The organism is Streptomyces sp. NPDC058246, assembly GCF_042881985.1.
GTDB lineage: Bacteria > Actinomycetota > Actinomycetes > Streptomycetales > Streptomycetaceae > Streptomyces.
The window spans coordinates 1-56,787 of sequence record NZ_JBHVWZ010000005.1; the positions used below are offsets into that span (position 1 = coordinate 1).

49 protein-coding genes (1 of these 49 only partly in view) are annotated in these 56,787 nt (G+C 70.8%); 31 read left to right on the forward strand and 18 right to left on the reverse strand.

Annotated elements, in window-relative coordinates:
• Positions 1 to 229: 229 nt before the first annotated feature.
• The 3 genes from ACFVXA_RS09135 to ACFVXA_RS09145 form a co-directional block, all read right to left on the reverse strand.
• Positions 230 to 1,549 (reverse strand): radical SAM protein, encoded by a 1,320-nt coding sequence (locus tag ACFVXA_RS09135; protein WP_362017553.1) that lies wholly within the window; start codon positions 1,547 to 1,549, stop codon positions 230 to 232.
• A gap of 71 nt (positions 1,550 to 1,620) precedes the next feature.
• Entirely contained in the window at positions 1,621 to 2,283 is a 663-nt protein-coding gene (locus tag ACFVXA_RS09140) for a pyridoxamine 5'-phosphate oxidase family protein (RefSeq protein ID WP_362017551.1), read from the reverse strand.
• A gap of 343 nt (positions 2,284 to 2,626) precedes the next feature.
• On the reverse strand, positions 2,627 to 3,634 hold the full coding sequence (locus ACFVXA_RS09145) for a hydroxyacid dehydrogenase (RefSeq protein WP_389463518.1): 1,008 nt from the start codon (positions 3,632 to 3,634) through the stop codon (positions 2,627 to 2,629).
• Positions 3,635 to 3,821: 187 nt separating this feature from the next.
• Here ACFVXA_RS09145 and ACFVXA_RS09150 point away from each other — a divergent pair, with 187 nt between their 5' ends.
• From ACFVXA_RS09150 to ACFVXA_RS09175, 6 genes are all read left to right on the forward strand, one after another.
• A complete protein-coding gene (locus tag ACFVXA_RS09150) occupies positions 3,822 to 5,072 on the forward strand; it encodes an FAD-binding protein (RefSeq protein ID WP_362017547.1) in 1,251 nt (416 codons plus the stop codon).
• Positions 5,073 to 5,276: 204 nt separating this feature from the next.
• Positions 5,277 to 6,539 carry an ROK family protein gene (locus tag ACFVXA_RS09155; protein WP_390024452.1) on the forward strand — a complete coding sequence of 421 codons (1,263 nt, stop codon included), beginning with the start codon at positions 5,277 to 5,279 and terminating at the stop codon, positions 6,537 to 6,539.
• Positions 6,540 to 6,820: 281 nt separating this feature from the next.
• Positions 6,821 to 8,086, forward strand: a complete 1,266-nt coding sequence (locus ACFVXA_RS09160) for an ABC transporter substrate-binding protein (RefSeq protein WP_389463515.1) — start codon at positions 6,821 to 6,823, stop codon at positions 8,084 to 8,086.
• A gap of 20 nt (positions 8,087 to 8,106) precedes the next feature.
• Complete coding sequence (locus ACFVXA_RS09165; protein ID WP_389757631.1) at positions 8,107 to 9,072, forward strand: carbohydrate ABC transporter permease; 966 nt, start codon at positions 8,107 to 8,109, stop codon at positions 9,070 to 9,072.
• Positions 9,069 to 9,944, forward strand: a complete 876-nt coding sequence (locus tag ACFVXA_RS09170) for a carbohydrate ABC transporter permease (RefSeq protein WP_362017539.1) — start codon at positions 9,069 to 9,071, stop codon at positions 9,942 to 9,944. Before ACFVXA_RS09165 ends, ACFVXA_RS09170 begins: the two co-directional genes overlap by 4 nt.
• A gap of 27 nt (positions 9,945 to 9,971) precedes the next feature.
• Positions 9,972 to 12,890, forward strand: a complete 2,919-nt coding sequence (locus tag ACFVXA_RS09175; RefSeq protein WP_390024454.1) for a glycoside hydrolase family 2 TIM barrel-domain containing protein — start codon at positions 9,972 to 9,974, stop codon at positions 12,888 to 12,890.
• Between the two features lie 62 nt (positions 12,891 to 12,952).
• Here ACFVXA_RS09175 and ACFVXA_RS09180 read toward each other — a convergent pair whose 3' ends face one another.
• The 4 genes from ACFVXA_RS09180 to ACFVXA_RS09195 form a co-directional block, all read right to left on the reverse strand.
• On the reverse strand, positions 12,953 to 14,950 hold the full coding sequence (locus ACFVXA_RS09180) for a calcium-binding protein (RefSeq protein WP_390024456.1): 1,998 nt from the start codon (positions 14,948 to 14,950) through the stop codon (positions 12,953 to 12,955).
• A 231-nt stretch (positions 14,951 to 15,181) separates the two neighbouring features.
• Positions 15,182 to 15,781: a hypothetical protein gene (locus ACFVXA_RS09185; RefSeq protein ID WP_389463509.1), complete on the reverse strand. Its 600-nt coding sequence runs from the start codon at positions 15,779 to 15,781 to the stop codon at positions 15,182 to 15,184.
• Entirely contained in the window at positions 15,778 to 17,484 is a 1,707-nt protein-coding gene (locus ACFVXA_RS09190; protein ID WP_390024458.1) for a PHP domain-containing protein, read from the reverse strand. Before ACFVXA_RS09190 ends, ACFVXA_RS09185 begins: the two co-directional genes overlap by 4 nt.
• A 155-nt stretch (positions 17,485 to 17,639) precedes the next feature.
• Positions 17,640 to 18,068 carry an ATP-binding protein gene (locus ACFVXA_RS09195; RefSeq protein ID WP_390024460.1) on the reverse strand — a complete coding sequence of 143 codons (429 nt, stop codon included), beginning with the start codon at positions 18,066 to 18,068 and terminating at the stop codon, positions 17,640 to 17,642.
• Between the two features lie 154 nt (positions 18,069 to 18,222).
• Here ACFVXA_RS09195 and ACFVXA_RS09200 point away from each other — a divergent pair, with 154 nt between their 5' ends.
• The 4 genes from ACFVXA_RS09200 to ACFVXA_RS09215 all read left to right on the forward strand — a co-directional run bounded on the left by ACFVXA_RS09200 (position 18,223) and on the right by ACFVXA_RS09215 (position 20,772).
• Positions 18,223 to 19,059: a Scr1 family TA system antitoxin-like transcriptional regulator gene (locus tag ACFVXA_RS09200; protein WP_390024462.1), complete on the forward strand. Its 837-nt coding sequence runs from the start codon at positions 18,223 to 18,225 to the stop codon at positions 19,057 to 19,059.
• Entirely contained in the window at positions 19,056 to 19,301 is a 246-nt protein-coding gene (locus ACFVXA_RS09205) for a DUF397 domain-containing protein (protein ID WP_390024464.1), read from the forward strand. The genes ACFVXA_RS09200 and ACFVXA_RS09205 overlap by 4 nt, the downstream gene beginning before the upstream one ends.
• A gap of 81 nt (positions 19,302 to 19,382) precedes the next feature.
• Positions 19,383 to 19,970 carry a WHG domain-containing protein gene (locus ACFVXA_RS09210; protein ID WP_362017523.1) on the forward strand — a complete coding sequence of 196 codons (588 nt, stop codon included), beginning with the start codon at positions 19,383 to 19,385 and terminating at the stop codon, positions 19,968 to 19,970.
• Complete coding sequence (locus tag ACFVXA_RS09215; protein WP_390024466.1) at positions 19,963 to 20,772, forward strand: alpha/beta fold hydrolase; 810 nt, start codon at positions 19,963 to 19,965, stop codon at positions 20,770 to 20,772. Before ACFVXA_RS09210 ends, ACFVXA_RS09215 begins: the two co-directional genes overlap by 8 nt.
• Here the strand turns inward: ACFVXA_RS09215 and ACFVXA_RS09220 are convergent.
• Positions 20,758 to 21,564: an isocitrate lyase/phosphoenolpyruvate mutase family protein gene (locus ACFVXA_RS09220; RefSeq protein WP_390024468.1), complete on the reverse strand. Its 807-nt coding sequence runs from the start codon at positions 21,562 to 21,564 to the stop codon at positions 20,758 to 20,760. The two genes, ACFVXA_RS09215 and ACFVXA_RS09220, sit on opposite strands and share 15 nt — an antisense overlap.
• Positions 21,565 to 21,770: 206 nt before the next feature.
• Positions 21,771 to 23,483 (reverse strand): DUF2264 domain-containing protein, encoded by a 1,713-nt coding sequence (locus tag ACFVXA_RS09225; protein ID WP_390024470.1) that lies wholly within the window; start codon positions 23,481 to 23,483, stop codon positions 21,771 to 21,773.
• Positions 23,484 to 23,907: 424 nt separating this feature from the next.
• On the opposite strand from ACFVXA_RS09225, the gene mmuM reads away from it, so the two are divergent.
• Positions 23,908 to 24,831, forward strand: coding sequence for a homocysteine S-methyltransferase (gene mmuM / locus ACFVXA_RS09230; RefSeq protein WP_389463501.1), 924 nt, complete (start codon positions 23,908 to 23,910; stop codon positions 24,829 to 24,831).
• A 40-nt stretch (positions 24,832 to 24,871) separates the two neighbouring features.
• Here mmuM and ACFVXA_RS09235 read toward each other — a convergent pair whose 3' ends face one another.
• Both ACFVXA_RS09235 and ACFVXA_RS09240 read right to left on the reverse strand, forming a co-directional pair.
• Positions 24,872 to 26,500: a carboxylesterase/lipase family protein gene (locus tag ACFVXA_RS09235; protein WP_390024472.1), complete on the reverse strand. Its 1,629-nt coding sequence runs from the start codon at positions 26,498 to 26,500 to the stop codon at positions 24,872 to 24,874.
• 164 nt (positions 26,501 to 26,664) lie between these two features.
• Complete coding sequence (locus ACFVXA_RS09240; RefSeq protein WP_384017770.1) at positions 26,665 to 27,309, reverse strand: ThuA domain-containing protein; 645 nt, start codon at positions 27,307 to 27,309, stop codon at positions 26,665 to 26,667.
• Between the two features lie 179 nt (positions 27,310 to 27,488).
• Here ACFVXA_RS09240 and ACFVXA_RS09245 point away from each other — a divergent pair, with 179 nt between their 5' ends.
• The gene (locus ACFVXA_RS09245) at positions 27,489 to 27,890 is read left to right on the forward strand and encodes a VOC family protein (RefSeq protein ID WP_390024474.1); all 402 of its coding nucleotides are present in this window, start codon (positions 27,489 to 27,491) and stop codon (positions 27,888 to 27,890) included.
• Here ACFVXA_RS09245 and ACFVXA_RS09250 read toward each other — a convergent pair.
• Positions 27,873 to 28,565: a helix-turn-helix domain-containing protein gene (locus ACFVXA_RS09250; RefSeq protein WP_389744733.1), complete on the reverse strand. Its 693-nt coding sequence runs from the start codon at positions 28,563 to 28,565 to the stop codon at positions 27,873 to 27,875. The genes ACFVXA_RS09245 and ACFVXA_RS09250 overlap by 18 nt on opposite strands.
• Positions 28,566 to 28,575: 10 nt before the next feature.
• On the reverse strand, positions 28,576 to 29,511 hold the full coding sequence (locus ACFVXA_RS09255) for an AraC family transcriptional regulator (protein WP_390024476.1): 936 nt from the start codon (positions 29,509 to 29,511) through the stop codon (positions 28,576 to 28,578).
• Between the two features lie 81 nt (positions 29,512 to 29,592).
• Here ACFVXA_RS09255 and ACFVXA_RS09260 point away from each other — a divergent pair, with 81 nt between their 5' ends.
• Positions 29,593 to 30,426, forward strand: coding sequence for an NAD(P)H-binding protein (locus ACFVXA_RS09260; RefSeq protein ID WP_389463492.1), 834 nt, complete (start codon positions 29,593 to 29,595; stop codon positions 30,424 to 30,426).
• 19 nt (positions 30,427 to 30,445) lie between these two features.
• On the opposite strand, the gene ACFVXA_RS09265 is transcribed toward ACFVXA_RS09260, so the two are convergent.
• A complete protein-coding gene (locus ACFVXA_RS09265; RefSeq protein WP_362017501.1) occupies positions 30,446 to 31,609 on the reverse strand; it encodes a YihY/virulence factor BrkB family protein in 1,164 nt (387 codons plus the stop codon).
• A 17-nt stretch (positions 31,610 to 31,626) separates the two neighbouring features.
• Between ACFVXA_RS09265 and ACFVXA_RS09270 the strand changes: the two genes are divergently transcribed.
• From ACFVXA_RS09270 to ACFVXA_RS09350, 17 genes are all read left to right on the forward strand, one after another.
• The gene (locus ACFVXA_RS09270) at positions 31,627 to 33,276 is read left to right on the forward strand and encodes an acyl-CoA dehydrogenase family protein (protein ID WP_362017499.1); all 1,650 of its coding nucleotides are present in this window, start codon (positions 31,627 to 31,629) and stop codon (positions 33,274 to 33,276) included.
• 278 nt (positions 33,277 to 33,554) lie between these two features.
• A complete protein-coding gene (locus ACFVXA_RS09275; RefSeq protein ID WP_383741263.1) occupies positions 33,555 to 34,853 on the forward strand; it encodes a GAF domain-containing protein in 1,299 nt (432 codons plus the stop codon).
• Between the two features lie 318 nt (positions 34,854 to 35,171).
• Positions 35,172 to 36,554 carry a hypothetical protein gene (locus ACFVXA_RS09280; protein ID WP_390024478.1) on the forward strand — a complete coding sequence of 461 codons (1,383 nt, stop codon included), beginning with the start codon at positions 35,172 to 35,174 and terminating at the stop codon, positions 36,552 to 36,554.
• Positions 36,555 to 36,695: 141 nt separating this feature from the next.
• Positions 36,696 to 37,268, forward strand: coding sequence for a GNAT family N-acetyltransferase (locus tag ACFVXA_RS09285; RefSeq protein ID WP_383741257.1), 573 nt, complete (start codon positions 36,696 to 36,698; stop codon positions 37,266 to 37,268).
• A gap of 128 nt (positions 37,269 to 37,396) precedes the next feature.
• Entirely contained in the window at positions 37,397 to 37,480 is an 84-nt protein-coding gene (locus ACFVXA_RS09290; protein ID WP_310591794.1) for a putative leader peptide, read from the forward strand.
• 156 nt (positions 37,481 to 37,636) lie between these two features.
• On the forward strand, positions 37,637 to 39,328 hold the full coding sequence (locus ACFVXA_RS09295) for a nitrite/sulfite reductase (protein WP_362017493.1): 1,692 nt from the start codon (positions 37,637 to 37,639) through the stop codon (positions 39,326 to 39,328).
• Positions 39,325 to 39,504, forward strand: coding sequence for a hypothetical protein (locus ACFVXA_RS09300; protein WP_362017491.1), 180 nt, complete (start codon positions 39,325 to 39,327; stop codon positions 39,502 to 39,504). Before ACFVXA_RS09295 ends, ACFVXA_RS09300 begins: the two co-directional genes overlap by 4 nt.
• On the forward strand, positions 39,501 to 40,211 hold the full coding sequence (locus tag ACFVXA_RS09305) for a phosphoadenylyl-sulfate reductase (RefSeq protein WP_383741250.1): 711 nt from the start codon (positions 39,501 to 39,503) through the stop codon (positions 40,209 to 40,211). The genes ACFVXA_RS09300 and ACFVXA_RS09305 overlap by 4 nt, the downstream gene beginning before the upstream one ends.
• A 2-nt stretch (positions 40,212 to 40,213) precedes the next feature.
• A complete protein-coding gene (gene cysC, locus ACFVXA_RS09310; protein ID WP_362017487.1) occupies positions 40,214 to 40,771 on the forward strand; it encodes an adenylyl-sulfate kinase in 558 nt (185 codons plus the stop codon).
• A 124-nt stretch (positions 40,772 to 40,895) separates the two neighbouring features.
• Positions 40,896 to 41,846, forward strand: a complete 951-nt coding sequence (gene cysD / locus ACFVXA_RS09315) for a sulfate adenylyltransferase subunit CysD (RefSeq protein ID WP_383901113.1) — start codon at positions 40,896 to 40,898, stop codon at positions 41,844 to 41,846.
• A 2-nt stretch (positions 41,847 to 41,848) separates the two neighbouring features.
• Complete coding sequence (locus tag ACFVXA_RS09320) at positions 41,849 to 43,204, forward strand: sulfate adenylyltransferase subunit 1 (RefSeq protein WP_384397394.1); 1,356 nt, start codon at positions 41,849 to 41,851, stop codon at positions 43,202 to 43,204.
• Positions 43,205 to 43,472: 268 nt separating this feature from the next.
• Positions 43,473 to 44,591 (forward strand): aliphatic sulfonate ABC transporter substrate-binding protein, encoded by a 1,119-nt coding sequence (locus tag ACFVXA_RS09325; RefSeq protein ID WP_362017481.1) that lies wholly within the window; start codon positions 43,473 to 43,475, stop codon positions 44,589 to 44,591.
• Positions 44,592 to 44,627: 36 nt separating this feature from the next.
• Positions 44,628 to 45,416 (forward strand): ABC transporter ATP-binding protein, encoded by a 789-nt coding sequence (locus ACFVXA_RS09330; protein WP_362017479.1) that lies wholly within the window; start codon positions 44,628 to 44,630, stop codon positions 45,414 to 45,416.
• Positions 45,403 to 46,305: an ABC transporter permease gene (locus ACFVXA_RS09335; protein ID WP_383738130.1), complete on the forward strand. Its 903-nt coding sequence runs from the start codon at positions 45,403 to 45,405 to the stop codon at positions 46,303 to 46,305. The genes ACFVXA_RS09330 and ACFVXA_RS09335 overlap by 14 nt, the downstream gene beginning before the upstream one ends.
• Before the next feature lie 7 nt (positions 46,306 to 46,312).
• Positions 46,313 to 47,062, forward strand: coding sequence for a sirohydrochlorin chelatase (locus ACFVXA_RS09340; RefSeq protein ID WP_383738132.1), 750 nt, complete (start codon positions 46,313 to 46,315; stop codon positions 47,060 to 47,062).
• Between the two features lie 112 nt (positions 47,063 to 47,174).
• The gene (locus ACFVXA_RS09345) at positions 47,175 to 51,161 is read left to right on the forward strand and encodes a hypothetical protein (protein ID WP_390024481.1); all 3,987 of its coding nucleotides are present in this window, start codon (positions 47,175 to 47,177) and stop codon (positions 51,159 to 51,161) included.
• Positions 51,158 to 51,955, forward strand: a complete 798-nt coding sequence (locus tag ACFVXA_RS09350; RefSeq protein WP_362017471.1) for a hypothetical protein — start codon at positions 51,158 to 51,160, stop codon at positions 51,953 to 51,955. The genes ACFVXA_RS09345 and ACFVXA_RS09350 overlap by 4 nt, the downstream gene beginning before the upstream one ends.
• A 194-nt stretch (positions 51,956 to 52,149) precedes the next feature.
• On the opposite strand, the gene ACFVXA_RS09355 is transcribed toward ACFVXA_RS09350, so the two are convergent.
• The 4 genes from ACFVXA_RS09355 to ACFVXA_RS09370 all read right to left on the reverse strand — a co-directional run bounded on the left by ACFVXA_RS09355 (position 52,150) and on the right by ACFVXA_RS09370 (position 55,416).
• Complete coding sequence (locus ACFVXA_RS09355; protein WP_390024483.1) at positions 52,150 to 52,869, reverse strand: DsbA family protein; 720 nt, start codon at positions 52,867 to 52,869, stop codon at positions 52,150 to 52,152.
• Positions 52,870 to 52,924: 55 nt separating this feature from the next.
• Entirely contained in the window at positions 52,925 to 53,524 is a 600-nt protein-coding gene (locus ACFVXA_RS09360; protein WP_362017467.1) for a TIGR03086 family metal-binding protein, read from the reverse strand.
• Positions 53,525 to 53,625: 101 nt separating this feature from the next.
• The gene (locus tag ACFVXA_RS09365; protein WP_390024485.1) at positions 53,626 to 54,663 is read right to left on the reverse strand and encodes a ketopantoate reductase family protein; all 1,038 of its coding nucleotides are present in this window, start codon (positions 54,661 to 54,663) and stop codon (positions 53,626 to 53,628) included.
• A 204-nt stretch (positions 54,664 to 54,867) separates the two neighbouring features.
• On the reverse strand, positions 54,868 to 55,416 hold the full coding sequence (locus tag ACFVXA_RS09370; protein ID WP_362017463.1) for a DUF1697 domain-containing protein: 549 nt from the start codon (positions 55,414 to 55,416) through the stop codon (positions 54,868 to 54,870).
• Between the two features lie 397 nt (positions 55,417 to 55,813).
• Here ACFVXA_RS09370 and ACFVXA_RS09375 point away from each other — a divergent pair, with 397 nt between their 5' ends.
• Positions 55,814 to 56,787, forward strand: the start of a protein-coding gene (locus ACFVXA_RS09375; RefSeq protein WP_362017461.1) for an MMPL family transporter. 1,300 nt of this gene lie beyond the right edge of the window; the window shows 974 of its 2,274 coding nt (coding positions 1–974); it begins with the start codon at positions 55,814 to 55,816; its stop codon lies beyond the right edge, outside the window.

The window sequence follows — 56,787 nt, forward strand, 5'->3', positions numbered from 1 at the left end:
AAATCCAAACGAGCCACCCGGGGCCCGCCCCGCGCCGCGGGCACCCCCCGGCCCCGCCGCGCGACCGTCTGGTGCGGTACGGAACCGTCTGGTGTGGTACGGAGGGGAATCCAGAACTTCTCGATTCCCGTCGACTTCTGTGCCCCGGCCGCCCGGTTGTCCGGCGGCCGGACCGTCCAGCCGCCGGACTGCCCGGCCCCGTCGCAGCCGCCCGGCGGCTCGCTGCGGATTACACCTTCGACGGCTCCTGCGCGGGAAGGCTGTCCATGAAGGAGCTGACGGAGAAGACCGCGCGGCCCGGGCCGGGCTCGCCGTATCCGGGCGGCGACTGGAGGCCGAACTCGTCCATCGTGGCGCGGTAGGCCTCCAGCAGACGGATGTGGTACTCCAGCGGCGCGCCCTGCGGGTTGGCCTTGCCGAGCGGGGTGGTCGGCTCCGGGCACCAGGTGGTGAAGCGGGGGGTGATGCCGTGCGACATGAAGAAGCGCAGTCCCTCGGTGGTGGAGGCGATGGCCTCGTCGACCGTGGTGAAGCCGAAGGGTTCGGCCATCTCCACGCCCGCCACGAAGTTGGGGATGACATTGCGGGCGCCGAAGATCTCGGCCGAGTCGAGGATGCGCTTGTGCCACTCGTCGCGGCCGACGTAGCGCTCCTTGCCCGGGCAGTACAGCTCGAAGAGCCGCCGGTCCCACACCTCGTAGTTGGGGTGGTAGATCTGCACCCCGTAGTCCTTGAACCGCTGCACGTCGTCGCGGGGCAGCGCCTGCGCGACGACCTTGCCGATCCACCGCCCCGGGAACCGCTCCTCGATGGCTTTGGCGTAGTGCCCGTAGAAGTCGGCTTCGTCGCGGCCCTGGAGTTTCGAGGTGATCGCGCCGCCGGTCAGCGTGTACGCGGTGGACGCCTTCGCCGTGTCGTACCGGTCGATGATCTCCAGCGCTTCGAGGACCTCCTCGACGTCCTTCACACCGGTGTACGGCCGGCCCGCGGCCTTGTGCTGGCGCCAGTTGTGGTTGATGTCGCAGTACTGGCACTCCTCCTTGGCGCCGAAGTACTGGCAGACGCGGAAGACGGTGAGGTAGATCAGGTAGCCCCACTGGATGGTGGGCGCCACCTCCATCACGGACTTCCCGTTGGAGAGCGTGTGCCGGTAGTACTCGGGCATCGGCGGCACGCCGACGTCGGAGATCCGCTTCCCGTCGAGGTAGAGCCCGAGCATCCCGTCCTCGTCGGCGGCGACGCGGTACGGCGACGACGGATTGACGCGCACCGACACCACGGTCCGCCGCAGGTCGTACGGGCCGCCGGTGAGGATGATCTCCTCGGGCGGGCGCCGGAGCGCGGCCTCGCCCAGCTCGGGCAGGGTGCCGTGGTCGAAGGAGAAGATGAAGTACGACTTCGGCTTGACCTCACCGCTCTCGTTGTCACTGAGGGCGGAGGCGTCGAAGGCCACACCCCCACGGAGCAGGTCCTCCTTGAAGACCGCTTCCCGTGGCACGTGCGGGAAGCGCTCCATCAGATCCTCGACCAGCGCGGTGCGGCTGCCCATCCCGTTCTCCTCGCTTCCGACCCGTTCCTTCTGCTGCGCTCGACTCCTCACGGTATGCCCCTGCCCGCACGTCAGCCGTGCCGGGTCCCCTCGCGCCGCGCGATGTGCGCCGGAGGGGCGAGGTCCGGCGGCAACAGCGGGTCGGGCTCGGGCGCTCCCCAGGCCGAGGTCAGCGGCAGCGTCCCCGCCCACAGTCCGAGCGCGGCGTCGGGCCCGTCCCCGTCCTCCGGGGCACCGGTACGCAGCTTCACCGAGGCCTCTTCGAGGGAGAGCGCGAGCAGCGTCGTCGCGGCCAGTTCCTTGCGGCTCGGCCGGCGCGCGTAGTCCCACTGCCCGGGTGTGGCGTGCTCGGTGAGCCGCCGCAGACCCTCGGCCTTCTCCTCCGGATCGGTGATCCGTCGCGGCACGCCGTGGATCATCGCGCTGCGGTAGTTCACCCCGTGCTCGAACACCGAACGAGCCAGGACCAGCCCGTCGACATGTGTGACGGTCACACAGACGGGCGTCTGCCCGGCGAGGCTCCGGCTGGCCACCGACCCGTGCACATACAGCTGCCGGTCGTCCCGCCCGTACACCGTCGGCACCACCATCGGCCGTCCCTCGACGATCACACCGAGGTGGCAGATGAACCCCGCGTCGAGGATCGCGTCGAGAGCGGCACGATCCAGGCTGCCCTGCTCGCGGAGGCGGCGGTGGCGGGTGAGGTCGGTGTCGGGGAGAGGTCCGTAGGTCATGAGTCGAATGCTAGCGATATCGCAAGCACTGAGGCCATATGCAGACTAAATCAGTCGCCGCAGATCGATATCTCAACGAAATCCGCAGCTGATGCTTGTCGCCGGGCGGTCCGCCGACACTTCACCGACATGCCGGCCCGCCCGCCCCCCGGCTACACGGCGACGGCGCTCGGCGTTCGAAGCTCGGCGTTCGACGCTCGGCGTTCGCGTTCGGCGCTCGACGTCCTGCTCGTCGGGCCGATACGGAGCGGCACCCCCCAGCCCGAGCCGCACCCTCCATCCCGAGCCGCACCCTCCAGCCCGAGCCGCACCCTCCAGCCCGCACGGCACCCTCGCCTCACCTTCACGCGGCCCGCTCCAGCCCCTCCCCCTCCACCCGGAACGCCGGCTCCCGCCCCGACACCAGCCGTTCCACTTCCTCCACGACCGTGAGGCCGAGTCGCGCGACCTCATTCCCCTGCGACCCCGCCAGATGCGGGGTGATGAAGACGTTCGGCAGCTCATACAGCGGCGAATCGGCCGGCAGCGGCTCCGGCTCGGTCACGTCGAGGACGGCACTCAGCCGCCCGGCCCGCAGCTGATCGGCGAGCGCGTCATGGTCGACAAGCGCCCCCCGCGCGGTGTTGACGAGGACGGAACCGTCAGGCATCAGCGCGAGTTCACGCCGCCCGATCATCCGCCGGGTCTCAGGCGTCTGCGGCGCGTGGAGGGTGACGATGTCACTCCCGCCGAGGAGGTCGTCGAGCGGCAGCAGCGGGACACCCAGCGCCGCCGCCCCCGCCTCGTCCACGTACGGGTCGGCAAGGCTCACCCGCAGATCGAACGGCCGCAGCAACTCGATGAGCCGTCGCCCGACACGCGACGCTCCGACGATCCCGACCCGGCGCCCGAAGTTGCCGATGCCGGGGACGATCTTCCCGTAGGGGAACGCGCGTTCGGCGCGCAGGCGGTCCCGCTGGGCGAAGAGGTCCTTGCCCGCGAGCAGGATCATCGCGAGCGTGTACTCGGCGACAGGCAGCGCGTTCGCCCCGGCCGCCGACGACACGACGAGCCCGCGCTCCCAGACCGCGGGCGTGGCGAAGCCCTTGACGGATCCGGCGGAGTGCAGGACGGCCCGCAGCTTCGGGGCCGCCTCCAGGGCGGCGTGGTCGAGTACGGGACAGCCCCAGCCGGTGATCAGGATCTCGGTCTCAGCGAGGGCTTTTCGGACCGGAGCATCGGTGAAGCTCTCCGCCACCAGGGCGGGATCGATGTCCACGAGCTCACGCAGCCGGGCCAGTGCCTCCGGAGGGAAGATCTGCGGCACGTTCTCGGCCGTCATGGCGAACATCGCCACGGGACGTTCGGGCAAGGAGGTGACCTTCCGGCTCGGAGAGGCTCGGCGGCATCACCGAGAGCAACCGCTCTCTACGGTAGGTCCCGCCGCGGGAGAGGGGCAATGGGCCGATCGGTGGGCCGAACGCGGGGCGGGGTACCGTCCACCGCGTGGCCGTCCGAACCGGCCGCGGACGGCGACTTCCCGGGGAGGGACGACGGGGATGGCAGAGACCCTGACCAACTGGGCCGGCAACATCACGTACTCGGCCAAGGAGTTGCACCGGCCGCGCTCGGTCGACGCGCTGCGCGCGCTCGTGGCGGAGAGCGCGCGCGTGCGGGTGCTGGGCAGCGGACACTCGTTCAACGAGATCGCCGAGCCGGGCCCCGACGGCGTCCTGGTGTCGCTGACCGCGCTGCCGCCCGCCGTGGACGTCGACACCACGTCCCGTACGGCACGGGTCTCGGGCGGCGTCCGGTACGCCGAACTCGCCCGCACCGTGCACGAGCACGGGTTCGCGCTGCACAACATGGCGTCGCTCCCCCACATCTCGGTGGCCGGTTCGGTGGCGACCGGAACGCACGGTTCGGGCGTCACGAACGGGTCGCTCGGTTCCGCGGTGCGCGAGGTCGAGCTGGTCACGGCCGACGGCTCGACGGTGACGATCGGGCGGGGGGACGACCGCTTCGACGGTGCCGTGACCTCGCTCGGCGCGCTCGGCGCGGTCACCGCGCTCACCCTCGACCTGGAGCCGGACTTCGGGGTGAGCCAGCATGTCTTCACCGAACTCCCGCTGGAAGGGCTGGACTTCGAGACGGTCGCGGCGACGGCGTACAGCGTGAGTCTGTTCACCGACTGGGGCCGACCGGGCTTCCGGCAGGTGTGGCTCAAGCGGCGCACCGACCAGCCGCTGCCGGACTTCCCGTGGGCCGCGCCCGCGACCGAGGCGATGCACCCGGTGCCGGGCATGCCCGCGCGGAACTGCACTCGGCAGCTCGGCGTCCCAGGTCCCTGGCACGAGCGACTCCCGCATTTCCGGGCCGAGTTCACCCCGAGCAGCGGGGCCGAGCTCCAGTCCGAGTATCTGCTGCCGCGCTCGGCCGCCCTGTCCGCGCTGCACGCGCTCGACGCGATCCGCGACACGATCGCGCCGGTGCTGCAGATCTGCGAGGTGCGGACCGTGGCCGCCGACCGCCAGTGGCTGAGTCCGGCGTACGGGAGGGACAGTGTGGCCCTGCACTTCACCTGGGTCGAGGACACGGCGGCCGTCCTGCCGGTGGTGCGGCGGGTGGAGGAGGCGCTGGAGCCGTTCGCGCCCCGGCCGCACTGGGGCAAGGTGTTCACGGTGCCGTCGGAGATACTGCGCGGGCGCTACCCGCGGCTGGGCGACTTCCGGGCGCTGGTCGCGTCACTCGACCCGGCGGGCAAGTTCACCAACGCTTTCGTGGGGAACGTTCTCCAGCCCCTCTCCTAGACTTCGACTTCGCCTTCCCGCGCCCCCTCCTGGACGTGGCCCCCGCCCGTCGCCCCCTCGCTCTCTCCTGGATTTCGCCGTCCCCGACTTCCTCCACCCCCTTTCCTAACCCCTTGTCGAAAGCCCTTCCCTGGCCATAGCCTTGCGCCGCGCCGGGGCCGTCGGGTCCCGCCATATGCGGAGGGCCTGAGGGGGGAACGACCGGTGAAGCGCACGTCACGCGACATCCGTACCGCGAACCGTTACGAGGTGCTGCGCCAGATCATCGCCGAATCGCCCACCTCCCGGCAGGAGGTGGCGGCGGCGACCGGGCTGAGCCTCGCCACGGTCGCCACGCTCGTCGGTGAGCTGCTCGATCTGCGGATGCTGACCGAGGTCGGGTTCGAGGACTCCGCGGGTGGCCGCCCGAGGGGCCTCGTGGCGGTGCACGCGTCGGGAGGCGCGTTGATCGGCGTCGACATCGCGGAGACGTACGTACGCGTCGAGCTGTTCGACCTGGCGCTGAACGTCCTCGCCCGCGCCGATGAGGACATGCGCCCCGGGGAGAGCCTCCCGGAGCAGGTCGTCGGGCATGTGGCGACGGCCGTCGGCTCGGTGGTCGCGCAGGCAGGCGTCGAGGGCGCGCGCGTCCTCGGCGTGGGTGTCAGCGTGCCGGGGCAGGTGGACCGCGACACGGGGATCGCCGAGTACGCGCCGAACTGGGACTGGCACGATGTGCAGCTGCTCGACCTGCTCGCCGAGCACATCGCCTACCCCCTCCACCTCGACAATCCCCTGCGGGCCTGCGCGGTCGCCGAGCTCTGGTTCGGCGCGGCCCGCGGGCGCGGCGACGCCGTGGTCGTCAATCTGGGCACGGGAGTGGGCGCCGGTCTCGCGCTGGGCGGCGGCCTGCACCGCGGGGTCAGCAACAGTGCGGGCGAGTGGGGCCATACGACGCTGGTGCTGGACGGCCGGCTGTGCCACTGCGGCAACCACGGCTGTGTGGAGACGTACGTCGGGGCGCCCGGAATCATGCTGAACCTGCGGGAGTTGAGCCCCGGCAGCCCGCTGCTGCACCCGGAGGACCAGACCGCGACGATCGACGCGCTCGCCCGTGGCGTCGCCGCTGAGGATCCGGTGGCGCTGAAGGTCGTGCGCGACACCGCCCGTTACCTCGGTGCCGGCATCTCGGATCTGGTGAACCTCCTCAACCCCGAGGTCATCGTGTTGAGCAGCTGGGTCGCCGCCACGCTCGGCGAGCCGTTGCTGCGCGAGGTACGCGAAGCCGTGGCCCGGCACGCGCTGAAGCGGCCGTTCGCGGCCACCGAGATCGTCCTCTCCCCCATTCCGACCGATCCGGTCTGCCTCGGAGCGGCGACGTTCGCCCTGGAAGGGGCGCTCCAGTCCGTCGGCCAGCCCCGCAGAGGACAGACCCAGCCCGCCAAGCGCACCGCCCCCGCACGGAGCCGCACCGCACCGCCTTCATGACCGGCGCCTGGCAGGGCGAGCAGTAGAGCTGAGCAGAGGAGCGGTGGAGCACCAGCGCTCATTCGGGGGTTGAGGGTGTGCGGGCCGCTTGGACGGCCGTCCGCGAGCCCGCGATGTCCGGTATCCCGAACCCTCCACAACACTTCGCACCGACTTCGTCCAACCCCTTGCCGAAGCATTAGGCGAAGGTTAACGTCCCGCACCGCACAGCGAATTGAGCCATCTGGCCGACGAGCCATCGGCCACCGAGCCGCAGCCGTACTCGAGACAAGGACGTCAGCATGTCGGCAATGAGCAGCAGCAACTGGGACCGTCGATCCGTACTGCGGGCCGCCGCGGGCCTGGCCGCACTGGGCCCCCTGGCGGCCTGCGGCGGCAACAACGGCCGGGGCGGCGGGAGCGGTTCGGGCAAGAGCCTCGTCCAGTACTTCCACGCGTACGGCGAGGCCGGCACCGAGCAGGCCATCAAGCGGTACGCGGCGGCCTACGACAAGGCGAACGTGTCCACGCAGTGGATCACCGGCAACACCTTCGAGGCGAAGCTGTTCGCGGCGCTGCTCACCAAGAACGCACCCGACGTCTTCGAGTTCCACCCGCAGATCCAGCTCATCAAGAGCGGCCAGGTGGCTGATCTGAGCGACATCATCGACCCGGTCAAGGACGACTTCAACCCGGCGGACATCACGTCCCACACGGTCGACGGCAAGATCTACGGCGTCCGGATGATCGACGACCCGCAGTTCTTCTTCTACCGGAAGTCGATGCTGGAGAAGGCCAAGGTCAGCGTGCCGACCACGCTGGACGAACTCATAGAGGCCGCGGCCAAGTTGACCACCAGCAAGGTCAAGGGCCTGTTCCTCGGCAACGACCTCACCTCGATCCAGAGCAACCTGATCTGGTCGGCCGGCGCCGACACCCTCGACGCGAAGAACGAGATCGCCTACCACACGGACGCGGTCGCCGAGGGGCTCACCAAGCTGCACGGGCTGTTCACCAGCGGCCACCTGCTGCTCGACGCACCGGCCGACTACTGGGACCCGTCGGCCATCGACCAGGGCCTGTGTGCCATCCAGTGGTGCGGCATGTGGGCGATGCCGGTGATGCAGAAGGCGCTCGGGGACGATCTGGGGATCTTCCCGTTCCCCAAGGTCGGCGCCGCCGGCAAGCAGTCGGTCTACAACGGCGGTTGGTCGATGTTCGTCAACGCCAAGGGGAACAACGTCGAGGCGGCCAAGGAGTACGTGAAGTGGCTGTGGATCGAGCAGAAGAAGTACCAGGAGGACTGGGCGCTCTCGTACGGCTTCCACATCCCGCCGCGTGCCTCGATCGCCGCGCAGGCCACCAAGCTGAAGTCGGGTCTGCCCGCTGAGGGCGTCAAGCTGTTCAACACCTACGGGCACTTCGACAACATCGGCTGGACCCAGGCCATGATCACGGCGTTCAACGACGTCATGGCCAACGCCGTCCGCAAGAACCAGAATCCCGAGGCCGCGCTCGACGCCTGCGACAAGAAGGTCGGCGTCGAGCTCAAGAAGCTCTTCGGATAGGCCGGCGGACGGACCACGACATGTCGACCACCACCGCACGCGACCTCACGCGCCCCGCCCCGGCCAAGACCTCCAGGGCCCGGCCCCGGCGGGGGCTGCGGGGCAACGCCACGCTCAACTTCTGGCTCTTCACCGGACCGTTCCTGCTCGGTCTGGTGATCTTCGTCTTCGTGCCCATCGGCTGGAGCATCTGGCTAAGCTTCTTCGAGGCGCGCTACACGGTCACCCCCAGCAAGTTCATCGGCTTCGACAACTACCACCAGATCCTGACGAACAGTGACTTCGTCAGCTCGCTGGGGACCTTCACCGTCTTCGCCGCGTTCATCGTCCCCACCACCTGGGCGCTCTCGCTGGGCCTGGCGCTGATGGTGCACCGGCTGCGCCTCATGAAGGCGTTCTTCCGTTCGGTCTTCTTCCTGCCCACCGCGTGCAGCTATGTCGCCGCGGCGCTGGTCTGGAAGATGTCCATCTTCAACGGCGTCCGCTTCGGCCTCGCCAACACCGTCCTCGGCTGGTTCGGCGTCGACAACATCGCCTGGCTGGCCAACCCCGACCCGCCCTGGTACTGGCTGGTCATCGTGACCGTACGCCTGTGGCTGCAGGCCGGCTTCTACATGATCCTGTTCCTGGCGGCGCTGCAGAACATCCCGCCGGAGCTCTACGAGGCCGCCGCCATCGACGGCGCCGAGCCGGGCTGGCAGACCTTCCGCCACATCACGCTGCCGCAGCTGCGGGCCACCTCGACCGCGGTGATCCTGCTGCTCCTGATCGCGGCCTATCAGGCCTTCGACGAGTTCTTCAACCTGCTGGGCAAGGCCACCTGGGGCCAGCCGCCGCTGGTCCAGCTCTACAAGACGGCGCTCGGCAACAACCAGGACTACGGCGCCGGCAGCGCGGGCGCGGTCATCCTGACCCTGCTGATCTGCGTCGTGACCCTGTTCCAGGGCAGGCTCATGGGTTTCGGAAGGGGTGAGGAGTCCAAGTGACCGCCACCGCACCGGGTGTCGACAAGCCGCGGAAGGTGAAACGCGGCGGCAGCGTCATCGGCAACGCCGGCCTGTACGTCGCCATCGCCGTCGCGGCCCTGCTCTTCCTCGTCCCCTTCTACCTGATCATCCGCAACGCCCTGATGACGGACCCGGAGATCACGGGCGAGAGCTGGAAATGGTTCCCCACGGACATCCGGTGGGGCAACATCACCGAGCCGTTCCACGACGTCACCGTCGACTTCGGACGCTCGATGTGGAACTCCACGGTCGTCGCCGTCCTGATGACCCTCGGCACCCTCCTGGTCTGCTCCCTGGCGGGCTACGGCCTGGCCCGCATCCCCTACCGGCACGCCAACAAGGTCTTCTACGCCGTCCTGGCCACCCTGATGGTTCCCACGGCCGTCACCTTCGTGCCCAGCTTCGTTCTGGTCTCGTCGCTCGGCTGGGTGGACAGTTACCGGGGTCTGATCATCCCCGGCCTGTTCAGTGGTTTCACCTGCTTCCTCTTCCGGCAGTACTTCCTGGGGTTCCCCAAGGAACTGGAGGAGGCGGCGCGGGTGGACGGGCTCGGCTACTGGGGCGCGTACTGGCGGGTCGTCGTACCCAACTCGCTCAACTTCTTCGCGGCGATCGCCACGATCACCTTCATCAGCGGCTGGAACGCCTTCCTGTGGCCCCTGGTCATCGGCCAGGACCCCAGCGCCTGGACGGTCCAGGTCGCCCTGTCGTCGTACATGACCAACCAGACCGTCAACTACCACCTGATCTTCATGGCCACCGCCATCTCGATCCTGCCCCTGGTGTTCGTGTTCCTGTTCCTCCAGCGCTGGCTGGTGCAGGGGGTCGCGCAGACCGGCATCAAGGGCTGACACCTTCTTCCGAGGACCTGGAGACCGATGTCTTTCCGCACCACCACAGCCATCGACTACGTCGAGGACGTCTCACCGGGCAGCGGGGCCCTGCCGCCCCGCGCCTGGTACGCGCGCTCGGACGCCATGTCGCTCTCGCTGAACGGCAGTTGGCGGCTACGGGTGTCGGCGACGGCCGACGCCGAGGACGACTCCTTCGCCGAGGAGGGCTACGACGCCGGGGACTGGCCCGAGGTCACGGTCCCCGGCCACTGGGTCCTCCAGGGCGGCGGCTCCTTCGGATCCCCCGTCTACACCAACCATCTCTACCCCTTCCCGGTCGACCCGCCGCGCGTGCCGACCGAGAACCCGACCGGTGACCACCTGCGGTTCTTCGACCTGCCGGCCGACTGGCCCTCGGACGGCGGCGCGGTGCTGCGCTTCGACGGGGTCGAGTCCTGCGCCCGGGTCTGGCTGAACGGCACGGACATCGGCGAGTTCAAGGGCTCCCGGCTGCCGCACGAGTTCACGGTCGGGCATCTGCTGAAGCCGGGCGGCAACGTACTCGCGGTCCGGGTGCACCAGTGGTCGGCGGGCTCGTATCTGGAGGACCAGGACCAGTGGTGGCTGCCCGGCATCTTCCGGGACGTCACGCTGCTGCACCGTCCGGCGGGCGGCGTGCTCGACTTCTTCGTGCACGCGTCGTACGACCATGGCGCGCGGGAGGGCACGCTGCGCGTCGACTCGGACGTCGACGGGCGGGTCGTCGTGCCCGCCCTGGACATCGATGTCGCGACCGGCGAGTCGGTGACCGTGCCGGTGCGGCCGTGGACGGCCGAGACGCCCCGGCTGTACGACGGCGAGCTGGTCACGGAGGGCGAGCGCGTCCCGTTGCGCATCGGCTTCCGGACCGTGCAGCTGGCCGACGGCCTGATCAAGGTCAATGGGAAGCCCCTCCTCTTCAAGGGCGTCAACCGCCATGAGTGGCACCCGGAGCAGGGCCGCGCCCTCGACCTGGAGACCATGCGCGCGGACGTGCTGCTGATGAAGCGGCACAACATCAACGCCGTGCGCACCTCGCACTACCCGCCGCACCCCGCCTTCCTGGACCTGTGCGACGAGTACGGCCTGTGGGTCGTCGACGAGTGCGACCTGGAGACCCACGGTTTCACCGAACAGGCCTGGCGGGACAACCCCGTTGACGACGACCGCTGGACTCCGGCGCTGCTCGACCGCGCGGCCCGGATGGTCGAACGCGACAAGAACCACCCGTCCGTCGTCGTCTGGTCCCTCGGCAACGAGGCCGGTACCGGGCGCGGCCTGACCGCGATGGCCGAGTGGATCCGCGGCCGGGACGGTTCACGGCTCATCCATTACGAGGGTGACATCAACTGTCGTGACACGGACGTGTATTCACGGATGTACGCCGACCACGCCGAGGTGGAGCGGATCGGCCGGGGCCGGGACGGCGGCTCCCACAGGCGCCGCCGACTCCCCTTCATCCTCTGCGAGTACGGGCACGCCATGGGCAACGGCCCCGGCGGCATCGCCGACTACCAGCGCCTGTTCGAGTCGTACGACCGTATCCAGGGCGGCTTCATCTGGGAGTGGATCGACCACGGCGTCAAGGACGAGCGGTACGGGTTCGCGTACGGCGGCGACTTCGGTGAGGAGCTGCACGACGGGAACTTCGTCTGCGACGGGCTGATCTTCCCGGACCGCACGCCGTCGCCGGGTCTTGTCGAGTACAAGAAGGTGATCGAACCGGTCCGTATCGAGGGATGGGGGTCCCCTCTGCCCGAGCGGCGCCGAGAGCTCGCGGGAGGCGCGGACGGCACCGTGCGCGTGACCAACGCCTACGACTTCGCCGATCTCTCGGAGCTCGCCTTCGAGTGGTCGTACCAGGTCGACGGCGAGACGGTCGAGGCGGGCGCGCTCCCGGTGCCCGCGCTGGCCCCGGGCGAGTCCGCCGAGGTGAAGCTGCCGGCGCCGCCCGTGGACGGGCGGGGGGCCGAGACACAGTGGACGGTACGGGCGGTGCTGGCCGCCGAGACGGCGTGGGCTCCGCGGGGTCACCTGGTCGCCTGGGCGCAACTGCCCGTCAGTGAAGGATCGTCGAACCGCGTTCCCCAGTCCGACGCTCCCGTGCTCGGCGAGCGGCGGATCACCCTCGGTCCGGCCGCCTTCGACGCCCGCACCGGCGCGCTGAGGACGATCGGCGGGGTCGACGTGACCGGGCTGCGCCTGGACGTGTGGCGCGCCCCGACCGACAACGACAACGGCGCGCACTGGCAGCCCGACCAGCGCCACGGCCCCCTCTGGCGCAAGCTGGGCCTTCATCGGATGCGCCACCGGCTGGACGCGGTCGAGGTGGGTGACGACGCCCTGACGGTACGCACCCGGGTGGCACCCGCGGCCCGGGAGGTGGGCCTGCGCACGGTGTACCGGTGGACGTCCGACGGCACCCGGCTGCGGCTGACCGTGTCCGTGGCGCCGGAGGGCGAGTGGACACTGCCGTTGCCGCGGCTCGGGATCCGGCTGGGGCTCGCGGGTTCGGCGGACCGCGTGAGGTGGTTCGGCGGCGGCCCGGGCGAGGGATACCCGGACACCAAGTCCGCTTCCATGCTGGGGCGTTGGGAGTCGACGGTCGACGAGCTCCAGACACCGTACGTCCGTCCGCAGGAGAACGGCGCGCGGCCCGACGTCCGGTGGGCGGAGGTCGGTGGCCTGCGCGTCGAGGGCGATCCGTCCTTCTGGTTCACCGCTCGCCGCTGGACCACCGAACACCTCGACGCCGCCGAACACCTGACGGACCTGGTCCCCGGCGACACCGTCTGGGTCAACCTCGACCACGGCCAACAGGGCATCGGCTCGCAGTCGTGCGGCCCCGGAGCGCTTCCGCAGTACCAACTGCGGGCCGCTCCCGCGGAGTTCTCGTTCGTCTTCTCGGAGCTCCATGACCGATGACAGCGGCCGGGGCCCGGACCGACGGCCGGTCCGGGCCCCGGGGGGGGGGGGGTGGGGTGGGGCTAGGGGCAGCTGATCCGGGTGTCGCCCGGGTCCGTGGTGCAGGTGTCCGTGTCGGAGCCGCCGTTGGCGGTGTCGTTGGCGGAGACGCCGTCGGCGGTGTTGAGGTTGTCGGTGCCGAAGCCGCCGATCAGAGTGTCGTTTCCGGGGCCGCCGTTCATGGTGTCGTTGCCGAAGCTGCCGTCGAGGCGGTCGTTGCCGTAGCCGCCGTACACGGTGTCGTTGCCGTAGCTCGCGTTGACGGTGTCGTCGCCGCCGAGGGCGCAGATCACGTCGTTGCCGAACGTGCCGTTGATGGTGTCGTTGCCGCTGGTGCCGATGATCGTGCAGCCGCGGGTGTTGCTGATGGTGGTGGTGGCCGTGGCGGTGTTGTTGCCGGGGGTCGGGTCGGTCTGGGTGGCGGTGACGGTGGCCCGGTCGGTGAGCGTGCCGGTGGCCCGGGGTTCGACGACCACCGTCACCGTGGTGCGGGCGCCGGGGGCGAGGGTGCCCAGGGAGCAGCTCGCGCCGGTGGCGCTGGTGGTGCAGGTGCCCTGGCCGGGTGTGGCCGAGACGACCGAGGCGGCCGGTCCGGTGAGCGCCTCGGAGAGGGAGACGCCGGTGGCGGAGGTGCTGGTGCTGGTGTTGGTGACGGTCACGGTGTACGTGGCGCGGTCGCCGATGGCGACGGTGGCGGGTCCGGTCTTGGTGACCGACAGGTCCACCCCGGGCGGCGGCGGGGGCGGGGTGCCGGTGCCGCCGAGGTAGCGGGCCAGGGCGCGGTCGTCGCCGGTGGTGCCGAACGCGACGATCTTGCCGTCGGACTGGACGGCGACAGCGCTCGCCTCGTCGTAGGCGCCGAAATCGGTGACCGTACGGCCGCTCGTGCCGAAGCCGGTGTCCAGGCTGCCGTCGGTGTTGTAGCGCGCCACCACGAAGTTGGTGTTCCTGATGCCCGCGGTGACGATCCGGCCGTCGGGCTGCAGGGCCAGGTCGTTCGCCCGATCGTTGGTGCCGCCGAAGTCGGTGGTCACGCGTCCGCCCGTCCCGAAGCCGCTGTCCAGGCTGCCGTTGGCGTTGTAGCGGGCCAGCGCGAAGTCGCCACCGGTGGATCCGGCCGCGACGATCTTGCCGTCGGACTGGACGGCGACGCCGTTCACGAACTCGTAGTCGCCGAAGTCGGTGACCACGCGCCCGCCCGTCCCGAAGCCGCTGTCCAGGCTGCCGTCACTGTTGTAGCGGGCCAGCGCGAAGTCGAAGCGGGTGCTTCCGGTGTACCCGGCGACGACGATCCGGCCGTCCGGCTGGAGCGCCATGTCGTACCCGAGCGCGCCCTCGGTGAAAGAGGTGACGACCTGCCCGGCGGTGCCGAAAGCCGGGTCGGGGCTGCCGTCGGAGAGGTAGCGGACCACCGCGAATCGGCCGCCGGTCTGGCCCGCGGCGAGGATCTTTCCGTCGGACTGCACGGCGACCGCCTCGCCGGCCGAGGAGCCGTTGTCACCGAAGTCGGCACGGACCCAGCCGCCGTCGCCGAAGCCGGTGTCGAGGGTGCCGTTGGCGTTGTAGCGGGCCACCGTGAACCAGCAGCAGCCGTTGTCCGGGATCTCGCTGGTGCCGACCACGACGATCTTCCCGTCGGGCTGCAGCGCGACCCCGCCGGCCCCGTCCTGGCCGCCGGCCATGTCCGTCACGACCTCCCCGCCGCTGCCGAACGAGGTGTCGATGCTGCCGTCGGCGTTGTGCCGCAGCACGGAGAAGTCGCCGGAGGAGGCACCGTTTTGGATGTTGGTACCGACGGTGACGATCTTGCCGTCGGGCTGGAGGGCGACGTCCGCGCCGCTCTCGGAGGTGCCACGGTCGACGGTGACCGTGCCACCGCTGCCGAAGGAGGGGTCGAGATCGCCGGGTGCGGCCAGGGCGGAACCGGGCAGGGCGACGACGAGCGCCAGCGCCGCGGCGACGGTCGACACGACCCGCCCCAGGCGCGAGCGGCACGGATGCCGAAGACTGAGGGTGGACATGCGCCAAGCATCCGGACACCCGCACCACGCCCTCGCACGCCCGGCCGCCCGCTGGGCTCAGTGGCCTCCGAAGTTCCACTCTCCGGGATGACAGGCACAGGGGCATGAGCCCCCGCCGTCCTGGCCCCCGCTGTCCTGGCCACCGCCGTCCTGGCGCTGCCCTACTGGCCCTTGCCGTCCTGGCCCTGCCCTAGTGGCCCGTTGCCCTCCTGCGCTCCCGCTTTCCTCTCCTCAGTGGTCCGCGCAGCAGGGCGTGGGATCCGGCACCTCGAACGGGACGAGGGTGCCGCCCGCGGCCGGCATCGTCGTCAGGACCAGGCGCCCGTCACGCCACTCCGGACGTACGTGGTCGCGCGTGACGATCCGCCGCTCAGGCTCGGGGCCGTCCGGCGCGCCGAGTACGGCGACCCGGTCCACCGCGGAGAGAGCCAGCACGCGGGCGACGGTCACTGTGCCGGTGAGGGCCTCGGACCCGGTGTAGAGAACGGCGCGGCCACCGGTGCGCGCCTCGTGCTCGGCGGCGGCATGGGCGGCACCGGTGGCCAGCTCCTCGGGACCGTGGCGGTCGGCACCGAGGGCGACCCCGAACTCCCGTTCCCGCAGCCGCTGCCAGGCCGCGCGGGCCGCCCGCTCCGACGGCACGGCGAAGGACAGCGCCGTGTGCGGCCGCCGTCCCTCCCGTACGTGGTGCGTGCAGCCCCACGCGTCGTCCGGCAGCCCGAGTTCGACGGCCAGCCCGCGCAGCAGGTGGTCGGCCTCCCGCAGGGCGCCGCCGTGGCCGGTGTCGACTCCGACGACGTACCGCTCGGACCGCTCGGACCGCTCGGTCACGACGGCAGGACCCACACCGGGTTGGAGTAGAACCACAGGTCCTTCCACGGGTCCGCGTCGCCGACGACGTCCACGGCCGGGCCCGCCGGGTCGACCGCCGCGCCCATCAGGCCGACGGACGAGCGGTTGCCGTCGGTGCCGCGCAGACGGACGTACAGCGGGCGGTCGACCGCACCGAGGTCGTACGTGAGACGGACCGTGCCGGTGGACTTGTTCACCTCGTACGACTTGACGACCTTCGCGGTGGGGGCGGTGAAGGTGTCCCGGTCCCCGACCACGCCGGTCACGTCGCCCTGGATGACGTCGACGCGCGCCAACTTCGGCACAAACCCCGCCCAGTTGGGGCCGCCGGCCAGTCCCAGGTCCACGGTCAGCGTGACGCGCGTGCCCTTGCGCACCTGGAGCGCGCCGCCGAGGGTCGCCCAGCGGCTGCCGCCCGCGACCCGTGCGTCGAGGCCGCCGAGGAGCTGCCCGTGGTCGACCCACACGCGCCCGGCGCGGATGCCGTCCATCACGGCAGCGTAGGAGAATCCGTCGGCGCCGACGTGCGTACGGCTGTACTGGCCGGGCCAGTAGTCGCCCTGCGTGAGGTCGATCTTGCCGCCGTAGACGGGGTCCGTGTGCCGGCCGTTGGCGGTGAAGTCGCTGTCCGGGCCGCCGCGTACGGCGGTGTCCGTGTACACCTGGTGCGAGTCGGAGTTGGCGGTGATCCACCAGGGCTTGCCCTCGGCGAGGAGGCTGTCCCACAGGCCGCCGACGGTGGCGGTCATCCAGTCGAAGCCGCCCCAGGTGCGGTAGCTCTCCAGCGGGTACCCGGCGAAGGAGTCGGCGCTCGGGCTGTTGTCGTAGATACCCCGGGCCCGGCCCATGCCGAGCGGTGTGGCGATACCGGCGGCCTGGTGGCCGGGGGCGCCCTCGAAGCCGACGGCGATCTGGTGGCTCGCGTCGGTCGCGTCGCGCCAGGCGCGGATCTCGTGCGGGGAGTCGACACCGCGCCGCGCCGGGTGGTTGGCGAGCATCAGCGCGTCCTTGACCTTGCGGCGCCGGACCTGCTCGCCGAGGAAGGCGAGGCCCGCCACGGCGAGCGCCTCGTTGGCGGGCGTCGAGCCGGAGGCGTTCTTCACGCTGCCGTCGTAGTCGGTCTCGAACTGCTTGAGGACCGCGACTTCGTTCTTGCCGGGGTGGACGAAGACCGTGCCGTGCTCGGCGGCCGGGATGTTCCACTCCAGCCCCTGGAAGACGAGCGTGTCCTCGTACGCGTCCCGGGCCTCCTGGATGTCCGGGTTGACCTTCTCCACACCGATCTTGGCGTGCGTCTCGCTGCCGTGGTCGGTGATGACCATCCAGTCCAGGCCGTTCCGGGCGCCCTGGCGGACCTGGTCGCCGACGCGGTACTTGCCGTCGCTGCTGTACTGGGTGTGGATGTGGTGGTCACCGGCCAGCCACAGGAAGCCGTTCTTCTTCCGGCTGCCCGAGGAGGCGTACGCCGGGGCGGCGGCCCCCTGCGCGAGGACGCCGTCGGCGGCCAATCCCGCCCCGAGCAGCCCGGCGCGGCGCAGCAGCGAGCGGCGCGACTGCTGGTCGGGGGTGAGGGCCTCGTCGGGCACCGAGGTGTCGAAGGCGGCGGGCAGCGGGGCGCCGGCCGACTCGTCGTGGTGATGGTGGTGGTGATGCCCGTGCTCATGTACGTGCGTGTGGCCCATGACCGCCTCCTGAGTCGCGCGCCACCCCATGGGACGCGTGTCACGAGGAGGTTCGATGTGAAACATGAACAGTGGTCGGCCGATGCGTGATGCCCCGGCGACGTGGGCTGGTCAACTACCCTCGCAAACCTGTGAGTTGTCCGGCCGACCAGCCGTTACGTCCGGACTTCCGCCCAGACGACCTTGTACGCGCCGCCCGGACGCGGGTCCACTCCCCACCGCTCGGCGAGCCCCGCGACGAGCAGCAGCCCGCGCCCGCCCTCGCCGTCCGACGGCTCCTGGAGCACGGGCAACCGGTCGGTCCGCCCGTCGGCCACCTCCACTCGCACGACACCCTCGCGCCACAGCAGCCGTACGCGGAAGTCGCGCCCGCGCACCCGGCCGTGCCGCACGGCGTTCGCCGCGAGCTCGGCGACGACGAGGGTCACGTTCTCGCTGACCTCGCTGTCGCACGCGAACCCCCAGACGTCCATCCGGTTCGCGACCAGCCGCCGCGCGAGCCGGGCCCCTCGCGGGGTGCAGCTGTAAAGCTGCGTGAACGTACGTACGGTGACGGGGACTTGGGCTTGGGTGTCTCCTTGCATGGGGCAACGGTCGCGTGGGGGCCAGGGGGACCACCAGTTACGCCACTCGTACGCTGCGCGGCGTACGAGTTCACGCTGTGGACAGTACGGGTAACCGTCAGTGACCATAGGTGACTTGGCGGGGTTGGCACCACTGCACTCGGGAGTACCCGGCATGACCAACAGCACCACGAACGAGCCCGAACCGTCGGACAGTCTGAAGACGTTCGGACTGGTCCAGAAGGCCCTCCGCAAGCGGGCGGGGCTCACCCAGGAGGAGTTCGCGCCACTGGTGCGGTTCCAGCCGTCCACGGTGGCGTCGATCGAGCAGGGCAGGAGGCTTCCGCCGCAGGTGTACATCGAGCGGGCGGAAGAGGTGCTGGACGCGTTCGGGGTGCTGCGGGCGGCTGCCAAGTACGCCACTCGGCAACCGGGGCTGGCTTCCTGGTTCCGGAAGTGGGCGGATCTGGAGGAGCTGGCGATCAGCCTGTACACGTACGAATGCAGGTTGATCCCAGGCCTGTTGCAAACGGAGGCGTACGCGCGAACGGTGATGTGGAGCGTGCCGCTGCGCCCAACCGACGAACAGGTGGAGCAGCGCGTGGCCGCATGTCTCGCGCGACAGGAGTTGCTCAGCGCGAGCCGGGAGCGGCCCACGGCGTTCAGCTTCATCATCGAACAGGCCGTCCTGGAGCGGCACACGGGCGGCGAGGAGGTCACACAGGAGTTGATCGACCACTTGCTGGACGTAAACGAGAGGCATTGGAACGTCGAGATCCAGCTGATGCCGCTCCGACAGCCCGCGCACGCAGGTCTCGACGGTCCCATGCACCTGTGCGAGACCCCCGAGCACGAATGGCTCGCCTACGCGGAAGGCCAGAAGACCGGCCACCTGATCAGTGACCGCAAAGCGATCAGCGTGCTCCAGCAGCGGTATGCCAAGATGCGCTCACAGGCCCTCACCCCCGAAGACACGGTGAGCCTGCTCCAGCAGATGCGAGGGGCGCTATGAGCACGAACGGACTTGCCTGGTTCAAGAGCAGCTACAGCGGTTCGGAGGGCGACGACTGCGTCGAAGTGGCCCTCGCCTGGCGCAAGTCGACCTACAGCAGCGGCAGCGAGGGCGACTGCGTCGAGATCGCCACCTGCCCCACCACCATCCACATCCGCGACTCCAAGAACACCCGCGGCCCCCAGCTCACCCTCTCCCCCACCGCCTGGACGGACTTCGTCGAGTTCGCCGCGCGCGGCTGACCAAGTACGGCTCGCGTAACCTGCGCGCCCTAGGTTGTAGCCTAGATACTCTAGGTTCAGCCGAGCGACAGGTGGAGACACATGGCCCGTGCCGGGCTCACGACCGAACGTGTCGTGGAGGCGGCGGCCGATCTCGCGGACGAGGTCGGCTTCGAGAACGTCACCGTGTCCGCACTGGCGCGGCAGTTCGGGGTGAAGGACGCGAGCATGTACTCGCACGTGAAGAGCGTGCGGGAGCTGCGCGAGCGGATCGCGCTCCTCGCGGCCGGCGAGATGATCGACCGGATCGCCGCCGCCGTGGCCGGGCGCGCGGGCAAGGACGCGCTCGTCGCCTTCGCGGGCGCCTACCGGGAGTACGCGCTGGAGCGGCCGGGGCGGTACCGGGCCACGCATCTGCAGCTCGACCCCGCCGTCGCCGCCGAGTCCGACGCGGGCCGGCGCACCGCCGACGTCACCTACGGCATGCTGCGCGCGTACGGGCTGTCCGAGCCCGACCTCACCGACGCGGTACGCCTGCTGCGCAGCACCTTCCACGGCTACTGCAACCTCGAAGCCATCGGCGGATTCGGCGCCCCCCGTGACGTACAGGCGTCCTGGGAGCGCGCGCTGGACGCCCTGCATGTGGCCCTTGAGCACTGGCCACGGACAAAGGACGACGATCATGAGTGACCTTCACTACGACGTGTGCGGCAGCGGCCCTGTGCTGCTGGTCATTCCCGGTGGGGCCGGTCACCCCATGGGCCTGGAGGGCGTCACGGAGCGACTCTCCGAGCGGTTCACCGTGGTGACGTACGACCCGCTCGGACTGTCCCGCGGACCGCTGGACGAGCCGGTCGGCGACCAGCGGGTCGAGGTGTGGAGAGACAACGCCCACCGGGTTCTCGAAGCGGTCCTCCCGGAGGGTGAGTCCGCCTGCGTCTTCGGCTCCAGCTCCGGCGGCATCGTCGCGCTGGACCTGTTGGCCCGGCACCCGGAGCGCGTGCGGCGTGTCGTCGCTCATGAGCCGCCGAGCGTCGGGGTACTGCCCGACGCGGCGCGGCAGCGGGCGATGATCGGGGAGGTTCACGAGATCTGCCGCGCGGAGGGGGTCGGGCCCGCGATGGAGCGTCTCAGCGCCGGTCTCGAGGGCCGGACTTGGGAGGGCCGAGCGCCGCAAAGAGCCAGGGAAATCGCCGCGGACACCCCCATCGGCATCTTCCTCGCCCACGTCCTGCTCCCCTTCGCTACGCACGCACCGGACGTCGAGGCTCTCAAGCCGCTCTCCGCCCGGCTCGCCGTCGGCGCGGGACAGGACTCGCGAGGGCAACTCCCGCGCCGCAGCGCCGAGTTGCTCGCCGAGCTCATAGGCGCCGACTTCGTGGAGTTCCCCGGCGGTCACCTGGGCTGTCTGGAGCACCCGGCGTCCTTCGCGGACCTGCTGGCCCGGACATTCACTCGGCCGGTCCCGGCTGAGTCGTCACCGGGTAGCTGAGGCGCCGACAGATCGGGGCGGGCCCTCTGCGCTGAGTGCCTGGACGTCGGCGTACGTGGGCGTGAGGCCTCGCGGCGGACGTCCCGCCCGGATGTCCGCGGCGGCGTCCACGGCCGCGCCCAGCGCCCGCCGGTACAGCAAGGAGCCGAGGCTGACCCGGCGCACACCGAGGTCGCCGAGTCGGGCGACCGTCGGGCCCAGCGGTGAGTAGAGGATGTTGAGCGGCACGTCGAGGGTCTTCACCAGCGCGGCGATCCGGTCGGCGTCGCCGAGCCCGGGGACGAACACACCGTCGGCGCCCGCCTGTTGGTAGGCGTCGAGGCGTCGGCATGTCTCGGCGTGGCCGCCGTCGCCGAGCCAGTACGTGTCGGTGCGGGCGTTCACGAAGAGGTCCGGTACGGCGGCCTTGACCGCGGCGATCTTCGCGGCGTGCAGCGCCACCGGCCCGAGTCCGTCCTCCAGGTTGATGCCGACCGCCCCGGCGTCGGCGAGCTCGCGCGCCAACTCGGCGACATCGTCCGGGTCTTGGCTGAACCCGTCCTCGGCGTCCACCGACAGCAGGAACGCGCCCGCGCCCAGCTGCCGGGCGAGGCTCAGTGTCAGGTCCCGGGTGGCGGCCGTACCGTCCGGCAGCCCGGCGGCAGCCGCGACGCCGAGGCTGGTGGTACCGATCGCCTCGAAGCCCTGGGCGGCGAGGGCCGACGCCGAGGCGTGATCCCAGGCGTTGGGGAGGAGGAGGAGGGGCTTGTCGGTGTGGTGAAGCGCGCGGAAGGGGGTGACAACGGGGTTCATACGCCCACGCTAAGTCCCGCACACTTCGGCCACGGCCGAACCGTGCCCACGGCCCGCCCCCCGCACAGGCCCGGCGACCGTCCACCCGTCGACAGCGACCGCCCGGCGCGTCCCACGCACGAGGCACCACACCGCGCACCACAGCACACCGCCCTCGCCGTCCCGTCCTCGCCGTCCCGCCCTCGCCGTCCCGCCCGAGGCGGTCCTCAGTCCCGCACGGTGACCTCCACCCCGCGCCCGTCCAGCCGCACCCGCGCCCCGGACCCTCCGCTCCAGCGGACGTCCAACTCGCCCGGGCCGTGGGCCCGGACGGACACCGTCTCGCCCAGCGGCGCGGGATCCGGCTCGCCGGTCAGCCGGGCGAGGGCGACGAAGAGGGTGTCGCCTTCGTGGGTTCGGCCGGAGAGGGCGTCGGTCAGGCCGAGGACGGGCAGGAGTTCCGACCGGAGCCCGTCCCGCGCCGCCCAGCCCGTCACACGCACCGAAGTCCCGGGAGCCGCCCCCGACACCAGATGGGCCCGCACCTCCACCGCACCCCGGGCGACCACGAGGCTGGTGACCCGGATGCCGTCCCCCACGGTGTGCCGGGACGCCGCCCAGCCCGCCCCGACGCCGAGCGGCTCGATCTCCGTACGGCTCGGGTCGTCGCCGACGATCACGCTGTTGTCGTAGGACGCCGAGGACGCGGAGGGAGCGGAGGGAGCTGTGGCCGTCGAGTACGCGAGCCGCGTGTAGTACGGGTCGTAGCGGGCGTCCTCGCTGCCGTGGTTGTGGAGGCGGACGACGCCGTCCGAAGTGGTCGACTGGAGAAGCCAGTTGGGCGGGCCGACGGGGGTGACCGCGTCGGCGCGGTCCGTCGGACCGGGCTCCTCGGCCGTCGTCCACACCTCGTGGTCCGGCGGGAGGAGCAGGCCGACGAAGGCCTTGCTCGCCCAGTACGGGGACGCGGGGCCCGAATAGGCTTGCAGGAGCGCGTCGTCGGGGCCGTGCCAGCCGAGGCTGAGCAGACCTCGGTCGTCCACCGCGCCCCGGTCGAGGAAGTAGCGCAGCGCGCCGGAGGCCAGCCGTCGGGTCTCGCCCGGCGACAGCGGCGTACGGCCGGTGAGCGCGCCGAGCCACAGCGGTGCGGCGGTCGCGAAGCGGTAGGTGAGGGAGCGGCCCTGGAGCAGCGGGGCACCGTCGCCGCCGAACAGGCGGGCGTAGTCGGCGAGATGGGCCTCCAGGCGGCCGCCGTACAGGTCGAGCAGGCGGGTGTCGTCCGCCAGCCAGGCGTGCAGCACCGGGTAGAGGTGCATGGCCCAGCCGTTGTAGTAGTCGAACTTGCGGCCGTGGCCGTCGGTGTACCAGCCGTCGCCGAGGTACCACTGCTCGATGCGCTCCAGGCCACGGTCGATCGCGGCGCGCGACGCCTCGGGCTCGTGACCGATCTCCTGGAGGAAGCCGCCGACCGTCACCGGGAACAACTCCCAGTTGCACGGCCAGGGTTCGGCCGTCATCCCGTCGCCGAGCCACCGCGCGGCCCGCTGCCGCACGCCGTCGTCGAGGCGGTCCCACAGCAGCGGCCGGGTCAGGCGCAGCGCGAGGGCGATCGACGCGGCCTCGACGAGCGGCTGGCTGCGGTGCTCGACGCGGGGCCAGACGCCCGCGGTTCCGGCGGCGAGGCCGTCCGCGTACCGCTCCAGCACCTTCTCGTCGCGGCGGAACGCGGCGAGCAAGAGCGTGCGGGCGTAGCCCTCCAGGCCGTCGGAGAGCCTGCCGGACGCGCTCGTGTGCTCGCCGGGGAAGTGGTAGAGCGCGCCGTCGGCGGTGGCGTACGGCGCGACCGCGGCGAGCAGCGAGTCGGCGACCGCCTCCCAATGGGCACGGGTGTAGCCGGTGTACGGGCTGAGGGTGCGGTCCTCGAAGGGCTCGGAGGGCATCACAGGGGGCTCTCCGTGTCGTCGGGCACGGCCAGGGCGGTGCTCAGAATCACCGCCGCCGGCACGGCGATGTCGAGACGTCTCATTGCGGCTCCTCCGGCAGGGCGACAAGGGCCTGGCGCGTGACCGTACCGCTACGGGCAAGCGCTTTCTAGTCCTGGATCATTTTTGCGGCAGGCGGATCCTCGGCCCGCGTCCGTCGCCGTCCAGCGGGCGAGTTCCTCCGTGATGCGGTCCGCGCCGTGGCTCAGCTCGGGGGTGGGTCGCGCGGCCCGGCGCTGTACGGGGTGCCGCTGTGCCCACCCGTGCCGCCCCTGGCGGCACGCATGCCCACAGTTAGGTGGGGGGCGTCCGCATCGTGGGCGGAAGGTTCAGCTGGTGGACGGCAGCGGGCGTCGTTCGTCGTATCGACTAGCGTCATGTCATGAGCAGTGACACCTCCGGCACCCTTGCCGACGCCCTCTCCGCCGGCCCGGTCGTCCTCGACGGCGGTATGTCCAACCAGCTCGAATCGGCCGGGCACGACCTGAGCGACGCGCTGTGGTCGGCGCGGCTGCTCGCGGAACGGCCGGAGGCGATCGTCGAGGCGCATCTCGCCTACTTCGAGGCGGCCGCGGACGTGGCGATCACCTCCAGCTACCAGGCCACCTTCGAGGGCTTCGCCAAACGCGGCATCCCCTACGAGAAGGCCGCCGAGCTCCTCGGCCTCAGCGTCGAACTGGCCCGCGAGGCCGCCCGGCGCGCTGCCGCGAAGGGCGTCACCCGGCCGCTGTGGGTCGCCGCGTCGGTCGGCCCGTACGGGGCGATGCTCGCGGACGGCTCGGAGTACCGGGGCCGGTACGGGCTGAGCGTCGAGGAGCTGGAGCGCTTCCACCGCCCCCGCCTGGAGGTGCTGGCCGCCGCCGCGCCCGACGTGCTGGCCCTGGAGACCGTGCCGGACGCCGACGAGGCACGGGCGCTGGTGCGGGCGGTGCGCGGGCTCGGCGTACCGGCGTGGCTGTCGTACAGCGTCGCCGGGGACCGTACGCGGGCCGGGCAGCCCCTGGAGGAGGCCTTCGCGGCGGCCGCCGACGCGGACGAGATCATCGCCGTCGGCGTGAACTGCTGCGCCCCGGAGGACGTGGACGGCGCCGTCGAGACCGCCGCGCGCGTGACCGGCAAGCCGGTCGTGGTCTACCCCAACAGCGGCGAGGCCTGGGACGCACAGGCCCGCGCCTGGACCGGACGCTCCACCTTCACGGCCGAGCAGGTCACCGGGTGGCGGCGGGGCGGGGCCCGGCTGATCGGAGGGTGCTGCCGGGTGGGACCGGAGGCGATCAGTGTGATCGCCGGGACGCTCGGGGCTTGAGGGACTGAGCGCGCCGGGACACTCGGCGGGGCCGGCGTCGTCACGGACGACGGGCGCCCCCCGAGCGACGGAAGCGCAGTACGGCCGACAGCGGTGCCGTTCCCCGTGTGGGCGAACCGGAGCCCGGGGACGCGGCGGGTGTGGGTTCCGAAGAGTCGACGGGCTTGTCGGCGGGCTTGGTCGATTCCGCGTTCCACAGGGCGAGTTCACGGTCGCGCGGGCCGTGCACGGTATGCGGTGCACCGGCGCCGAAGACCCGGACCGGGTGCGAGGCGTCCCAGGCGGCCCACCCGGGGTCGCCGTCGGCCGCGAACCGCACCCAGGCCGCGTGCATGGCGTCGGCCAGCTCCTGTGGTGCCCCCGCCCCCGCGAGTTTCGCCGACTCCGGTACGCCGGCGGTGTCGAAGACGAAGCCCAGCTCCAGGGCGTGGCAGGCGCCGAGGCCCGGCACGTTCGAGGGCCACGCGAACTCGTAGACGTACGAGGGGAATCGCCTGCTCTGCGCGTCCGCGAGGCGGTGCAGCGGCACCCTCAGGAGGTGGTCGGTGACCATCTGGCCGACGAGGTCGGCGGTGCCCGCGTCGGGGTGGATCGCGCGGTAGCCGCGGGGCACTTCGTGGCCGCAGCGACAGCGGGCCATGGCGCCGGCCAGCGCGACGGGACCGAGCCGGTCGACGCGCTCGTGCAGTCCGCCGGGCACCAGCCACAGCCGGTACTCCTCGCTGGTCCAGCCGAGCAGCAGCCCGACCTCCGGGGCGGCGCCCTCGACGAGGGCCGCCAGCGGGTCGCGCGGGACGAGGTCGCCGTCGACGACGATGCCGAACGCGGGCCCGCCGAGCACCGGGCTGCTGAGTCTGCCCACCTCGGCCTGGGTGCGCAGGAGCAGTTCGCGGTCGACGGCGGCGAATGCCTCGGCCGTCGCCGGGACCTTCAGCCGGGTGGCCATCCTGCGCACCATCCGGCGCACCTTGTCGCGGTCGCTCGCCTCGGGCGGCCCGCTCTGCAGGACGGCCCGGTGGAACAGACCCGCGGCGCGCGGACTGGCCAGCAGCGCGCCGATGCTGATGGCTCCGGCCGACTCCCCGAAGACGGTCACGCGGTCGGGGTCGCCGCCGAACTCCGCGATGGACTCCCGTACCCACTCCAGCGCGGCGAGCTGATCGCGCAGCCCCGGGTTGGCGGGGGCGTCCGGGAAGAGGCCGTAACCCTCCACGCCCAGGCGGTAGTTGATCGAGACGAGGACGACGCCGTCGCGGGCGAAGGCGTGCCCGTCGTAGACGGGCACGGCCGAGGAACCCCGGGTCAGGGCCCCGCCATGGATCCACACCATGACGGGGAGCCGGGCGCCGGGCGCCGGTTCCGGTGTCCACACATTGAGGTTGAGGCAGTCGTCGCCGGGCACGACCGGGTCGGCGAGGAGTCGCGAGAACGCCTCGGAGTACGGCGGCTTGGGCGGCGTCGGCCCGAACGCGCCCGCGTCGCGCACCCCGTCCCAGGGCTCGGGCGGCACCGGGGGCCGAAAGCGTCGGGGGCCGAACGGCGGTGCCGCGTACGGGATGCCGCGGAAGACGGCGATCCCGTTCTCGTACCGGCCGCGCACCGCTCCGTAGGGGGTGGTGACCACCGGATCCTTCGTCGCCGACACCGAGTCCACCGCGTCCACCGCCATTCGACCACCAGCTCCTCGCCGACTCGCGAACCGTTCCTCCAGAGCATCACAAAACCACGCGATATTCCCGAGGACGTCCTTCCCCGGTCACGGACGGCCCTGTTCGGCCTACATCGACGTGCCGGAACCAGCCGCTCTCCGAGACGGCCGCGCCCGCGCCGCGGCTACGCCCCGGCCGCCCAGGTGATGCCGCCGAGCAGATGCGCACGGAAGTCCGGGTCCTCGTACGCCTGGGAGGCATGCCCGAGGGCGGTGTAGAAGACCCGGCCCGCGCCCTGCTCACGGCACCACACGAGCGGATGGTCCTCGCCCATGCCCCCACCCTGGTAAGAGGATTCGTCGGCGGAGACGAGCACACGCACCGAACCGCGGGGACTGGACCGGAAGTCGTACCACTCGTCCGTGAACTCCCATACGGGCGGCAGGTGTCGGGTTGCCGGATGACCGCGGTCCTCGACGACGGCACTGCCCGGCTGGTACTCCGGATGCCGGTCGAAGCGTGCCCCGAGCAACTCGCCGTAATAGGGCCAGTCGTACTCGGTGCAGGCGGCGGCGTGCACCCCGACGAACCCCCCGCCCCCCTCGACGTACGCCGCGAGCCGTTCCCGCCCCCGCGCCGTCAGCACCTCCCCGCTCGTGGAGAGGAACACCACCGCGGCGTACGCCTCCAAGCCCGCTTCGAGAGCCGCCGGATCCTCGGTGGCGTCGACCTCGAAGTCCCCGAGCGTGCGCACGGCGGCGACGGCGTCCGGGATGGAGTCGTGCCGGTAGCCGGTGGTGCGGGTGTGGACGAGCACGCGGAAGGACATGGCCCCGAGCCTAAGCCGCCCCCGGATCCGAGCCGCTCCCTCCTTCGCCCGCCGGAGCTGGGGATCTTCAGCCCGTCCGGCCTCTGAGGGCGAGACCGTTCAGGGCGAGAACCCTCCCCGGCCACCTCGTGTCCGATTCCTTCAAGACCGGCCGCCGGGCCACCGCCTACCGTCACCCCATGACTCCACGATTCGACGTAATCGGTCTCGTCGTCTCCGACATGGCCGCCTCGCTCGCCTTCTACCGTCGGCTCGGACTCGCGTTCCCCGAGGGTTCCGAGGATCAGCCGCATGTCGAGGCAGAGCTGCCCGGCGGACTGCGACTGGCGCTCGACACGGAGGAGACGATCCGGTCGTTCCACACCGGGTGGCGGCCCCCGGCCGGCGGCGGGCGGGTCGCGCTCGCCTTCGTCTGCGACCGTCCGGCCGAGGTCGACTCCGTGTACGAGGAACTCGTCGGCGCCGGTCATCACGGCGAGCTCAAGCCGTGGGACGCCTTCTGGGGCATGCGGTACGCGGTCGTGCACGACCCGGACGGCAACGGGGTCGACCTGTTCGCGCGGCTACCGCAGACGCAGTAGCTCTCGGGCGGGCATCCCCGCCAGCTCCTTCACGTCCCGCGCCAGGTGGGCCTGGTCGGCGAACCCGGCGCGGGCCGCCGTCTCCGCGAGGGACACCCCGTCCCGCGCGAGCGCCAGGGCCCGCTGCAACCGCAGCACCCGGGCCAGCGTCTTCGGCCCGTAGCCGAACGCGACGAGCGCGCGGCGGTGCAACTGGCGTGCGCTCAGGCCCAGTTCATCGGCGATCGCGGCGACCGGCCGGCCCGAGTCCAGAGCCGCGACCAGAGCCCGCAGCAGCGGATCCGGCGGCCGCGCGTCCCTCGCCCGCTCCAGAGCCACCTCTTCCAGGGCGTTCATGGGATCGGCGGCCCCGTCGACCCTCCCGGTCAGGAGCCGCACCCGGGAAGCGGGCCACAGGTCGGTCAACTCGACCCGCCTGTCGCGGAGTTCGTGCGCGGGAACGCCCAGCACCGCGGGGGCCGTACCGGGATAGAACCGGATGCCCGCCCAGCCACCGGGCACACCGCCTGGAACGTACGCCCGCGTGTCAGGACCGGCGACCAGCAGCCGCCCCTCGGTCCACAGCAGGTCCATGCAGCCATCGGGAAGCACGGGCCCCACGGCCGAGCCACTCCCCGGCAGGACACGGCTCCACACCACCGCGCCCGCCAGCCGGGACGCCCGCTCCACGTACACGTACGTCAGGCTACGCCGCCCGTGTCCGGTGCTCCTGCGGGCTGACGCCGTACACCCGCTTGAAGGCCGTGGACAGCGCGAAGGCACTGCCGTAGCCGACCTGGTGGGCGATCGCCTCGAGGGTCTCGTCCGTCTCGCGCAGCCGGTCGGCGGCGAGGGCGAGGCGCCAGCCGGTCAGATAGGTCATCGGGGGCTCGCCCACGAGTTCGCCGAAGCGGCGGGCGAGGGCGGCCCGGGAGACCCCGGCCTTGGCCGCCAGGGTCGCCACCGTCCAGGGGTGGGCCGGGTCGTCCTGCACCAGCCGCAGCACCCGGCCGACGACCGGGTCCGCGAGAGTCTGGTACCAGGCGGGCGCCGCGGCCTCGGGGCGGGAGAACCAGGCCCGCAGCGCCGCGATCATCAGCAGGTCGAGCAGCCGGTCGAGGACGACCTCCTGCCCGGGCTCGTCGCGCACCATCTCGTCCGCGAGGATCGGCGTCAGCGGGCACTCCCACACGTCCGAGGTGAGGGAGAGAAGCGGCGGCAGGGCGTCCAGCAGCCTCCCGCTGATCTCGCCCTGCATCATGTACGTCCCGATCAGCAGCACCGTGGAGCCGTCGAGCCGGTCGCCCCAGCTGCGTACGCCGAGGTCCCAGTGGCCCTTGAGGGAGCGCCCGTCGGGATAGGTGCACTCGCCGCCCGGAAGGATCACCGCCTGCGGAGCCGTCCCCGGGTCGTCGGCGCAGGTGTACGGGTCCGGGCCGCGTGCGATGGCCAGGTCGCCCGCCCGCAACCGCACCCCCTCGCCCCCGTCCGGTACGACCCAGGCGTCGCCGCGGACCACGAGCATGATCGTCAGGGGGGCGCGGTCCTCGACGCGAACGCACCACGGCGGGTCGAAACACGCACGGATCATGAAGGCGCCACGCGCGCGTGGACCCTCCAACAGGCCTGCGAGTGCGTCCATGGCGCCAGCGTAGACGCGTACGTATGGGAATGAGCCGTTCAGCGATGGTTCCGTCCGCCGGGCGGCAGTTGACTGACGGACATGGCAGAGAACACGCGGAACATGACGGTGTTGGTGACAGGGGCCACGGGGCGCACCGGCCGCCGGGTCGCGGAGGCCGCGCGGGCGGCGGGCCTGACGGTACGGGCCGGCTCACGCGCCCAGGGCTTCGACTGGGAGGACGCGTCGACGTGGGCCGGGGCGCTGCGCGGCGCCGACGCGGCGTATCTGGTGTACCCGACGGACGTCGGCTCCCCGGCCGCCACCGAGGCGGTCGGCGCGCTCGCGCGGGAGGCGGTCGGTCTCGGCGTACGGCGCCTGGTGCTGCTGTCCTCGCGAGGTGAGGAGCGGGCCCGGCCGACCGAGGAGGCGCTCAAGTCGTCGGGCGCGCGGTGGACGCTCGTACGGGCCGCGTGGTTCGCGCAGAACTTCAGCGAGGGTCCGCTGGTGGAGGGGCTGCGCCATGGGGAGCTGGTGTTCCCGGCCGGTGAGGTGCGTGAGCCGTTCATCGACGTACGGGACATCGCGGACGTCGTGGTGGCCGCGCTGACGTCGGGCGACCGGTACGTCGGCCAGGAGCTCGCGATCTCGGGGCCCCGGCTGATGACCTTCCGGGAAGCGGTCGCGGAGATCTCGGCGGCGACTGGCGGCGAGCTGACGTACGTCCCGGTGACGGCGCGGCAGTACGGCGACAACCTGGCCGGGTTCGGCGTGCCGCCCGAGGAGGTCGATTTCCTCGTCGAGCTCTTCGAGAGCCTCCTCGACGGCCGCAACTCCTACCTCTCGGACGGCGTCCGGCAGATCCTCGGCCGCGAGCCGCGCGACTTCACGGACTTCGCGCGGGAGGCCGCGGCGGCGGGGGTGTGGAAGGCCTGAGTCGCTCCGGCCCGCGGGGTCACTCGCCGGGGGGCGGGGCGTCCCCGTTCCGGTGGGGATGGTGGTGCGGGTTCTTCGCGTGGGTGCGCAGCCGGGAGGTGACGTCCTCCGGGGGCAGGAAGCGCGACCAGCGCTCCGGGAACTCGGAAGGCATGTCCGGGTCGTCGGGATCGGCGTCGTACGAGCGCGAGGCGGCGGCGCGGGCGACGTACTCGGCGGCCTGGGCCTCGCGAAGGCGTTCGTTGGCGGCGCGGGCCGCGGCGGTGGAGGCGGCCGGCCAGACCCGGTCGATGGCGGCGTTGACGGCGGCGCCGACCAGGACCGCGAAGGCGGACACGCCGATCCAGAGCAGGACGGCGACGGGCGCGGCGAGCGAGCCGTAGATCGTGGGGCCCTCGACCGTGTTGGTCAGGTAGATGCGGAGCAGGATGCTGCCGAAGACCCACATGGCGAGGGCCACCAGGGCGCCCGGCACGTCCTCGACCCAGGGGGAACGCACCGGCACGGACACGTGGTAGAGCGTCGTGAGGAAGGCGACCGACAGGACGATCACGACGGGCCAGTACAGGATCTGGACGACGGTCGTCGACCAGGGCACGAAGTTCACCACCGCGTCCGGGCCCGCCACCATCAGCGGCAGCGCGACCGAGCCGATCAGCAGCGCCACGATGAACAGCAGGAACGACATCACCCGGGTCTTCACGATCCCCCGGGTGCCGTCGAGCCCGTACATCACGGTGATGGTGTCGATGAAGACATTCACCGCGCGGGAGCCCGACCACAGGGCGAACAGGAAGCCGAGGGAGATGATGTCGGGGCGGCCGCCCTTCATCACGTCGTGCAGGATCGGCTGGGCGATCTGGTGCACGCCCTTCTCGGTGAGGACCGTGCGGGAGGCGTCGAGGATGTTGGCTTCCAGGCCGGCGATCGTGTCGGCGCCGGTCCAGTCGTCCACGTATCCGAGCAGCCCGATGAGGCTCAGCAGCAGCGGCGGCACGGACAGGAGCGTGAAGAAGGCGGCCTCGGCCGCCAGCCCCAGGATCCGGTACTCCATGCACGAGTTGACGGTGTCCTTGAGCAGCAGCCAGGCGGTCCTGCGCTTCGAAACGTTCCGGTACAGCGCGCGAGCGCGGTGGAAGCGGCCCGGGCGAGGCCGTTCAGGTGTTTCTTTTACCTGGTGCACATCCTTACCGTATCCGTATGGCAGCCAGCACCCACACCGTGACCAACCAGGCTCCACCCCTGGTCGGATATGACGTATTCGCCGCCGACCGGGCCCTCGCGGAGGCGGTCGACCGGCATCTCGATCCAGGGCTCCTCGACGAGGCACGCGAGGAGCTGTCGGGGCTCGGGCGCACGTCCGGTTCCGCGCAGGTGCAGGAGTGGGGGGTGCTGGCCAACGAGAACCCGCCCACGCTGCACACCCACGACCGCTACGGCAACCGGATCGACGAGGTCGAGTTCCATCCCTCCTGGCACCGGCTCCTCGGCAAGGGCGTCTCCGCGGGGCTCACCTCGGCGTGGTCGCGGCCCGGCGGGCATGTCCGGCGCGCGGCCGCCTTCGTGATCTGGACGCAGGCCGAGGCGGGCAACGGCTGCCCGCTGTCGATGACCCACGCGGCGGTGCCCGCGCTGCGCACCGACCCCGCGCTCGCCGCCGAGTGGGAGCCGCGCCTGACCTCCGCGATCTACGACCAGGGGCTGCGGCCCGCCGCGCAGAAGGCCGGCGTGCTCTTCGGTATGGGCATGACGGAGAAGCAGGGCGGCAGCGACGTACGCGCGAACACCACGGAGGCGCGACCGCTCGCCGAGGACGGGACGTACGAGCTGACCGGCCACAAGTGGTTCTGCTCGGCGCCCATGTCGGACGGTTTCCTGGTCCTCGCGCAGGCATCCCCCTCCACGGGAGGTGGCGGCCTGACCTGCTTCCTGGTGCCGCGCGTCCTGGAGGACGGCACGCGCAACGTCTTCCGCATCCAGCGGCTCAAGGACAAGCTCGGCAACCGGTCGAACGCCTCCAGCGAGGTCGAGTTCGACGGGACCTGGGCACGCCGGGTCGGGGACGAGGGGCGCGGCGTGCGCACCATCATCGAGATGGTCGCGGCGACCCGCCTCGACTGTGTGCTCGGCTCCGCCTCGCTGATGCGGCAGGCCGTCGCGCAGGCCGTCCACCACTCCACCTACCGTGAGGCGTTCGGCGGCAAGCTGATCGACAAGCCACTGATGCGGAACGTACTGGCGGATCTGGCACTGGAGTCGGAGGCGGCGACCACGCTCGCGCTGCGCCTCGCCGCCGCCTACGACGACGGCAGCGAGCAGGAGCGGGCCTTCCTGCGGCTCGCGGTGCCTGCCGCCAAGTACTGGGTGACCAAGCGGTGTACGCCGGTGGCGGTGGAGGCGCTGGAGTGCCTGGGCGGCAACGGGTACGTCGAGGAGTCGGGCATGCCCCGGCTGCTGCGCGAGTCGCCGCTGAACTCCATCTGGGAGGGCGCGGGCAACGTCCAGGCCCTGGACGTGCTGCGCGCGCTACAGCGGGAGCCGGGCGCCCTGGACGCCTATCTGCGGGAGGTGGGCCGGGCCCGCGGCGCCGACCACCGGCTCGACGGGGCCATCAAGAACCTGCTGGCCGAACTCGCCGACCTGGACGGCATCGAGGGCCGGGCCCGCCGGCTGGTGGAGCGCATCGCGCTGGTGCTCCAGGGGTCGCTGCTGGTCCGGTACGCGCCCCCGGAGGTCGCCGACGCGTTCTGCGCCTCACGGCTGGGCGGCGACTGGGGTTCCGCCTTCGGCACACTGCCGCACAGTCTGGATCTGGCCACGGTGGTGGAGCGGGCCCGGCCTGTGTCGTAGTGGACCCACTGAAGCCGCACCGCAGCTGATGCGGGGGTGGTGCTGCGCCGACACGGCACCACCCCCGCTCTCTGGCCCCGTTCAAGGAGCACGGACGCCGCACAGGCGACGTCATTGTCAGTTTCGAGGAACCTTGTGACCGTTGGCGAGAGTTGCAGACCGTTGCATTCGTTTGGGCACCTTGCGTGAACTCCCGGCGTCCCGGGCCGAGAGCAGGCACGATGTGGGGTGACGGCGCCGCCACAGCTCGTACGCGGTACTGGTTTCGGGAGTGCCCTGTGAAGACCTCATCGTTCAACCCCACCCGTTTCGCTCCGCTGGACGCGTCCGAAACGGTCCGGCAGCTCCAGGAAACCTGGGCCGCGGCGCTCAGAGGTGATCGCTCCCCGCTCCCTCCGCGGCCGGTGATCGGGCAGTCCTGGCAACGAGTGAAACGTTTCGGTGTCGATCCCGAACAAAGCACGGACAGTGCCCTGCTACAAACGGACGAACTCGAACATCGGCGGACATCCAGCGCGCTCGCCGAGGTGATGCCGATCCTCAGCGGCGGCCTGGGTTCGGTCGCCGACGCGTCCCTGCAGATCATGGTGGTCACGGACCCGGAGGGCCGGGTGCTGTGGCGCGAGGGCAACGCGGGCGTGCTGCGCCGGGCCGACACCATCTGTCTGGAGGAAGGCGCCGCCTGGAGCGAGGACAGCACGGGCACCAACGCGATCGGCACCGCGCTGAGCGCCGGAGCCCCCGTCCAGGTGCACTCCGCCGAGCACTTCGTGCGCACGCTGCACGACTGGACCTGCGCCGCCGCGCCCGTGCACGACCCGCGCGACGGACGGCTGCTCGGCATCATCGACGTGAGCGGACCGGACAACACCTTCCACCCGGCCACCCTCGCCCTGGTCGACTCGGTGTCCCGGCTGGCCGAAAGCGAACTGCGCACCCGGCATCTGACGGCCATCGAGCGACTGCGCGCGGTGGCCGCGCCCGTCCTGTGCCGGCTGGGCGGCAGGGCACTGGTGGTGGACACCAACGGCTGGCTCGCGGCCGTCACGGGGATGCCGCCCGTCGACCGGGTCCCGCTGCCGGACTCCCTCGGCGCGGGCCGAGTCTGGCTGCCCTCCCTGGGGACGTGCGTCGCCGAGCCGATGCCCGGCGGATGGCTGCTGCGCATCACGGACGCCGACACCTCGGAATGCGCCAGCCGCGTGGTGCTGGACCTGAGCGAGTCCCGGCGGCCCTGCGCCACCGTGCTGGGTGCGGCGGGCAGTTGGACACAGGATCTGACCCCGCGTCACGCCGAGCTGCTGTACGTACTCGCCGTCCACCGGCAGGGGCGCAGCGCCGCGCAGCTCGCCGTCGACCTCTTCGGCGACCCGACCCGCACGGTGACCGTCCGCGCCGAACTGTCCCGGCTGCGCCGCCGCCTCACCGGGCTCCTCGATCACCGCCCGTACCGCTACCGCGAGGAGGTGGAGATCGAGGTCCTGCTCCCGGACGACCCCTTGAACCTGCTTCCGCACTCGACGGCACCGGCGGTCCTGGGAGCGCGCGCGGGTGTCCCCAGCCCGTCCGGCGCCTGAGGACGAGGCGACGCTGGGGGCGGAGCCCCGGTCCGGCCCGAAACTGGGAGGTGGCCGGGGGCGGAGCCCCCGTCCGGCCCGGTACCGGGCGGTCGGGGAGAGCCCCCGAGATGCGGGACGGGGAGGGACGGCGGGGGGACGGCGGAGGCGAAGAGACTCCAACGGGTCTCCCGTCACATGCGTATTTCGTGAGTGTCTTCGGGGGTCTTCGACCAGCCCCGCCGGACTCTGCCGTAGCATCCCCTCACAGGCCACCCCACCCGTCTCTCCGTCAACGCTCAGAGTGTGAGAGGCAGTTGGCCTTCGTCGGGAGGACGCATGAAGCACCGCGGCAGGCACCGTCGTCGTAGAAGGGGACAGGCGCTGCGCGCCACCCTGGCCGGAACCGCCCTCGCGCTCACCGCGACAGCCACCCTCATCAGCACCTCCCAGGCCACGGGCAGCGGCACTCCTGGCGCGCTGACCCCGCTCACCTCGACGGCCGCGACCGGCGAGCTGCGTCTCCACGAGAGCCTGGTCGCCCGGGGCACACTCGACACGCTCACCAAGGGCATGGGCGGAAACGTCGGAGTCGACGGCGTGCTCGCGAGCGCCGACCACTCGATGCGCGACCGGACCGACTGCACCGCGGACGAGCGCGCCGCGCTGCCGGTCGAGCCGACGGCCACGCGCGCGTACTGCTGGGACAGCGGCGACGCGCGGACCGGGCAGTGGCAGCCGCGGTCCGTCACCACCTCCGGCGACGCGGACGACGACGGCAGGTGGGGCGCGCACCGGGTGATCCTGGCCGGCTGGACGCACGACGACGGCCCGGCCGCCGCCACTCCGGCGCACCACGGCGACCAGGCCGCGACGCCGGCCGGGGACGAGGGTCTGGCCCGGGTCGCCTTCGTCGACGCGACCGACCCGCACGCCCTCAAGTACCGCTGGGTCCTGCTCGTCACCCCGCGCGACGGCGGCAAGAACTTCACGGCGGTCCACTCCGGTCTGGGCGGAATGGTCTGGTACCAGGACAAGCTGATCGTCACCGCCGCACAGGGCGCCGGCCTGCTCGTCTTCGACCTGCACCGCATCCTGGAGGCCGATGTGAACAGCGGCGCCGTCGGCAGGGTGAGCGGCGGCTACTCGGCGGACGGCTACCAGTACGTGCTGCCGGCCATCGGCTCGTACGACGTGCCCGGCGGCACCTGTTCGACGGCCGGCGACAAGGCGGTCCCCTGCTTCGGCTCGCTCTCCCTGGACCGTACGACGGCGCCGGACAGCCTGGTCGCGACCGAATCGTCCACGTCCGGCACGGACCGCTCCCGCGTGTGGCGGTACTCCTACAGCACCGCCGCCCACCGCACGGGCCTGCTCGCCGACTCCCAGGGGTACGTCGACGCGGTCGAGGCCTACGAGACCAAGGCGGCCGGAGCGTCGGGCGTCCTGTCGCACACACCGAGCGGCGGGCGCGAGGCGCAGTGGTACCTCGGTCACACCCCGGACAGCCGCACCCAGCACGCCACCCTGTGGCGGCAGACCGGCAGCGGCGCCGGGGCGGCCACCTGCACCGCGGACCAGTCGCACGCCTGCTGGGGCCTGCACACCGCGTCCCTGTCCTACTGGCAGGAGACCGGCGAGCTGTGGACGCTGACGGGCGCGGCGACGGAGCGGATGCTCTACGCGGTACCGCTGTCGTCGGTGGACGACTCGCTGGACTGACCGAACGGGTCACCGGCACGGACCCCGGCCGACGGGACCCGGCCCGGCCGGACGCCACTGCGGGACGGCTTCCGGCGGCGCCCGGCTCGACCCGTGAGAGCGTTTTGGAGGCGGCCGGGACCCCATGGTTCCCTGGCCCGCATGAGCAACGTCACTGTGACCACCTGGTCCCTTGAGCAGACGGCCCCGACCGACCTGCTCCCCGCGATCGCGCCCGACGGGGACGTCCGGATCGTGCGCTCCGAGGTCCCCTCGCCGGAGTTCAGCCGCTTCCTGTACACGTCGGTCGGTGGGGACATCCGCTGGACGGACCGGCTCGACTGGACGTACGCGCGGTGGCAGGAGGTCCTGGACAGGCCGGGCGTGGAGACGTGGGTCGCGTACGACAGGGGGACGCCCGCGGGCTATGTCGAGCTGGACCCGCAGGACGACGGTGCCGTGGAGATCATGTACTTCGGACTGATCCCCGCCTTCCGCGGGCGCCGGATCGGCGGCCACCTCCTCTCGCAGGGGATCGCCCGGGCCTGGGACCTGGCCGAGCGCTGGCCCGGGCGGGCCGAGACCAAGCGGGTGTGGCTGCATACATGCAGCAAGGACGGGGAGCACGCGATGGACAACTACCTGCGGCGCGGTTTCCAGCTCTTCGACACCAAGGTCGAGGAGGAGCGGGAGGTGGACACGCCGGGTCCCTGGCCGGGGGCGCGGGTCGGCTGACCTGCACGGACGCCGTAAACCGTGCGACCGTGTGATCGACGACACCCTTGTCTCGCCATTCGGGACAAGGGTGTCCACATGATGGATGACGGTGGACTGGCCGGAGATCCCCGTGACACGCTTCCGTCATGTCTGGAACTGGAATTGCCTTGGTGAGTCGGCGTCACGTCGACCTCGGCCGCATGTCCAGCGCCATCTGTCCGGCGCGCTGACGCACCCATCGGTGGCCTCCGGCCACGGGTCCAGCACCGCCGACCCCCCCTTTTGCGACCCTTGCGCAATGCGCGCCCATACCTCTGTATGCGCCCGTATGTGCAGGTCAGAGCCGCTGACCGACCTGTCCCGCAGTCCCGAAGGACGTATCAACCATGGCCGCCACCCCGCAGAATCCCGCCGCGCCCCGCCGCAAGGTGAGCCGTCACCGCGGCGAGGGTCAGTGGGCCGTGGGGCACTTCACCCCGCTCAACGGCAACGAACAGTTCAAGAAGGACGACGACGGTCTCAATGTGCGGACACGCATTGAGACGATCTACTCCAAGCGCGGTTTCGACTCGATCGACCCCAATGACCTCCGGGGACGTATGCGCTGGTGGGGGCTGTACACCCAGCGCAAGCCCGGGATCGACGGCGGCAAGACCGCGATCCTGGAGCCCGAGGAGCTGGACGACAAGTACTTCATGCTGCGCGTCCGCATCGACGGCGGCCGGCTCACCACCGACCAGCTGCGCGTCATCGGCGAGATCTCGCAGGAGTTCGCGCGCGGCACCGCAGACCTCACCGACCGGCAGAACGTCCAGTACCACTGGATCCGCATCGAGGACGTCCCCGAGATCTGGGACCGGCTCGAAGGCGTGGGCCTGTCCACCACCGAGGCCTGCGGTGACACGCCCCGCGTCATCCTCGGCTCGCCCGTCGCCGGGATCGCCGAGGACGAGATCATCGACGGCACGCCCGCGATCGAGGAGATCCACCGCCGGATCATCGGCAACAAGGACTTCTCGAACCTGCCGCGCAAGTTCAAGTCCGCGATCTCCGGCTCGCCGCTCCTGGACGTGGCGCACGAGATCAACGACATCGCCTTCGTCGGCGTGAACCACCCGGAGCACGGCCCCGGTTTCGACGTCTGGGTCGGCGGCGGCCTGTCCACCAACCCGAAGATCGGCCAGCGCCTCGGCGCCTGGGTCCCGCTCGACGAGGTCCCGGAGGTCTACGAGGGCGTCATCTCGATCTTCCGCGACTACGGCTACCGGCGGCTGCGCACCCGCGCCCGCCTGAAGTTCCTGGTCGCCGACTGGGGCGTGGAGAAGTTCCGCCAGGTCCTGGAGGACGAGTACCTGAAGCGCGAGCTCGTCGACGGCCCGGCCCCCGACCAGCCGGTCGCCCGCTGGCGCGACCACGTCGGCGTGCACCGGCAGAAGGACGGCCGCTACTACGTCGGCTTCGCGCCGCGCGTCGGCCGCGTGGACGGCGCGACCCTCACGAAGATCGCCGAGCTGGCCACGGCGCACGGCTCGGGCCGCCTCCGTACCACCGTCGAGCAGAAGATGATCGTCCTCGACGTGGACGAGGCGCAGATCGACTCGCTCGTCGAGGGCCTGGAGGCGCTCGACCTGACCGTCAGGCCCTCCCCCTTCCGGCGCGGCACCATGGCCTGCACCGGCATCGAGTACTGCAAGCTCGCGATCGTCGAGACCAAGGCGCGCGGTGCTTCCCTGATCGACGAACTCGAGCGCCGCATCCCCGAGTTCGAAGAGCCCATCACCATCAACATCAACGGCTGCCCGAACGCCTGCGCCCGTATCCAGGTCGCGGACATCGGTCTCAAGGGCCAGCTGGTCCTCGACGACCGGGGCGAGCAGGTCGAGGGCTTCCAGGTGCACCTGGGCGGCGCGCTCGGCCTGGAGGCCGGCTTCGGCCGCAAGGTCCGTGGTCTGAAGGTCACCTCGGACGAGCTGCCCGACTACGTCGAGCGGGTCCTCAAGCGCTTCCAGGCGGAGCGCGAGGACGGCGAGCGCTTCGCCACCTGGGCCGCCCGCGCCTCCGAGGAGGCCCTCTCATGAGCGAGCGTGCCGCGCCCTTCTACTGCCCCTACTGCGGAGACGAGGACCTGCGACCCAGCGAGCAGGGCCACGGCGCGTGGGAATGCGCGGCGTGCAACCGAGCCTTCCAGCTGAAGTTCCTCGGGCTGCTCGCCCGTGGGGTTCAGCGCAACGAAGGCGGAGGGGACCGGATATGACGACGATTCAGGAAGAGCGTACGGGCGAGGACTTGAAGAGTCTCGCCGAGCGGGCGGGGCGCGACCTGGAGGATGCCTCGGCCCTAGAGATCCTCCAGTGGGCCGCCAGCACGTTCGGCAAGAGTTTCTGCGTGACCTCCTCCATGGAGGACGCGGTGGTCGCCCACCTCGCGTCCCGTGCCCTGCCCGGCGTCGATGTCGTCTTCCTCGACACGGGCTACCACTTCCCCGAGACCATCGGCACCCGCGACGCGGTCGAGGCCGTGATGGACGTCAACGTCATCACGCTCACCCCGCGCCAGACGGTCGCCGAGCAGGACGCCGAGTACGGCCCCGAGCTGCACGCCCGCAACCCGGACCTGTGCTGCGCGCTGCGCAAGGTCAAGCCCCTTGAAGAGGGCCTGGCCAAGTACGACGCGTGGGCGACCGGGCTGCGCCGCGACGAGTCCCCGACCCGGGCCGACACCCCGGTCGTCGGCTGGGACGAGAAGCGCCAGAAGGTCAAGATCTCGCCGATCGCCCGCTGGACGCAGGACGACGTGGACGCCTACGTCGCCGAGCACGGAGTCCTCACCAACCCGCTGCTGATGGACGGCTACGCCTCCGTCGGCTGCGCGCCCTGCACCCGTCGTGTGCTGGAGGGCGAGGACGCGCGCGCCGGCCGCTGGGCGGGCCGTTCGAAGACCGAGTGCGGGCTGCACGGCTGACCATGACCACTCTTCAGGAGAACCAAGTGACCGGAGCCACCATCTGGCTCACGGGTCTGCCGAGTGCCGGCAAGACCACCATCGCCTACGAGCTGGCCGGCCGGCTGCGCGAGGAGGGCCACCGCGTGGAGGTCCTCGACGGCGACGAGATCCGCGAGTTCCTCTCGTCGGGTCTCGGCTTCTCGCGCGAGGACCGGCACACGAACGTGCAGCGGATCGGCTTCCTCGCCGAGCTGCTCGCCCGCAACGGCGTCAAGGCGCTCGTCCCGGTGATCGCGCCCTACGCGGACAGCCGCGAGGCCGTGCGGGGTCGGCACGAGGCCGGTGGCACCCCGTACATCGAGGTGCACGTCGCGACCCCGGTCGAGGTGTGCTCCGTACGCGATGTGAAGGGGCTGTACGCCAAGCAGGCCGCGGGTGAGATCTCGGGGCTGACCGGCGTCGACGACCCCTACGAGGAGCCCGAGTCGCCCGATCTGCGCATCGAGTCGCACACCCAGACCGTGCAGGAGTCCGCGGCCGCGCTGCATGCGCTGCTCACCGGGAGGGGTGTCCTGTGAGCGACGCACGCGCGGCCATCGGGCCGCGGACGACCGGGGGTACCTCCCAGGCCCTCGAGGCACTGGGGGAGATTGCCGCACCTCTGCGCCGCGCGAGCGGAGAAGCGAACGAAAGGGATGCAGCATGACGACCGCAGCCACTGTCTCCGGGGCAGCCGGGAATTCCGAGGACTCCAGCCCGTACGCGCTCTCCCACCTGGACGCCTTGGAATCCGAGGCGGTGCACATCTTCCGTGAGGTGGCGGGGGAGTTCGAGCGGCCGGTGGTCCTCTTCTCCGGCGGCAAGGACTCCATCGTCATGCTGCACCTGGCACTGAAGGCGTTCGCCCCGGCGGCGATCCCGTTCACGCTGCTGCATGTGGACACCGGACACAACTTCCCCGAGGTCTTGGAGTACCGCGACCGTGTGGTCGCCGCACATGGGCTGCGCCTGCATGTGGCCTCCGTCCAGGACTACATCGACCGCGGTGTGCTGCGCGAACGCCCGGACGGCACCCGCAACCCCCTGCAGACCGTGCCGCTGACCGAGAAGATCCAGTCCGAGCGTTTCGACGCCGTGTTCGGCGGCGGACGCCGCGACGAGGAGAAGGCCCGCGCCAAGGAGCGGGTGTTCTCGCTGCGCGACGAGTTCTCCCAGTGGGACCCGCGCCGCCAGCGGCCCGAGCTGTGGCAGCTCTACAACGGCCGGCACGCGCCGGGTGAACACGTCCGGGTGTTCCCGCTGTCCAACTGGACCGAGCTGGATGTGTGGCAGTACATCGCCCGCGAGGGCATCGAGCTGCCCGAGATCTACTTCGCGCACGAGCGGGAGGTCTTCCAGCGGGCCGGTATGTGGCTGACCGCCGGTGAGTGGGGCGGCCCTCGCGAGCACGAGACGGTGGAGAAGCGACAGGTCCGCTACCGCACCGTCGGTGACATGTCGTGCACCGGCGCCGTCGACTCCGACGCGACCACGCTGGACGCCGTGATCGCCGAGATCGCCGCCTCCCGGCTCACCGAGCGCGGCGCGACCCGCGCCGACGACAAGATGTCCGAGGCCGCGATGGAAGACCGCAAGCGCGAGGGGTACTTCTAGCCATGACCAGCACCACCGAACCCGTCGAGCCTTTGTCGGTCGAGCAGTTGTCGGCGACCACGCTGCTGCGCTTCGCCACCGCGGGCTCCGTCGACGACGGCAAGTCCACCCTCGTGGGCCGCCTGCTGCACGACTCCAAGTCGGTCCTCACCGACCAGCTGGAAGCCGTCGAGCGGGTGTCCGCCAGCCGCGGCCAGGACACCCCGGACCTGGCGCTGCTCACCGACGGCCTGCGCGCCGAACGCGAGCAGGGCATCACCATCGACGTCGCCTACCGCTACTTCGCCACGCCCCGCCGCCGCTTCATCCTCGCCGACACCCCCGGCCATGTGCAGTACACCCGCAACATGGTCACCGGCGCCTCCACCGCCGACCTGGCCGTGGTCCTCGTCGACGCCCGCAACGGCGTCATCGAGCAGACCCGCCGGCACGCCGCCGTCGCCGCACTCCTGCGCGTCCCGCACGTCGTCCTCGCGGTCAACAAGATGGACCTCGTCGACTACCAGGAGTCCGTCTTCGCGGCGATCGCCGAGGAGTTCACGGCGTACGCCTCCGAGCTGGGCGTCCCCGAGATCACCGCCATCCCCATCTCCGCACTCGCCGGAGACAACGTGGTGGAACCCTCCGCGCACATGGACTGGTACGGCGGCCCCACCGTCCTGGAACACCTGGAGACCGTGCCGGTCAGCCACGACCTGGCGCACTGCCACGCCCGCCTTCCCGTGCAGTACGTGATCCGCCCGCAGACCGCCGAACACCCCGACTACCGGGGCTACGCGGGCCAGATCGCGGCCGGTACCTTCCGCGTCGGCTCCCCCGTCACGGTGCTGCCCTCCGGCCGTACGTCGAAGATCGCCGGGATCGACCTGCTGGGCACGCCGGTCGACGTGGCGTGGACCCCGCAGTCGGTGACCCTCCTGCTCGAGGACGACATCGACATCTCGCGCGGCGACCTGATCGTGCCGAGCAAGGACGCGCCGCCGACCACGCAGGACGTCGAGGCGACCGTCTGCCACGTCGCCGACCAGCCGCTGACCATCGGCCACCGCGTGCTGCTCAAGCACGGCACCCGCACGGTCAAGGCGATCGTCAAGGACATCCCCTCCCGGCTGACCCTCGACGACCTCTCCCTGCACCCGCACCCGGGGCAGCTGGTCGCCAACGACATCGGCCGGGTGAAGATCCGTACCGCCGAGCCGCTGCCGCTCGACTCGTACGCCGATTCCCGCCGCACCGGCGCATTCATCCTGATCGACCCGGCCGACGGCACCACGCTCACCGCGGGCATGGTCGGCGAGTCGTTCGCGGCGCCGGAGCCGGTCAAGGACGAGGGCGACGACGACGGGTGGGACTTCTGACATGAACTCCACCGACTTCTACTCCACGTTCGCGAAGGAGGGCGGCCGCGTAGGCAGCGGCTTCCTCGGCAGCGGGCAGGGCGGAGTGTCGCGATGTGCGCGTTGACGTACGCGCACCGCTTGCGCGCCCCGTCCCCCCACCCTCCCCCACGTTCTCGGCTTCGCTCGAACAGGGCGGTACCCCCGCCCCGGAAGAGACGAAGACCTGTCGACCTTCCCGGCCACGACTGAAAACGTGACCGCCGGGCCAACGAGAGGAAAACCTCCCGTGCCTGCCATCCGCTCAACACACTCCACCCTTCTCCGCCGCGGCCTCGCCGTCGCCACCGCTCTCCCCCTCCTCGCCCTCGCCGCCTGCAGCTACGGCTCCGACGCGAAGGACGACACCAAGGCGAAGGTCGCCGCCGGGTCGAAGAAGATCGACGGTCTCGACTCCGTGAAGATCGGCTACTTCGGCAACCTGACCCACGCCACCGCGCTCGTCGGCAACCAGAAGGGCTTCTTCCAGAAGGAGCTCGGCGCCACCGAGGCGAAGTACCAGACCTTCAACGCCGGCCCCTCCGAGATCGAGGCCCTCAACTCGGGCTCCATCGACATCGGCTGGATCGGCCCCTCCCCCGCCATCAACGGCTACACCAAGTCGGCCGGCAAGAACCTGCGCATCATCGGCGGTTCGGCGTCCGGCGGTGTGAAGCTCGTCGTCAACCCGAAGAAGATCAAGTCCCTGAAGGACGTCAAGGGCAAGAAGATCGCGACCCCGCAGCTGGGCAACACGCAGGACGTCGCGTTCCTCAACTGGATCGCGGACCAGGGCTGGAAGGTCGACGCGCAGAGCGGCAAGGGCGACGTCTCGGTCGTCCGCACGGACAACAAGATCACCCCGGACGCCTACAAGTCCGGCTCCATCGACGGCGCCTGGGTGCCGGAGCCGACCGCGTCCAAGCTGGTCGCCGAGGGCGGCAAGGTGCTGCTGGACGAGTCCTCGCTGTGGCCCGACAAGAAGTTCGTGATCACGAACATCATCGTGTCGCAGAGCTTCCTGAAGGCGCACCCGAAGGCCGTCGAGGCCGTGCTGAAGGCCTCCGTCGACACCAACAAGTGGATCAACGCCAACCCCGACGAGGCGAAGGCCGCGGCGAACAAGCAGCTGGAGGCGGACTCCGGCAAGGCGCTCCCGGCCGATGTCCTCGACCCGGCCTGGAAGTCCATCCAGATCACCAATGACCCGCTGGCCTCCACCCTCAACACCGAGGCGGAGCACGCGGTGAAGGCGGGTCTGCTGGACAAGCCCAGCCTGACGGGCATCTACGACCTCACGCTCCTGAACAAGGTCCTCAAGGCCGCGGGCGAGAGCACGGTCGACGACGCCGGTCTCGGCGTCAAGTAAGGCCTGATCCCGATGAGTTCCCAGGAGGTGACGACCATGGCCACGACCCTCGCCAAGGCCGCCGACGCCCCGACGTCGGTCGAGTACGCCGCGCGTATCGAGCATGTCTCGAAGTCCTTCGCAGGTCCCGCCGGGCAGCAGCTCGTCCTCGACGACATCACCCTCGATGTCGCTCCGGGCGAGTTCGTCACCCTCCTGGGGGCCTCGGGCTGCGGCAAGTCGACGCTGCTGAATCTGGTGGCGGGGCTCGACGAGCCCTCCGCCGGCAGCATCACGACCCACGGGCGCCCCGCCCTGATGTTCCAGGAGCACGCCCTCTTCCCGTGGCTGACCGCGGGCAAGAACATCGAACTCGCCTTGAGGCTCCAGGGAGTCGCCAAGGCCGAGCGGCGCGGCAAGGCCGAGGAGCTGCTCGAACTCGTACGGCTGCAGGGCGCGTACGGCAAGCGGGTGCACGAACTGTCGGGCGGTATGCGCCAGCGGGTGGCCATGGCCCGCGCGCTCGCGCAGGACAGCCAGATCCTGCTGATGGACGAGCCGTTCGCGGCGCTGGACGCGATCACCCGGGACATGCTGCACGACGAGCTGACCCGGATCTGGAGCGAGACGGGCCTGTCGGTCCTCTTCGTCACGCACAACGTGCGCGAGGCGGTGCGGCTGGCCGAGCGGGTGGTCCTGCTGTCCTCCCGTCCCGGGCGGATCGCGCGGGAGTGGACGGTGGACATTCCGCAGCCGCGCCGTATCGAGGACGCCCCTGTGGCGGAACTGTCCATCGAGATCACCGAAGAACTGCGTGGGGAGATCCGCCGCCATGGCCAGCACTGAGACGAAGGCCGACGCGGCCGTCAAGGACACGTACGCGCCGGGCGGCCTCGAGGCGGGCCTGGACGCCCTGGAGGTCTCCGCCACCGGCCGCCGCTCCTTCGGCGTGACCTTCAAGGAGAAGGTGCTGCCGCCGGTCATCGCCTTCGCGGTGGTGCTGGTGGTCTGGCAGGCGCTGATCTCCTTCAAGGTCGTCGACGACCCGACCAAGCTGCCCTCGCCGTCCGACGTGTGGGGCGAGGTCAAGAACGCCTGGCTGCAGGGCACGCTGCTCGACTACATCTGGACCAGCGTCTCGCGCGGTCTGCTCGGCTTCCTGTTCGCCCTGGTGATCGGCACCCCGCTGGGTCTGCTGGTGGCCCGCGTGAAGTTCGTCCGCGCCGCGATCGGCCCGATCCTCTCCGGCCTGCAGTCCCTGCCCTCCGTGGCCTGGGTGCCGCCGGCCGTGATCTGGCTGGGCCTGGACAACTCGATGATGTACGCGGTGATCCTGCTCGGCGCCGTCCCGTCGATCGCCAACGGCCTGGTGTCGGGCGTCGACCAGGTGCCGCCGCTGTTCCTGCGGGCGGGCCGCACGATGGGCGCGACCGGCCTGCGCGGAACCTGGCACATCGTGATGCCGGCCGCGCTGCCCGGCTACCTGGCAGGTCTGAAGCAGGGCTGGGCGTTCTCCTGGCGTTCCCTGATGGCCGCGGAGATCATCGCCTCATCCCCCGACCTGGGCGTGGGCCTCGGCCAGCTGCTGGAGAACGGCCGCAACGCCAGCTCCATGTCGATGGTCTTCCTCGCCATCTTCCTCATCCTGTTCGTCGGTATCGCCATCGACCTGCTCATCTTCAGCCCGCTGGAGCGGTGGGTGCTGCGCAGCCGCGGACTCCTCGTGAAGAGCTGAGCCAGTCATGCGCCATCAGCCGGTCCGCCCCGTCCTCGTCGTCATAGCCCACGGCAGCCGCGATCCGCGTCATGCCGCGACGGTGCACGCGCTCGTACGACGGGTACGGGCGCGGCGCCCCGGCCTGCGCGTGGAGACCGGCTTCCTGGACTTCAACATCCCCTCGGTGCAGGGCGTGCTGGAGTCCCTGGCCGCGGAGGGCGTACGCGACGTGGTGGCCCTCCCGCTCCTGCTGACCCGCGCCTTCCACGCCAAGGCGGACATCCCGGCGGTGCTCCGCGAGGCGCCCTCGCGGCTGCGCATCCGCCAGGCTGAGGTGCTGGGCCCGGCCCCGCTCCTCACCGCCGCCCTGGAACGTCGTCTGTACGAGGCGGGGCTGACCCCCGCCGACAAGTCCTCGACCGGGGTCGTACTGGCCTCGGCGGGGTCCACCGACCCGGAGGCGATCGCAGTGATCGCAGACATCGCGCGGGAGTGGCGGCACACCGGTTGGTGCGCCGTGCGACCTGCGTTCGCCTCCGCATCCCTCCCCCGCACCGAGGACGCGGTACGCGAACTCCGCGCCCTCGGCTGCGAACGCGTCGCCGTCGCCCCCTACGTCCTGGCCCCCGGCTTCCTCCCGGACCGCATAGCGCGGGGAGCCGCCGACGCGGACGTCCTGGCCGACGTCCTGGGCCCGGCCCCGGAGGTCGCCCGGCTCCTGCTGGAACGCTACGACGAGGCACGCGCACCGATGCTGTCGGCGGTCGGGGCCTAGGTCCAGAACTGACGAGACGCGTCCTGGTGGGCGCCACGATCGGGTAGCGTCGGGGGACCGCGCCGGGTCGGCAGTTCCGGCGTCGGGTCAACTGATGTGTGCGGGGGACCTGTTGGAGAGATCAGCGGACCGTCGTGACGCCCACAGCGTCTTCGTTCTGTCGATCGGAGTGGGGAGCTTCGACGACGGTGCCGACGTGGAGGAACTCGGCTTCGTCCCGTCTCGGATGGAGAAGTTCCGGCAGGCTTTCGAGCGGCTGGGAGCCGTGGTCGAACCCTCGCTGGATCAGACGGAGGGAGAGATCGAAGCCCTGTTACGCAGCCGACTCGTCGAGGAGCGCAAGCCCGCCGATGTCGTCGTCGTCCATCTCATCGGGCACGGCCGAGCGGACCGTAGCGGCAGACTCTCCTTCGTGGCCCGTGACAGCCGCGAGGTCGACGTGGACCGGTGGGTCGAGAAGGCACAGCAGGAGATCGAGCGTGCGGGCAACCGGCAGCGTGTGGTCTTCCTGGTGGACACGTGCGCGGCGGGCACGGCGACCGGACGACAGCCGCTCTCCGAACTCGACGGCGAGCGCGGTGTCTGGTTGCTCGGCGCGTCGACCAGCAGTTCTCCGACGGAGCGAGGCCGGTTCACCGGCTGGATCGCCACGGCGCTGGACCGCTTGAGGACCTACGACTTCTCACTCGACGAAGAAGCCATCAAGTTCAAACAGTTCGTCCGGGAACTGATCCGAGTGGTCAAGAGCGACAGCGCCCGGCGCATGTCGCTCGGGTTCAGCGTGGAACAGGGCGACGGTGACTGGCCGTTCCTGCCGAACCCCAAGAGGGCCGGGCTCACGCCCGAGCAGATCCGGATGCAGCGCCGCTCCTTGGGCTACGTGCCCGGCGAGGAGGATCTGCGCAAGGACCTGGGTACCCGGATCGCGGCGGGCGAGGAGATCCACGACGCGCTCTACTTCCTCGACCGCGCCTCCGGGCGGGGCCTCGTCTCCGCCGACGGCCGAAGGAGCTTCTTCTCGGGCCGTGCCGCTGAGCTGAAGCGCTACATGACGTGGCAGGCAGGCACCGGCCCTCTGCTGACCGTGACCGGCGCCGCCGGTGCCGGAAAGTCGGGGCTGCTGGGCGTCATCGTGTGCGCCGCTGATCCGGACCTGCGCCAACAGTTCCGCGAACTGTGGGAGCACGCCGGTCATGAGCTGCCGGAAGTCCCGGATGTCGTCGCCCTGCACGCTCGCCAGCGGTCGGCGCAGCAGGTGATCGACACCGTCGCCGGCATGGCGGGGCTGACGCTGCCCCACGACGACGACGAGGACGCCCTCGACGAGCACGACACGACCTCCCCGGCGGTGACGGGCCGAGCCGACCCCGTGCGATGGACCGCCGACCTCCTGCGGACGGCCCTCGAACGCGAGCGGAAGAACCGTCTCATCGTGATCGACGCGGTGGACGAGAGCACCGATCCGCAGTCGGTGCTGCAGGTGGTCGCCGATCTCATCGCGCCGAGAGAGCACCGCGGCGAGGCCGCGGCACCTTGCCGAATCCTCCTCGGCGGTCGGCACGAGGTGGTGGACGCACTGTACGCCAGCGAGGAAATGGCGGAGATCAGCGTCTGCGGCATCGATCTGGACACCGCCGATCCCCTCGCGGTCGAGGAGGACGTGTGTCGCTACATAGCGCGGTTGTTGGTCACCGACGAACCCTACGCCACGGGGCCCGCCTCGGAGTTCGTCGGCTTCCTGGCGAAACGAGGGGCTCAAGGCATCGTCCGGCAGCTGCGACCGAGCAGCCTGTGGGGCCCTTTTCTGCTCGCGGGGTTGTACGCCCACTACTTGATGACTCTGAAGTATCCGCCACTGCACCAGGCCAATGCCGAAGCGGCCTCACGCTGTGCGTCGGCGGACCTGCCGGAACTGTTGGAGGCGGTGCTGAGCGCGCGCAGCGAGGAGTTTCCCGCCCTGCGCGCGGTCCTCGCGATCCTGGCCCGGTCCAAGGGCGACGGAATGCCGCGTACGACGCTACGGCGCTGCCTCAAGACCCTCGGCGCCGACGGCATCACCGACAAGCAGTTCCAGGACACTCTCAGGGAGGCCTCGCCCTTCCTGCGCACCGGAGTGGACGCCGAGAGCAAATCTCTGTACCGAGTCTTCCAGCAGGGCTTGGCGGACTACCTCCGTGACCACCCGGTGAGCCGGGACCCGTTGGACGACGCTCAGGACCTGGACCTCGAACGGAAGTTGCTGGCCGAGATCCTGGGCCCCTTCATGGCCGACTCCGCCGAGCCGGCTGATCGCTGGCTGTCCGCAGAGCCCTATGTGCTCCAGCACGCGCTGGGGCATGTCATGGCAAGTGACTCCGCAGAGATCGCCGAAGCCCTGCTCACCGATCCGTACTTCCTTGTCCGCTTCGATCCGCGGCAGGATCACCGCGCGATCGATCTGACCCGGTCCGAGCAGGCCGCCGCGTACCTTCGCCTGCTGAGCGCCTCTTGGCTGGCGCACGGGAAACTCAGAAACGCCTCCGACCGCGCATCGGTGTTCGCCTTCGACGCGGATCGGCTGGGCCTTCGCGAACACCGTCGGCTCTTCGCCCGTATCGCACGGGAGGTCGCCTTCCAGCCGGAGGAAGTGGCTCATACGTTCCTGTGGGCGGCAGGTGGCCAAGTGGACTCCAGCGCCCGCTTCATCGAGAGCGCGAGCCCCTCCGTGAACCGCGTCGCCTTCTCCCCGGACGGCGGTCTCCTCGCCGCCGCCACATCTCGTGGTGTGCAGGTCGTCGAGACCGAGACCTGGCAGCAGGTCACACCGCTGCTGGGCAGCTCCATCGGCCCCTGGATCAGGGATGTGGCCTTCTCCCCGGACGGGCGTCTGCTCGCCTTCGCCAGCAACACCTGGACACGCAATATCCAGCTCTGGGATGTACAGAACCGTGTCCTGCTCGGGAAGCCCTGGCGCTGCCAGACCGGAAGGGTTCAGTCTCTGGCCTTCTCCCCCGACAGTCGCCAGCTCGCGGTGGGCGGCGAAGAGCTGGGTGCTTCCGTCTGGGACATCACCGGTGACCAGCCCGTCGAGACAGCACGGCTGAAGCAGAGTGAGGACACCAGAAGCGTGGTGTTCAGCTCTGACGGGCGTCTGCTGGCCCTGGGCGGCGTCAAAGGAGTGACGTTGTGGAAGCGGGATGGCTGGGAGCGGATTCCCGTGAGCGAAGAGAGGACCACGTCCGTCTCCTTCTCCGCCGACGGCCGTCTCCTCGCCTCGCTGCACGAATCCGGTGTCTCACTGCGGTCGGCGGAGACCCTCGAAGAGGTGTGGCGCGTGCAACTGCCCTCCGAGGGCGGTCTGGATCTGGCCTTTTCGGTGGACGGTTCGCTGCTCGCCGTCGGGCATTGGGCGTCGCTCATCGTCCTCGATGTCGCCTCGGGACGCGTCGTGAGCCGTCTCATCGAGCGTGGCACCTACACCACGGGAGTCGCCTTCCATCCTTCCCCCACGTCCATGTTGGTGACCGGTGACGGGGAAGGCCGTCTGCGTCTGTGGAAGGGGGTCACCGAGAAGAGGGACACCCCTCAGTTGACACAGTTCGACTCCAGCAACGCCGACGCCTCGCCCGACGGCCGCTTCATCGCGGCCTTCGACAACAACAAGCAGCAATTGACGCTTCGTGACACCGCCACGGGTGATGAAATCGAACCCGTCACTCTGCGAAAGGGCACGAGCCGCCCCGATTTCATCTTCTCCCCGGACAGCCAGATGTTGGTGGCGGTGGACTACGACGACGTCCTCCAGGTCATCCGCACCGGTTCGGTCCCGCCTTCACGTGTCGAAACCATCCACACCGGCGGACACCCGAGCGGCAGTCCCTCCTTGATCTTCTCCTCCGACAGCAAGTTCTTCGCCGTGGCTCTGCAGGAATCTCACTCCGACGCATGTGCGATCAAGGTCTGGGAATCCGGGAGTCTTCGCCTCATCGCTCGGATTCCGCTGCCGGGGCGGCCTCACACCTTTGGATTCGCAGGCCCGGAAAAGCTCTTCGTCGCCATCGACGGCGCCCTCGCCGTGTACAGCTGCGGCCCCTCGGAACTGGAGGAATCCCAGGTATGACGCGCCTGCTCGGCATCCATGGCGTCCGCAACTACAAGGCCGTCGACACCAGCCCCCACCTGGGCAGTGCCCGCCTCCGAGCCGACTGGCTGGGAGCCCTCGGCGCATCGGCGCCGGCCCTCGACCTGGCAACGGCCTATTACGCCGACCTCCTGCGCAGCGAGCGGCAGAGCGCCGAACTGGACGACGACGCGCTGACGTTGGTCGAGCAGTGGGCGCTCGCCTGGGGCATCGACCCGTCGGGCGCCCAGGGCCGGGCCACGGGCTGGCTGCGCTGGATCTGCGGCCAGGTGGCGGAGCGGACCGCACAGCGCCCCGCACTGGTCGAGAAGAGCGTCAAGCTGTTCTTCCCCGAGGTGACGCGGTACTTCGCCACCGGCCGGGCGGCCGTACGCGAGCGGGTGAGGGCGGCCATGATCCGGCACCGGCCCGACGTGGTCGTGGCGCACTCACTCGGCAGCGTGGTCGCCTACGAGACGCTGCACGAGCTGGCCGGCGAGCTGGACGTCCAGTTGCTGCTGACGCTGGGCTCTCCGCTGGCGCTACCGAACGCGATCTTCCACCGGCTCGACCCGGATCCGTCAAAGGGCCGGGGCACGAAGCCCCCGAGCGTGCGGCGATGGGTCAACATCGCCGACGTCGGCGACTTCGTGGCCATTCCGAAGGGCGAGCTTGCGCGGGTGTTCTCGGGCGTGGAGGAGCTTCCGGAGATCAGCATCGCGCCCGTGTGGCCACACAGCGTGCTCGACTATCTGAAGCACCCCGCGGTGACCAAGGCCATCGCCGAGCGATGACGATGCGGTAGCGCGGCTCGGTCCACTGCTGTGTGACGTCCACCGGCGCGGCGCCGCGCGCCCGCTGGGGTGCACCTCGTCGACGTACAACTGCGGTGTGCCGGTGACACCTTGGGGTGGGGGTGCCGTCCGGAAGCCGGGGCCACCGTCACCTTGTGCCACCCGGAGACCCGGCGGCCGCCGCTGCTCGCCGTTCAGTCGAACGACAGCCCTCCCGTCCGGGTGCGCTTGAGCTCGAAGAAGTCCGGGTGCGCGGCGAGGACGCGGAAACTGTCGAAGAGTTGCGCCGCCCTCTCGCCGCGCGGAATGGCCCGCAGCACGGGGCCGAACCACACCGTCCCGTCGACATGGATGGTCGGTGTCCCTACATACCCGTCGGAGTCGCGTTCCTTGCCGACGTCGTGGCTGCGGCGCACCGCCTCGTCGTACGAGGGGTCGTGGGCCGCGTCGGCCAGTTCGGCCGGGAGTCCGAGGTCCGCGAGGGAGTCGACGACCACGGCGTCGAAGTCCGCCGCCTCGCGCTCGTGGATGCGGGTGCCGAAGGCCGTGTAGAGGTCGCGCAGCACCTTCTCGCCGTGCCGCTCGGCGGCGGCCACCGCGACCCGGACGGGGCCGATGGACTTGTCGACCAACTCTCGGTACCAGTCGGGGAGTTCGTTGCCGATGTTGTGCAGGTACAGGCTCATCGCATGGAAGCGGAGGTCGAGCGGGCGCTCGCGCTCGACCTCCAGCAGCCAGCGGGAGGTGATCCAGGCGAAGGGGCAGGCGGGGTCGAAGTAGAAGTCGATGCGGGTGGGTTCACTGTCCGTGTTCCCATTCGCGTTCGCGTCGGCGTACGCGCTCGCGTCCGTGCCCTCGCTCAGGTCCGTGCCCGCGCTCGTGTCCGTACCCGCGCTCGTGCTCTTGTTCGTCATGCCGCCGAGGCTAGCCACTCATTGGCACAGGAACACGATCCAATCGCGCCCTGTCTCAGCGGTCCAATTTCACCTGAGCCAGGCGCGGATCCCGGCCGCTGTGGGCGAGGGCGCGCTCGAAGACGGGCGCGTCGTCGGGCACCGGCACCGGGTCGGCGAATCCGTCGTACTGGCGGTAGATCTCGCCGTGCGTGTCGACGACGTCCAGGACCAACCGGGCCGCGCCCTTGGACACACGGAAGTCCTGACCGGTGGCGGTCGCGACGTCCCAGCCGTGCACCGCCATCTCCTTGACGATCATCGAGGCGATTTCGGCGGCCGGCATCTTCGCCATTCCGAGGTCGACCTCGCCCTCCCACACATCCGGGTCGTCCCAGGCGGCGACGGCGCGGTCGAGCTGAGCGGCGTACGCCTCGGCCCAGTCGGGATCGGCCGTGAAGTCGCGCGCGGTCAGCTCCTCGGAGAGCCGCTTGCGCAGCGCCCGGTGCTCCAGGCCGTGCGAGGTGTAGAGGACCCAGTGGTTGACGAGGGTGCGGACGTCCCAGCCGGGGCAGTGGGTGGGGCCGGCCAGCTGTGCCGCCGTGACACCGCGCGCGACACGCGCCGCCTCGGCGGCGCATTCGGTCATGTACGAGTGCATGTCGTCGTTCTTCATGCACCTCACGGTAGGAACGACCCGCTCGGGACTCTTGAAGAAACGCGACACCGCCCCGCCGATGGGGGCGCATGGACAAGTGCGGCACCCGCGGCCGGGGCCTATTCGGCAGCCTCCGCGGCTTCGTCGTACGTCGCCACCGCCTCGTCGGCAAGCCGCACCAGCTCTGCCACCGGCAGCGACCCCGCCTCCCTGCGCTCGCGTGCGAACGTGTTCGCCAGCCGTTGGAGCAGTTCGTTCAGCGGAGTCGGTACGCCGTACAGTCGGCCCAGGAGCACGATCTCGCCGTTGAGGTAGTCGGCCTCGATGGTGCCGGTGCCACGGTCGAGGGACTGCCAGGAGGAACCGGCGCCGCGCGCGGAGCCGTCGAAGGGCTCGAAGCGGATCTTGTCACCGCGGGTCCGCTTCTGCTCCTCCTCGTCGACGTACGGGATTCCGGCGGCGGCGAGCACGGCCTCGCCCTCCGCGCGGACGCGCCCGTAGAGCGCACGGCCCACCTCGCTGGTGAGGACACCGCTGACCGCCTCGATGGAGTTGGCGAGGTTGCCGAGCAGTTTGGCGTACTGCCAGCGGGCCACATCGGGGACGACCGGCGCCTCGAAGGAGGACTTCTCCAGGTCGGCGGCGATCCGGCGGACCGTCGCGTCCGTGCCGTGCGGGTGACGGCCGAGGTGCAGGATGCCGGTGAGCGGGGTGCCGGCGGCCGCGACGACGCCGGGTTCGACGAAGGTCGCGGGCAGCCAGACGCAGACGCCGTACACCCGGCGGAAGCGGCGCAGCGCGAGCCGCTGGCTCTCCACGCCGTTCTGCGCGCACACGAGCGGCAGCCGATCGGCGGCCGTGCCGCCGCCCGCGACCGGGGCCGGGCCCCATGCGTCCAGGGCCGCCTGGCTGTCCTGCGTCTTGACGGCGAGCACCAGCACGTCGTCGGCGCGCAACTCCCCGAGCGGCTCCGGCCCGTCGACGGTGAGCAGCCGGTGCGGGTGGATCCCGTCCGGCGTCATGAGGCGCAGCCCGCCCGCGCGCAGCGCCTCGTAGTGCGCGCCCCGTGCGACCAGCACGATCTCGTGCCCCGCCCCGGCCAGCCGGCCGCCGATGGCGCCGCCGACCGCTCCTGCTCCGATGATGATGTAGCGCATGCCATGAGCCTCGCACAGACAGGTGCACCGGCCATCGAGGATCCGGCGAACTCCCCGCCGCTCACACGGCTCTGGGCCTCCGCTCGGCGGGCGCGCGGCCAGGCGGGCTACGGGCTGTCCGCGAGGACTCGCCCCTGACGGAGGCGGAGCGGCCTCGGCTCGGTTGACCTTGCCCCGGCGGCGTACGCGAGGTCAGCCTGCCCGTCAGGAGCCGGTCAGCTCCTCGAGCTTGACGACGGTGTTCCAGTTGCGGCTGGTGGCGGTGACGCCTTTGAGGAGCCTGGGCCTGGAGAGGGCCTCCGCCAGCTTGGAGCGTCCGAGGCCGTCGGGGGCGTACAGGTACAGGACGCGGTCGCCGAGGCGGAACTCCTCCGGGAGGAAGGCGGCCGGGTCGACCGAGGCGAAGCGCTCGGCGTCGACGGGCCCTGAGAAGTACGTGGCGTGCAGCTGCTTGCCCTCCAGTTCGGCCGCCGGGAACGGGCAAGCCTCCCGTACGGCCGTCAGATAGGCGTGATCGCGCACCAGTACGCCGACGGTGAAGCCGAAGTGCTTCTCGATGGCGCCCGCGAGCTCGGCTGCGAGCGAGTCCTCGTCGCCGTGGTCGGCGGAGAAGACCGCGTTGCCGCTCTGCAGATATGTGCGGACGTCGCCGTATCCGAGCCCCTCCATGAGGGTGCGCAGTTCGGCCATCGGCACCTTCTTGGCGCCCCCCACATTGATCCCGCGCAACAGAGCCGCGTACCTCGTCGTCATCCGCACACCTTAGAGGCGGCCGCCGTGCCCCGGGGGGGTGGGCACGACGGCCGCGGTCCGCACCGCAAGTTACCGGCCGGTTGGCACGCAACCCTGCTCGATCGGCCCGCACAGATCAACATCTTCACCGAGCTGTGACTTAATCAACAACCCTTCGAAACAACAAAGCGGGCCCGGCCGGACGGACCGGACACCCTGATCCACATCCCCGAGAAGTCCCGTTACGTGTAAGGGGCTTTCATCCTCCGCAGTGCGGAGGCCCTGGGGTCCGCGGGGAGGACTCATGACCTCGGGGGTTCACCAGGCAGCACGAGGAGACGCTCTTATCCGGCCCATACCTTCATAACGAAAGGTGACGGCAGGGGGCTGTCACCGCGCACAAGGGGGCTGGCCCGTCATGGGGAACGGAGACATACGGGTGCGGGGCATCGCCGCCCGGGCAGGCGGCTGGAGCGCCCGGCACCGATGGGCGGCCGTCGGAATCTGGGTGCTGTTCGTCGTGCTGGCGATGGGACTCGGCTCGGCGGCGGGCCGCGTCGACGTCAAGGAGAGCGATCAGCTCAAGGGCGAGACACACACCGCAGCCAAGATCATCGATGACGCGGGGATCAAGGAACCGGCCAGTGAGAGCGTCCTGATCCAGGCGAAGGGCAAGGACATCCGGGCCACGGACGCCGAGTTCCGGCGGGCCGTCACCGAGGTCGTCAAGGGAGTCGGGGCGACCGGCCAGGTCACCGATGTGACCTCGCCGTACGACACCGGGACGATCTCCAAGGACGGCCGCAGCGCGCTGGTGCAGTTCGACATGCGCGGCGACTCGGAGACCGCGGGTGACCGTGTCGAGTCGGTCCTGAACGCCGTCGAGGGGGTGGGCAAGGACCACGCGGGGCTGCGGATCGAGGAGATCGGCGGCGCCAGCATGAACAAGACCTTCTCCGACGCGTTCGGCGACGACTTCCAGAAGGCCGAGTACTCCGCGGTGCCGGTGGCCCTCGGCATTCTGCTGATCGCCTTCGGCGCGCTGGTCGCGGCGCTGCTCCCGGTGGCGCTCGCGATCACCGCGATCATGGCGACGATGGGCCTGATGGGCATCGTCAGCCATCTGCAGCCGATGAGCGACACCGCCAACTCCGTGATGCTGCTGGTCGGTCTGGCCGTCGGTGTCGACTACTGCCTGTTCTATCTGCGCCGTGAGCGCGAGGAGCGTGCGGCGGGTCGCGACGCCGGCGCCGCGCTGCGGATCGCCGCCGCGACCAGTGGCCGCGCCATCATCGTCTCCGGCGTCACGGTGTGCGTGGCGATGGCGGGCATGCTCTTCACCGGACTCGCCGAGTTCGAGGCGATGGGCCTGGCCTCGCTGATGGTCGTGGC

Excerpts from the sequence above, each read along its gene's own strand:
- ACFVXA_RS09135 (WP_362017553.1), bottom strand. The coding sequence starts at position 1,549 with ATGGGCAGCCGCACCGCGCTGGTCGAGGATCTGATGGAGCGCTTCCCG.
- ACFVXA_RS09165 (WP_389757631.1), top strand. The coding sequence starts at position 8,107 with ATGTCGACCACCACCGCACGCGACCTCACGCGCCCCGCCCCGGCCAAG.
- ACFVXA_RS09360 (WP_362017467.1), bottom strand. The coding sequence starts at position 53,524 with ATGAAGAACGACGACATGCACTCGTACATGACCGAATGCGCCGCCGAG.
- ACFVXA_RS09300 (WP_362017491.1), top strand. The coding sequence starts at position 39,325 with ATGAGCGAGCGTGCCGCGCCCTTCTACTGCCCCTACTGCGGAGACGAG.
- ACFVXA_RS09290 (WP_310591794.1), top strand. The coding sequence starts at position 37,397 with ATGTCTGGAACTGGAATTGCCTTGGTGAGTCGGCGTCACGTCGACCTC.
- ACFVXA_RS09240 (WP_384017770.1), bottom strand. The coding sequence starts at position 27,309 with ATGTCCTTCCGCGTGCTCGTCCACACCCGCACCACCGGCTACCGGCAC.
- ACFVXA_RS09270 (WP_362017499.1), top strand. The coding sequence starts at position 31,627 with ATGGCAGCCAGCACCCACACCGTGACCAACCAGGCTCCACCCCTGGTC.
- ACFVXA_RS09245 (WP_390024474.1), top strand. The coding sequence starts at position 27,489 with ATGACTCCACGATTCGACGTAATCGGTCTCGTCGTCTCCGACATGGCC.
- ACFVXA_RS09285 (WP_383741257.1), top strand. The coding sequence starts at position 36,696 with ATGAGCAACGTCACTGTGACCACCTGGTCCCTTGAGCAGACGGCCCCG.
- ACFVXA_RS09370 (WP_362017463.1), bottom strand. The coding sequence starts at position 55,416 with ATGACGACGAGGTACGCGGCTCTGTTGCGCGGGATCAATGTGGGGGGC.
- ACFVXA_RS09180 (WP_390024456.1), bottom strand. The coding sequence starts at position 14,950 with ATGTCCACCCTCAGTCTTCGGCATCCGTGCCGCTCGCGCCTGGGGCGG.
- ACFVXA_RS09140 (WP_362017551.1), bottom strand. The coding sequence starts at position 2,283 with ATGACCTACGGACCTCTCCCCGACACCGACCTCACCCGCCACCGCCGC.
- cysC (WP_362017487.1), top strand. The coding sequence starts at position 40,214 with ATGACCACTCTTCAGGAGAACCAAGTGACCGGAGCCACCATCTGGCTC.
- ACFVXA_RS09365 (WP_390024485.1), bottom strand. The coding sequence starts at position 54,663 with ATGCGCTACATCATCATCGGAGCAGGAGCGGTCGGCGGCGCCATCGGC.
- ACFVXA_RS09195 (WP_390024460.1), bottom strand. The coding sequence starts at position 18,068 with ATGCAAGGAGACACCCAAGCCCAAGTCCCCGTCACCGTACGTACGTTC.
- ACFVXA_RS09255 (WP_390024476.1), bottom strand. The coding sequence starts at position 29,511 with ATGGACGCACTCGCAGGCCTGTTGGAGGGTCCACGCGCGCGTGGCGCC.
- ACFVXA_RS09355 (WP_390024483.1), bottom strand. The coding sequence starts at position 52,869 with ATGACGAACAAGAGCACGAGCGCGGGTACGGACACGAGCGCGGGCACG.
- ACFVXA_RS09280 (WP_390024478.1), top strand. The coding sequence starts at position 35,172 with ATGAAGCACCGCGGCAGGCACCGTCGTCGTAGAAGGGGACAGGCGCTG.
- ACFVXA_RS09175 (WP_390024454.1), top strand. The coding sequence starts at position 9,972 with ATGTCTTTCCGCACCACCACAGCCATCGACTACGTCGAGGACGTCTCA.
- ACFVXA_RS09225 (WP_390024470.1), bottom strand. The coding sequence starts at position 23,483 with ATGCCCTCCGAGCCCTTCGAGGACCGCACCCTCAGCCCGTACACCGGC.
- ACFVXA_RS09190 (WP_390024458.1), bottom strand. The coding sequence starts at position 17,484 with ATGGGCCACACGCACGTACATGAGCACGGGCATCACCACCACCATCAC.
- ACFVXA_RS09305 (WP_383741250.1), top strand. The coding sequence starts at position 39,501 with ATGACGACGATTCAGGAAGAGCGTACGGGCGAGGACTTGAAGAGTCTC.
- ACFVXA_RS09295 (WP_362017493.1), top strand. The coding sequence starts at position 37,637 with ATGGCCGCCACCCCGCAGAATCCCGCCGCGCCCCGCCGCAAGGTGAGC.
- ACFVXA_RS09200 (WP_390024462.1), top strand. The coding sequence starts at position 18,223 with ATGACCAACAGCACCACGAACGAGCCCGAACCGTCGGACAGTCTGAAG.
- ACFVXA_RS09150 (WP_362017547.1), top strand. The coding sequence starts at position 3,822 with ATGGCAGAGACCCTGACCAACTGGGCCGGCAACATCACGTACTCGGCC.
- ACFVXA_RS09350 (WP_362017471.1), top strand. The coding sequence starts at position 51,158 with ATGACGCGCCTGCTCGGCATCCATGGCGTCCGCAACTACAAGGCCGTC.
- ACFVXA_RS09215 (WP_390024466.1), top strand. The coding sequence starts at position 19,963 with ATGAGTGACCTTCACTACGACGTGTGCGGCAGCGGCCCTGTGCTGCTG.
- mmuM (WP_389463501.1), top strand. The coding sequence starts at position 23,908 with ATGAGCAGTGACACCTCCGGCACCCTTGCCGACGCCCTCTCCGCCGGC.
- ACFVXA_RS09160 (WP_389463515.1), top strand. The coding sequence starts at position 6,821 with ATGTCGGCAATGAGCAGCAGCAACTGGGACCGTCGATCCGTACTGCGG.
- ACFVXA_RS09220 (WP_390024468.1), bottom strand. The coding sequence starts at position 21,564 with ATGAACCCCGTTGTCACCCCCTTCCGCGCGCTTCACCACACCGACAAG.
- ACFVXA_RS09210 (WP_362017523.1), top strand. The coding sequence starts at position 19,383 with ATGGCCCGTGCCGGGCTCACGACCGAACGTGTCGTGGAGGCGGCGGCC.
- ACFVXA_RS09320 (WP_384397394.1), top strand. The coding sequence starts at position 41,849 with ATGACCAGCACCACCGAACCCGTCGAGCCTTTGTCGGTCGAGCAGTTG.
- ACFVXA_RS09330 (WP_362017479.1), top strand. The coding sequence starts at position 44,628 with ATGGCCACGACCCTCGCCAAGGCCGCCGACGCCCCGACGTCGGTCGAG.
- ACFVXA_RS09205 (WP_390024464.1), top strand. The coding sequence starts at position 19,056 with ATGAGCACGAACGGACTTGCCTGGTTCAAGAGCAGCTACAGCGGTTCG.
- ACFVXA_RS09335 (WP_383738130.1), top strand. The coding sequence starts at position 45,403 with ATGGCCAGCACTGAGACGAAGGCCGACGCGGCCGTCAAGGACACGTAC.
- ACFVXA_RS09340 (WP_383738132.1), top strand. The coding sequence starts at position 46,313 with ATGCGCCATCAGCCGGTCCGCCCCGTCCTCGTCGTCATAGCCCACGGC.
- cysD (WP_383901113.1), top strand. The coding sequence starts at position 40,896 with ATGACGACCGCAGCCACTGTCTCCGGGGCAGCCGGGAATTCCGAGGAC.
- ACFVXA_RS09260 (WP_389463492.1), top strand. The coding sequence starts at position 29,593 with ATGGCAGAGAACACGCGGAACATGACGGTGTTGGTGACAGGGGCCACG.
- ACFVXA_RS09235 (WP_390024472.1), bottom strand. The coding sequence starts at position 26,500 with ATGGCGGTGGACGCGGTGGACTCGGTGTCGGCGACGAAGGATCCGGTG.